Consider the following 54429-nt stretch of genomic DNA (forward strand, 5'->3'; position numbering starts at 1 on the left):
ACACGCCAAAGCGGACACTCCCATCGGGGGCCGCTGGCACTGCTGTTTCGTGATCCACCTGCCGAACCTGCATGATGCGGCCTGTGGACAGAGCCCGCTGAGCCCGGATCATCCCCGGCGCTCCCACACGGCGGGCAAGAATCTTGGATCGCGTTCCGCCCCACGGGACGGAGCCCCGGAGCACCGCGGCGGCCGGCGACGCCAGGAGGACAGGGGTCCCCCTCCCGGTAGAGGTACGCCGGACCGGGGACGGTGTGACACTCCGCCCCCATGAATCTTCGTGACTAATGCCTCGAACAGGGCAAACAGGGCGTGAGAATCCCGTCACGCGGGAAGCTTGTGGTGCTCGAACCGGTGTGAATCGGGCATGGTCGAGCTGACAGGGGACACCGTTCTCGTGCACTATGGCGAGGACACCAACTCTCATGTGCGAGCCGGACCGCCCCGTGTGAACGGGGCAGACAGCGAGCGGATGGGGGGTGCCCCGCCTCTTCGCGAAGCGGGGCAGGTGACACCAAGGGCAGTGGGGCGACCTCCTCTCCTGGTGGATTTGCAGAGCCCCTGTGGTGGGGGCCCTGTGTGACACGCACAGCGGGTGCTGCGCGGCTGTGGTGGCCGTGGTTAGCGGCCGGTGGTGCGATAGAGATCTGGCTCGATGAGCCGAAGCTCAGGACCGGGTGAAGACCGGGACTGAGCGCTGACCTGGACAGTGAGTCCGGTCAGGACGAGGCCGGCGCGGCCGAGCGGATGGTTAGTCCGCCGAAGCAGCGCGCGGCCATGGCGGTTACGTCACGCCGACCCCCTCAACAACAGAGGCGGAGTCGGCGTGCCCGCACGCCTGAATGGTGAAAGCGATCACGGCTGTAAACGGCCTGGCTGCGCGGTGGAGTTCCCGCGCGCGGGTACGCTGCATCCCGCGATCACCTCCCATCAGGTGCATCGTGCGGACAGGAATCCCGTCCAGGAGTCCTCCAAGGCCGTGCCCGGCCGGGGGAGGGCTCTTTGCTGCCAGCGGTCACATCTGTGATCACCCTAACCCCCTGTGACGACATAGGGATAAGGGGGAAACGCTGCGTGCCCGAATTACCGCGTCCCTCGAACGGGAGAAGCGATCCGAGAGAGTTGATCGGATAAGCCCGACCGACCTGAAGACTGGTCACTGTCGGTCCTCCCTCGCGGAACGCAGGCCGTAGCGGAGCTGGGCAAGCAGGGCTTCGGGGCGCTCGTCATATACAACATGCGGCTCATCCTCAGTCGGAGGATGAAAGCGCGTGGCGAAGCGCAACAGGTCTTGCTCGCTGAACTCGATGGAGTTGGCGTCGACATCAGCGAGCTGGTTCCGCTCGCGGATCCGTGACCATCGCACTTCATGCGGCACTGGCAGGTACACCAGAGTGGGGACGCCCCCGGCTCCCACGACTAGAGCCTGCCATTCGGCCCGCTCTTCTGGTGTCCAGAAGCCGTGGTCGACCACGACGTCATCACCGGCCTCCACCAGTCCTCGGAGTTCACCAGCGACATCCTCAAGGACGGGAGCTTCCCGGACTCGGAATTGCCCCCTGGGGAAGTCGACGCCGTACCGCCCGTAGCGACGGAACATCTCCTCATCAGGACACAGCCGTGTAAAGCCCGCGGCTACGAGGGCCCTTGCCAACGTCGTCTTACCGGCGCCCGGCATCCCCGCCATCAGAACGACACGTGACTTGCGCGGCACGTCTCCGCCCATGGCCGAGGTGCGAGTCGAAGTCAGCACGTCACGTCCGCCGTTTCGACGCGCGTACGGCCGGGAGCGCCCAGATCCACGCCGTACTCCAGAGGCCGGCCTTCGCAGTCGACGAACCGAGCGGAGAGGACGAGGATCGCTTCGTTCGTACCGGGCTGGAGCTCCAGGAGCTGGGCGTCCTCGGCGGTGGCGATGCGGGCCGTGGTCTCGTCCGTACGCTTCACAGCCTGCCGTCCCGTTTTCTGGGCGATTAGGTCGAGGGACGTGCCGCCGATCAGGCGTTCGTTGCGGAGGAGCGCGGGCACGGCCTGGGCGAACTCGAGCCGGATCCACGAGGTCGAGTGCGCAACAACGCCGTGCCGGTCACGGTAGACGCGGGTCCGCCGGATGACGTCGTCGCCGGCCTCCACCCCTAGCGCCGCAGCAACGTCCTGTGGGGCGGGAACGGCAGCGGCGGTGTGTCCGTCGGAGCGCTCTCCCGCGCCCCATGAGGAACCAGTACTTCGCCCGCGCTCCAACCGCTGACCTCCAGAGGACAGAGGCACGGGCTGACCGATGCGCGCGTACGCGGCGGTCGCGTCATCGGATCGCTTGAACCGCGGCCAGCGCTCGCCTGCCGGGTCAGCAAGCTCGACTTCCCGAGTGCGGGCGATCAGGGCCGCCGGCCCCTCGACGCGCAGCAGATCGAGGAGTTGTTCCCAGCTCAGAGCGCCGAAGCTGTCAACGAGTCGACTCGCGCCGTCCGTGAGCAGAGCGGCCTGGCGGACCTGGGCAAGGTCGACGCTCCCGGTAATCGCCTCGTCGGCCGCAGCCGGGTCGGTTGCCGCAACCCAGTAACCGCCAGGCCGGTTCCGGAGACGTCGTTGGACGGTGACGAGCGCGGAGACACGAGCGGCGTGCTCGGGAGTACCCGTCGGCCCTTGGAGTGCGGCATCCATCTCCTCGCCGGCCACCTCCTCGACCCGCTTGTCGGCGATGGTCCGGATGCCCTCGTCGCCTAGGTCAAGCACCAGCACGTTGTCGGAGAGCACGAGGTAGTCGAGGACGTCCCCCCGCTCACGGATCATCACGACGGTCGACGCCGGGACGGCCTCCTGGTCCAACGCGCAGGTGCCACGGTGGAGGTCATTGACCTCGGAGATGGCGCTTCGCAGCGCCTCGCGCAGCGACACCGTGTCGTCACCGATCAGGTTGATCAAGCGTGTGCCGAGCTGCCGCACGTACCATGGGGTGCCGTGGATGCACCCCATGGGCAGGTCCTTGGGTGCGGACAGGCCGTCCAGCACGACGACCCCGGTAGGGCTGACGTGGACAGTGTCCTCGTTTGCGGTGCCCACACCTTGGGTCGAAGCCACGGATACCTGCACGTCAGGCCCCTTCCGGGCGGTAGAACGGCGTGATTTGCTCGCTCGCGACGATCTCGAGGGTCTCTGGGTCAAAGCGGCTGGAGATGAGGGTCGAGAACCGTCGTGCCTTGAGCTCGCGGTGCACGGTGGCCAGTTCCTGGTTGAGCCAGTGGACGACGCCACCGGAGCCACGCGCGTGGATGCCGGCAACATACAGGAAGGTTCCCTTGCCGTCGGGGCGTGGGAGCCTGCCGAAGTATGCGATGTCGCTGTTCTCGCCCTGGTCCATCGGTGAGCGGTAGATCTGGCCGGTGTTGCGGTCGGTGAGGTACCAGCCGCCATCATCCTTGCCGAACCGCAGGTGGGGATCCCCTTCAAGGATCTGTTCGATGAGGGGCGACAGCCGAGGGCCGCAGATGACCACGAGGTTGTTGCGGTTGAGCCGGACGTTGCCGCCGAGCGGGATCCGTTCGAAGCTGACTTCCAACCCGACCTCTTCGGCCAGCTCCCGCAGACGTTCGTAGGTCTGGACGTCCTCGGTGGCGATCACGGGGCCCTGGATGGCCTTCTTCTTGCCATCCTTGTCGTTGCCGTCTTCCAGCTTCTCGGCCAGCGCCACGATGACCTTGCCCGAGCCGAGGAAGAGCCTCTCCGGCGGGGCTCCCTTGGCGAGCTGGCTTACGCGTCCCTTGCTGATGCCGAGTTCGGACGCCAGCTGAGTGCTGTTCAACCGGCCCACACGCAGCGTCTCGTTCATCGCCTCGTTGCGGACCGCCTGAAACTCGTTGCCGTAGTCCTGTACACGGCCAGCGAGACCATGTGCGACCTTCGCGCGCTCCAGAGGGTCAGGGAGTTCCTTCAGCTGGGACAAGGCGACGTCGAAGGCCGCATCGAGCTGGTCTCGCAGCGCGGCTGGAGCTACATCGTGCGCTTCCATACGTGCCTCCCTTCGTAGAGTCATGTTTACCCCATTAAACCTCATGGGTTCAAGGCGGTTGACGCGCGCCGTGACGAGACCTATGGTTTCGGTAGTCGAGCGGTTTAGGGCGCTAAATCGCTTGGTTGCGTTTGCTATATCTGCTTGTCAGGCGCCCAGCCCCACCGCAGTTTCTGCGGCTCGTCTCTTCGGAGTCGGGCAGGTGGTCGGAGGCGGTAGCACGATCAAACCCCCCGGCTGGCAGGACTGCGTGTACGACCTCAGCGCTGATGCGCTGTCTGTCCACCGGGATTCGAGCCGTTGGCTCGTGGGCCCGGTGAGCGGAGAGAGCATCCGCCCCGCGAACACCCCTCCCTCTCCCTGCCGAGGAGTCGCCATGCCCGAGCTCGCCATGCCCAAGGCCGCTAAGCGCAAGGGCCGCACCCGTACCTCCCGCGTCAGCCCCCTCGACGCGATCGCCCTCTCGACCCTGTCGCCCGGACACATCGACATGCGGACCGTGGAGACCACGCAGACCCGCCGCATCTCGCTGGTGTGCCCGGACTGCGACACCTGGGTGGCCGTGACCCCCCACCGCGGCACCTACCTGCTCAAGCTCGTCCCGCACCACACCGGCAAGGCCGGCGTCGCCGACGCCATCCGCTGCCGCTCCGGCAACCGCCTCGTCGACGTGGACATCACCGAACACGCCTGGCGCCGCCAGTACAGGGGCTGGGCGCACGAGGAGCGCCTCGCCGTCGACCTCACCCGCCACCGCCGCCCCACCGTCCAGACCCTCAAGGTCGCCCGGCCCCAGGAACGCCCCGCCGACCGGCGAGCCCAGTGGGAGCGTGCGGTGCCCGCTGTCCGCCGGGCCGACGCCGCCCGTACGGTCCCTGCCGACGCGATCCCCACGACTCGCGGTCTGGCCGTCGACGGACCCGCCGGCGCCCCGCTGGCCCTGGTCCCCCAGACCGCTGGGGACCGCCGCTCCGTCCGCGCCCTTGCCACCGGCATTCTTCGCGCCCTGGCCGCCACCGACACGGACCGGTACGCGAGCGACGTCCTCGCGGAGCACCTCACCCGCGCCGCCTACACGCACCTGGCCACCATCTGGCGCCGCCCCCTGACCCCGGCCGACCAGCCCGCGCACACCGCGCTGGTGGCTGCGGTCAGCGCCGCGCTGCCCGCCCCGACCCCGGGCGAGACCGCCGCCGCGTACACCGCCCGCTGCCACAGGCCCGCCCTCGCCGCCTGATCCGCACAACCGCCCACGGCCCCGGCCTCGGCTCCCGCTCCGCGCGGGGGGACGAGGCCGGGGCCTTCTGCTCCCGTCCCGCCTGACGCGCCGCAACCTGGAGGTCCTGATGCCCGCCACCCCGACCCTGACGTCCCACCGGCCCAGCACCGACGAGGTGTTCGACGCTGAGACGCTCGCGCTCCTGGAGGCGATCGAGGTGCCGCTCCCCGACTTCGCCGACCTGGACCTGGACATCGCCTTCGGTACCCCGCTGGAGCTGCACGAGCCCTTCGCGACGTCCCGCGAGAAGGGCCTGCCCGAGGGGGAGCTCCTGGAGCAGTTCTTCGCCCGGCGGCACGCGGCCCGCGACATCCTCGCCGACGACCCGACCATCACCGCCCGCGTCCGCGAGTGCCTGGTCGACGTCCTTCTCCCCTGCGCCGACCGCCTGCGCCGGACGATCCGCTCCGGATGCCGCCCCGAGTACGCCGCGGCCTGACCGGCTGGCTCCGGACGGACGCCCACGATCAGCGGCCACCCCAGTACGCCGAGGGGTGGCCGCTGGTCGTGGCCGGTCGTACGACCCGCCAACACGACGACAGCCCCGGGGATTGCGCCCCCGGGGCTTGTCCAGGACCTGATTCGGAGGACCTGATGCAGCAGAGCATGACACGCACCGCGCAGCAGCCGCGGGCCGGGATCATCGACGACATCGAGGACGAGGACGACGCCAAGGGCTACGAGCCCGAGGACGCCGCCCGCGTCGACGTCGCCCTGGTCCACGTTCCCATCGCCGCGCCTGTGCAGGCGGGTTGGGTGGTGGCCGCGTGACCAGCGAGCAGGGCGCCAGTCGTCCGCTGGTGTCGGCGGAGGACGACCCCCTCTTCGACGCAGATCACCAGCGCTGGGTCGGGCCGGAGCGCCGCGCGACGATCACGGTCGGCGAGGTCGAGGAGATCCAAGGCCGGGCCGCACTGGCGAAGGCCGACCGCCGATGAGTGCCCGACCGACCGACGACCTGTTCAACCGCTACATGAAGGCGTTCGAGGACTCCGAGACGCACACCGTCGGCTGCCCGGCCTGCCAGGGCGAGACACCGTGCGCGCAGGGGGTGCCGCTCCACGATCGGTTCGCCCGTCTCCAGGACGCCTACCTCGCACGCCAGAAGCAGCGCTGACCCGGCCCTGCCCGTCGTCCCCGCGCCCCCACGGGCGGGGCCGGCGGAGAGCGCCGGGAGCTCCCCCCGCTCCGGCCATCCGGCCGCCGAACACGCGAACAGCCCCAGGGTGGCCGCCCTGGGGCTGTCTCGTACGGACCTTCTGGGAGGCCCTGATGAACCGCTCCATCGTACGCACGACCTACGCGCCCGCCGCCGACCTGCCGGTCAACACCAACTGGCGAGCGTCATCGGCCTGCAAGGACGAAGACCCCGACCTGTTCTTCCCGATCGGCACCACCGGCCCCGCGCTCCTGCAGATCGAGGAGGCGAAGGCCGTGTGCCGTCGCTGCCCGGTCATGGAGCGCTGCCTGCAGTGGGCGCTGGAGTCCGGCGAGGAGCACGGCGTCTGGGGTGGCCTGTCCGAGGGCGGGCGGCGCGCGATGAAGCGTCGCGCCGCTCGCCGCAACGCTGCCTGACGGCCCGCCACGGTCCGTCTCCCGCCCACCAGAGCAGAACAGGACGGGAGACGGGTCGTGGCGGGCCGACCGGCCAGCCGAAACGAAAAGTGGACGGCCCCGAAACTCTGACCTCCCGGGACCGTCCGTGATCAAGAAAGGAACGTCTCTCTTGAACACGACGATGATCACACGCCCGGTTCCCCGGGCGCCACAGGGCGACGACGACAGGTACGCCCGGGTCTTGACCGCCATCAACTCCCACCGTCTCCCGCGTCCGGTCCGCCGGCCGCGCCAGACGGAGCCGCACACCACGCTCGGTGCCCACCTCCTGGCCGTGGTCCGCGCCCAGGACGCCGCGATCCCCGCCGAGCGGCGCGCGCCGCGCACGGTGGGCGAGATGCGGGCCCGCCTGGCCGGGCTGTACGAGGAGGAGCAGGACGCCTGCGGCCTCTGCGGGAACTGGACGTGCACCTGCCCCAAGGGCCGTGCTCAGGGCCGCGTCCAGATGACCGGGACGGCGGTGGCCTGATGCGCGCCCGCATCCCCGTCCCGGCCCTGACCGACGAGGAGCGCGACGAGATGTCGCGCAAGGTCGCCGAGGCGAACAAGCAGTCGCAGCAGCGCCCGCGCTGACGATGACTCACCTCATACACCTGGCCCGGGTCGCTCATCAGCGTGCGACCCGGGCCGTCCGCATGGTCGGTCCCGCTCACCCTCTGGCCCGTCGGCTGCTGGCGGCCGCTGCCACGGCGGCCGCCAGGGCCTGGGACGCAGGGCACCACGTCACCGACCTCCACAAAGACTGACCCGCAGCGCGGGAGGGAGACCGAAGTCCCCTCCCGCGCCGCGCTGTTTCGACCGGACCGGCCGCCCGCACGACCGGTGGCCCGGCCTTTCGCACGTTCCCAGCCCGGGAGCGCCCCGGGCTCCCCCTTCTTCTGGAGGTCCGTTGTGACCCGAACCATCTCCTTGCGCGCGCCTCTGGACGAGTCCGGGCTGCCGCCCAAGGAGCCGACCCGCCAGGGCCAGCCGGTCGGCGCACCCAGCCGTATCCCCTCTCCTCGTCAAGGAGGCATTGCCATGCCGGATTTCGGCGACACGATCCGGATCACGTCCGACGAGCACCGGGAGATCTTCGCCCGCCTTCAGCCGCATCTGCCGCCGTACCTGACGAAGGTCGAGCCCAGCCGCTACGGATACGGACTCTGCTTCGAGTTCAAGCCCTTCACCGGTCGTGAAGAGGAGCCGTCGGCGCCTGACGCCTCCTACGACGACCCGAAGCTGCGGTACTCGGCCGAGTCCGACGACCCGGCCGAGTACCGGCTGAGGGTGGCGGCCCGCGAGATCCTGTCCGACCTGTACAGCAGGGCACGGGCCGAGTGGAAGGTCGCGGCCTACGTCGCGGACCTGCGCCAGGTCGTCAAGGACGCCCCCGCCCGATGGGAGGCGTACGAACAGGCAGCGAACGCGCTGGATTCGGCCTACGGCTACCTGCGTACCCCGCAGGCCGGCGCGGAATGGCCGTCCGCGATCTCGCGCCTGGTCGACGCCCAGGAGCGGGCCCTGGCCGCCGCCCGCGCGTTCGACGACCGAGCAGCGGAGATCGCTGCGGTCCAGTACAAGCACCTCTACGCCGACCTGGGCGATGCCGCCGCCCTCGCGGCGGCTGGCTATCCCGAGGCCAAGGACTGGCACATCGGGGACGGCTTCGGCGGCTACTACAGCCAGTCCCTCCTGGAGAAGGTCCGCCACCTCACCGACGAGCAGGACGCCCATCTCGCGAAGGTCGGCCGACTGGCCGGCTCCGGCACGGCCCTGGCCTGACGGCTGCCTGATCCGCCCGCCCCGACCGCCGAACCTCCGGTGGCCGGGGCGGGCGGTGACGGGGAGCCGGACAGTCCGGACTACCGACGGAACAGGAGAGCCCCTTGACCGCGTCGATCACCGCTTCCGCTCCGCTGGAGGCGCACAACGAGACCCTGCTGGCCCGGGCCGCGGAGCTGGAAGCCTCCTGGTACACCGGCCCCCGGTTGTGGTTCGGCACCAGCGGCGAGCCTGTCACCGGCAGCCAGACCGCCACCTACCTGGAGACCGCCCTCGCCCTGCTGGACCGGGAGGGCTGGGAGCCGGGCGCCTTCGGCCTGTGGGAGGTGCTGGCCGGCCCCATCGACCTGACCGGCGTGTCCGTGAGCGTGCTGGAGCTGGTCATCTGCGCCCACACCGGCGCCAGCGCGGCCGAGCCGCGGCTGTGGGACACGATCCCGGGCCGAACCGTCGACCAGGTCCGCGCCCTGCTGCTCGCCGGTGCCGCCTACGCCCGTCGCTACGGCCCCACGGACGCCGCGCACCACTGACACCCAACTACCCCCGTGGCCGCTGCCCTCCCGGCAGCAGGCGTACAAAGGAAGGACCACGTTGTGACCACCCGACGTCAGCCTCGCAAGGCTGCCGCCAAGAAGACGACGGCCAAGACCCCCACCGCGGCGACGGCCGGCCCGATCGAGGCCGCTGACACGACGGTGGCCACCGAGCCCGCCCCCGCCCCCGCCGCGGCGCCCGCGCCGACGCCGGTGCCGGAGGCCGACACCGAGGCGATCGTGACGGCCGCCCGCGCGGAGGCCGACCAGCTGCTCGCCGCCGCGCGCAGCGAGGCCGATGCCCTGATCGAGCAGGCACGCCGGCAGTGTGCCGACGCCGACAGCGCCGTCGCGAAGGCGCAGGCGGAAGCGGACGGCATCCTCGCTGTCGCGACGGAGCAGGCGGCACGGATGCGCACGCTCACCGAGGAGCAGGTCGCGGCGGCCGAGGAGACGGTGCAGCGCGCTCGTACGATCGCCGATGGCGACCTGGCGGCGGCCGAGCAGACCCTCGCCCGCCGCCGCCAGGCCGCGGAGAAGCTCCAGGCCGAGGCGGAGACCGAGGCCGCCCGGATCGTGGAGGCGGCGCGCCTGCGCGCGGAGCAGATCCGCAGCGAGGCCGAGCAGGACAAGGACCGTGTCCAGGCCGAGGCCGAGGCCACCGCCGCGCACGCCGCGCACCTGGTGGAGGAGGCCAAGCAGCGCGCCGCCGAACTGGTGGCCGCTGCCGAGGAGGATGCCCGCGCGCGGCGTGACGCCGCGGCCGAGATGCGGCAGCAGGCGGAGGAGGACGCCGAGCAGCTGCGCGCCCGGGCCCGTGAGGAGGTCGCGACGGCGCAGGAGGACGCCGCGCAGATCCTGGATCACGCCCGCGGGCAGGCGGCCGACGTGCTCCGCGATGCGGAGCAGGAGGCCGACGACACGCGTGGTGAGGCGCAGCAGGTCCTCGAGGCCGCGCAGGCCCGAGCCGAGGAGGACGTCCTCAGGGTCCGCTCGCTCGCGGAGGCCAAGGCGGCCGGCGCCATCTCCAGCGCGGAGGCCGCCGCGTCCGAGCGGATCACGGCGGCCGAGAAAGAAGCGGGCCGCCTGGTCGGCGACGCCAAACGGGAAGCCGAACAGATCCGCGCCAAGGCGGGTGCCGAGCAGCAGGCGGCGCGGCAGGAGCTGGCGGCCACCCGCGAGGAAGTCGCCGCCGCGCAGGCGCTCATCGCCCGCCAGGAGAAGACGAAGAACGTGGTCAACACCTGGGGGCCGCGGGCCGCCCTGGGGGCGACCATCGTCCTGACCGCGTCCGGTGAGTTCGCTTTGGCCCGGCTGAGCGGCTGGCCGTGGCAGGTGGCCTGGGCGTTGCCGCTGGCGATCGACGTCTACGTCGTGCAGGCCTTCCGCCGCCACCGCGACGTCGCGGGCGCCCTGATCCTCATGGTCGCCGCGAACGCGATCTACCACCTCGCCGCGGCGGGCCTGGTCGGCGTCGACAAGACGGGCCACCCGCTGTGGTGGCTCATCGTCGGCGTCGCCGCCATCGCCCCCTGGGTGATGTGGCGCATCCACCAGATCACCAAGGAGCCCGGCGAGACGGGCCACGGTGAGACCGGCACCGACACCGGGACCGGGCCGGATGAGACGACGCGCACCACACCCGCCGATGAGACCGACCCGGCCCGGGCCGCCGGTCTCACGGGCCCCGGTGAGACGGTTCCCCATCCGCGCACCGCCCCGGCGCTCGTCGCTGAGACGGCCGGGGGTGAGACACCCCGGGCCCTTGAGACGGGTTCCACTGAGACAGACGACGTGGTGAGCGCGGCTGAGACGGCGTCTCACAGCACTGAGACGCGCAGGTCAGGCCGTGAGACGGCCTCTGCGGACAGCGGCGCGACTCCCCTCCCGCTGCGCTCCGCTGAGACCGGCCGCCCCGCGCTCCCCCGGGACGCTGAGATCGAGGGGCAGGTCACCTCGCTGCTCAGTCTCATGTACCGGCGCCAGGGCGTGGACACCGTCTCAGTCGACGAAGCGAAGAGGATCCTCGGCGTCTCACGCGCCACCGCCGGACGCCGACTTGAGATCGCACGCTCCCGCTTCACGAAGGTCTCCTGAGACGCGCGGCCATCCCGAGCACCGCCCAGGCCGCCGACAGGCGGCCGTCCTACGCCTCAACCACCCGACGAAGAGAAGGAGCGGCATGAACGCCCTGGAGTACGTGACCGGCGTGGTCCTCGCCCTGGTGGCCCTGGCCACCGTGCTGGCCACACCGGTCCTGATCGTCCACTCCCGCAGTCCGTACGACCACGGTCCTGACTGCTGGTGGTGCCACCCGCGCCTGCTGCCGCGCCGGCGGGACTCCCGCTGACACCCAGCCGCCCCACCGTCCGGCACACACCAGTGAGGGCCAGCCCGCTCGCATCGGGCTGGCCCTCGCTGCGACTGCCGGAAGCAGTCACAGCCCCACCAGTACACCAGGAGGGAATCCCCGCCGTGAACAGCAACAACGACCCGAACTACGCACCTCTGCGCGACGTCGCGCAGAGCCCGGAGGCAACCGCCCGGTACCTGGCCGATGTCCAGCGGGTCCTGCTGGACATCGGCAAGAACCTGGAGACCCTCGCCATCGAGACCCGCGTGCACCTGCGCAAGACGCACGTGGAGGGCGACCGCTGGTACCACGCCAGGCTGCGCGCGATGCCCGTGGAAAAGGCCCTCGGACAGGTTCTCAAGAACCTGAACAACCTCACCGAGGGCCTGGAAAAGAGCGCCTATAAGCGCCGCGCCCACGACGAGGCCGTGGTGAATACGGTCAAGGGAAGGAAGGAAAAGGAGCTGGAAAGGCAGCGTAAGAAGAACCCGCAGCCGCTCCAGGCCGCACCGAATCCGCCGCAGCAGGGTGCACAGAGCCAGAATCTCGGCTATGGTGGTCCCACGTCGATTTACGACATGGGTCGGGAGTCGGCGTGAACCGCCCCCTCAGCAGCGCCGAACGCTCCGCACAGCGGCGCCAGAACTGGCTGAAGGAAGAGGCGACGAAAGCCCGCGAATCTCGCGGCGAGGCAGGGCAGATGGAATTCTGGCTCCGCCTGGCACGATCCCGAATGGCCAAGGACGTTAAAGCCGGTCGCGGCGACGTCTACTCCGGATTCGCGCTGATCTGCCGCCTGTTCATCACGGCGCTGGACCAGCGTGTGGAGGGCAACGGACGGATCTGGAACGACCTGCTGCAGTACGCGGAACAGGTCGTGGCGAAGTACCCCCCGCGTGACTGACCGTCACCAGTGAAGGCCCCGCCGGGCTCCGGCGGGGCCTCGCGCGCGTAAAGCGTGCACACGTGCACGTGCACACGCGTGCACACAAGACCCCACGCTCTGTCAAGTCCCAGGAGGGAGGCGCACCGTGTCCGATGAGGACGGCACAGGGACCTTGGTCCAAGGCCCCTGGAGCGGTGATTCCACGTACGTGCCACCGCCGATCCCGGATTACGGCGACACCATTCCGCCACCGGAAGACATCCCCCCGGCACCCCCGGAATCGCCGGAAGAGACGACAATGGAACTTCCGGTGATTCCGGCTGCCCCGGACCCGTCGACGGCCCTGCGGTCCGAAGGAATTACGGCGCCGGAAACCAGTGAAGATGACGGCGAATACGAGGAAGGCGAATACGAGCAGCCTCGTTCTCTCGCTGACCGTCTCGGTGACTGGCTGGAATTCCGTCTGGAAAGGGCGCGGGCGCTCCATGAAAGCGAAGCGCCTTTCCGTGAGGCTGAAATAGCTCGGAAGGCGGCGCTGCTGGAGGGCCGTACCGCGCAGGAAGTCGCGATGATGGAGCAGAACGGAAAGCTCCATGCCGCGATGATGAAAGCGAAGGGCGACAAGGCGGCGGCGCGCGGAAAGGCGGATGCCGACCGCATGAAGTCGTCCGCCTCCGGCCTGGGTGCGGACAAGGGCCGCTCGAAGGCCGGCGGCGGGGGCGGGTCCTCGCGCGGCGGAGGCAGCTCCGGCGGCGGCCGGGGCTCGGGGGGCGGTAATGCGCCCATGGGCTCCGGGAAGGGCTCTGATCGCTCCGCTGGCGGCCGCGGGGGCGGGGCGAAGGGTAATGAGTCGTCTGGGGGTTCCAGAGGCCGTCAGAACGGCTCTGGAGGCTCTTCCGGTACGGGTAAGGGCAGTTCGGGGGGCTCCGGCAACTCGGGTTCCGGCAAGGGCGGGTCGAAGGGCGACGGCGGCAGGACGCAGCACTCGCCGGCCTCCAGCCCCAGGACAGAGCGCGCCGCCGCCCGCCAGGACGCCCGGCAGCAGCGGCGCAGCGCCGATCAGGCCGCGAACCTCGCCGACCGGAGCAAGGACCGCGACCAGGCCCGCGCCCAGAAACAGCAGGCGTGGGAGGAGCACCGGGCCAAGAAGGCGGCGCGGGCGGAGGCGCGGAAGGCGAAGCGGGAAGCCGCGGCGTCGGCCGACCCGGGCCGCACCACGCTGGGCAAGGCCCTCGGCGAGGAAGCTCAGCGCCGCTTCGACAAACGCCGCGCGGACGCGAAGGCGGCCGGCACCGAGAAGGTGAACCTGACCAAGGACAAGGACTCCAAGGCCAAGGGCACCGACGGCAAGGACGCCAAGACCGCCAAGGAGGCCCCCGGCGGGGCCTCCAGCGCCGCGAAGGACGGCAAGGCGACCGATGAGTCGGGCAAGGAGTCCACGGCCGGTGACGGGGCGTCTGACGGTTCGAAGAAGCGGCGCCGGTTCCGGCGCCGGCGCACCGGGGCGGGCCGGACTGGAGGCCGCGGACGCGCCCGCCGCACCGGACGCGCCCGCCGCACGGGACGCGCTCGTACAGGCCGGGCTGGTCGGCGTGGCCGTCCGGCGGACAGCCCGTTCGGCGAGGAGGGCTCCACCCCGACGGTGGAGTGGCCCGAGCACGACACCCGCCCGCCCAAGCGCACCGCGAAGGACGAGGACGACATCGTCGACGCGGACATCGTCCCCGACGAGCCCGCGGCCGTGACCACCGGCGTCAAGGGCCTGCCCCCCGCGCCGGAAAAGCACACGAAGCGGCCAGGCACCAGCCGGCCGGACACGGAAGGGAAGAGCATGAGCAGGCCGCCAGTCAGCCAGCAGTCCGGGCACAGCGGGCTTGGTACCCAGCACCGTACGGACATCACGTTCGACCAGTACCTGATGGAGATGGCGAACATCGCCATCAAGGCCGCCTCCGACCAGGAGCGTGCCGAAGCCCTGATGGAGGCCCTCGGCAAGGTCGCCGACGCCCTGCGGGAGATGGCCGCCGACCTGGTCGGCGACCACAACATCGACACCGCGGTGACCGACCTGATCGCGGACCTGGCCGACTCCGCGGCCCGCATGAAGACGCAGGCCGAGCGCTGCGCCGAACAGTGTGGCCTGGCCAGGGAAGCCGCCCGGCTCGCCGCCACCGCCGTCGCCCGCGTCTACGGCGAGGACATGAACGCCAAGGAAGACGCTGGCCTCACGCACGCGTCGGCCGCCGCCCACCACGACTGAGCACGGGAGGACCCGCGATGAGCAGCGACCCCGCACCCCGCAACACCAGCACGGCGCCCGCCGTGGCCGACGACGACAACCGGTACAAGGCCGTCCAGGCCAAGCTGGACAAGCTCGGCAAGGCCATGGACGACGCCACCTTCGAACTCGAGGGACTGCGGCGCAGCATGCAGGCCAACGCCAAGCACACCGACGGCGTCGCCACCGACATCGAGAACGCCGACCTGGACCCGAAGTTCGTCGTCCTCACCGCCAACGTGGCCACCGCCCTGGACGGAGCCGCCCGGGAGGTTCGGACGTTGTCCGACACCGCCCAGGAGACCGCCGACCTCACCCACGAGACCCGGCGCACCCACGCCAAGCTCTACGGCGCGCTGGACGACATCCGCTCCAACCGGCGCGAGAAGACGCCCAGGCCGGGCTTCTTCAATCGCTGACCCCACTCCCCACTCCCCCACCCCGCCACGGGCGGCCCCGCGATCTGCGGGGCCGCCCGTGCCCGTTCCCGAAGGAGAAGCCGGTGACCACGCCGCGCAGCGTCGCGCTCGAGCGCCTCGCCTACACTCTCGCCGCGCCCGTGCTGGCCGTGGCCCCGAACCTCTACCCCGACAGCCCCGTCAACTCCGTCGTGCAGCTCGCCGGAGCGGCCGGGATCGGCGGCTGGGTCCTCGCCGCCAAGAGCGATGAGCCCGGCGCCGGCCGCAAGATCCTGCGCTGGTCCCCGCTGGTCCTGGCCGCCGCCGTCGACGTCGCCGCCGGGCACACCGGCGGCTTCGGCCCGTACTGGCTGGACGGGATGCTCGCCGCCGGATGGGCGGCGGCCGGCTACCTGGTGATGCCGTTCTCCCGGCACTCCCGCCGCCGCCACCGTCCCGCCATCGCCGCCCCGGCCCCGCAGCCGGCGCCCGCCGAAACCCCCGAGCCGTCCCCGGTCGCTGCGGACGACGGAGCCGACCCGCTCACCCGCGACGCGCGGGTGCTGTGGGAGCAGGCCGGGATGCCCGGCCGCACGCACATCGTCAAGGCCACCCGGCACCCCGGCATGCGGCACGACATGACGATCCTCCTGCGCGCCTCGGAGACCGGACGGCCCATCACCGGCCTCTCCGAGGCCGCGGTCGCCGCGCCGTTCGGCGTGCACTCCAGCGACGTCGTCCTGGCGGAGGTCGCCATCCAGCCCGGCCGCCAGGGCGGCCCCGGCTGGATGGAGGCCCGCATCACCCCCGACGCCAACCAGCGCCGCCGCACCAAGCCGACCGACCAGGAGCGCTGGACGGACCGGATCGGCAGCCCGAAGGGCGGCGCCCCCGGCTCCGAGCTGGTCCACAAGACCCGCGACGACGCACGCGGAGTGACCTTCTACCGGGCGAAGATGGCCGACTCCACCGAGACCCCGCGCATCGACCTGGCCAAGGTCTGCCGCGCCCTCGGCCTGCCCGAGGACGACTCCTGCGTCTTCGTCCTCATCGACGGCGCCGAGTTCCTGATCAGCGCGTTCGACGAGCCGCCGCTGTCGCAGATCTTCCCCGCCACCCGCGAGCTGCTCACCCCGGACGCCAAGGGCATGTACGTGTGCGGATTCACCATCACCGGCCAGCCGGTGAAGACGATGGTGTACCAGCACGACAAGAACGCCCCGGCCCACGGCCTCACCCTCGGAGTGTCCCGTTCCGGCAAGACCCAGTTCTTCGCGATCCACATGGCCGCCCAGTCCCTGGACGGACAGGTGGTATGGCTGTCCACCGTCCGCAAGGACGAGAAGACCACCGTGCTCGGCCGGTACATCGACCGGCAGGGCTCGAACGCCCTGTGGATGGCCCGCTCCCTGCGGGCGGCGAAGGCGCTGTGCGAGATCCGTGCGGAGATGCCCTGGCCGCACGACGGCCAGCCGCACGACTACAAGCCGGGCGACCCGCGCTGCCCCTACCGGCAGCTCAACGTGTACGCCGACGAGTTCATGACCGCCGCGCAGGACGGCGACTTCGGCGAGTTCATCCAGAAAGACGGCGAGGACCTCACGGTCACCGGCCTGAAGTACGGCATCGGCTTCAACCCGGCCGGCCAGTCGCCGTTCGCGCACAACGGGTTCTCCACCGAGATGAAGGACAACCTGCGGCAGAACAGCCGCCCCGTCATCTTCAACATGGGCTCGCCCGGCGCCACCCGCAAGGCGGCCGAGGGCACCATGGAGAACGCCTACGACGTGCCCACCATCCCGGCCCGCTACTCCCGCAACGAGGGCTCCGCGATCGAGCGGGCCATGCGCGGCGAGGCCGACCCGGAGAACGGCGTCAGCACAGGCGGCGTCGCGGTCATCGTCCTCGACAACGGCCGCGCCGTCCTGATGCGCTCGCTGTACGCCGACTTCGACACCGACCTCTCCGAGCTGTTCCCCGGCGAGGTCAACGGGCTCACCGCCTACGAGATCAGCGAGCTGGACAAGCGCGGCCTGTGGTTCGACTGGAACGAGCCCGTGAGGCCCGGCGAGTTCTGGCCCGAGCCCGACGAGGACGACGACGAGGGCGAGGGCCGCTCCCGCAGGCGCGGCGGCGGAGGCGGCGGCAAGGGCGGCGGCGGGCGCGGCTCCAAGAGCGACAACCGCCGCTCCGAGCAGGTCACCTCTCCCCGCCAGGCGCTGGAGGCGATCAAGAGCCTCACCGACGCCTGAACACACCCACCCACCCCCGGGGCCGGCCCGCCCGAGCGCGGCCGGCCCCACCCGAGACCCCCTGTGAAGGAGCACCACCGCCGTGGCCCTCTCGATCTCCGCCGCCGCGCTGCTGGGCATCATCGTCTTCGTCCTGCTCAAGGGCGGCTACGTCCGCGTCGGCTCCGCCACCGCGTGCGTACTGTTCGGCTTCACCCTCGCCGCGACCGGCCTGGCCCCGACCATCACCAGCGCCCTCGCCTCGCTCGCCGGACTGATCTCCAGCTTCTGACTACGCCTCTGTCCACGGCGGGTCGTGAGTGAAGTTGAGCCCGTCGCAGAAGCGGCACTCCCACTCCGCGGGCACTTCCCACTTGTCGACCCAGAAGCCGACCTGCTTGCCCACGAAGTAGTTGTCCCCACCGCACCACCCGCACTCGAAGACGAACTCCACGCCATCCCCTTCCCCGCGCCTGATGGTCCGAGGATGCCCGGGACACGGGTGCGCCGACACCCAAACGCCCACTTACGACGCCGAAGGCCGCCGGAGACCACCCCGGCGGCCTTCGGCGTCCCCTGCCTGGAGCCCCGATGCCCCCTGCCTCGCCGGCCCCCGCCGTAGACCACCCCGCCCCGACCACCCAAGCGCCCGCGCCGCCAGCGGACCTGACCCTCGAGGAACGCCTCACCCTCATCAACACGGAGATGACCGCGCGCCTGGACGAAGCGGCCGTCGCCTACGAGGTCAACACGGCGCACATCGAGACCGAGCCCGTGGACCTGGCCGACGTCGTCACCGGCCCCGTCGACACCGGGCCCGCCCCGCTGCCGGACCTGTACCCGACCCCGGTCGCGGCCCTTCTGCAGCGCGCCCAGCACCGGCTGCTCACTGGCGGCTGGTGCAAGGACGCCCTGGTCGACGAGGACGGCGCCCGCTGCATGCTCGGAGCCATCCGGATCGAGGCCCGCGGCGACAGCGGCCTGGAAGCCAGCGCGGCCTCCGTGCTGCTGGACGCGATCCGCCGCAAGTTCGGTGACGTCGACTCCGTGCCGTCCTTCAACGACGCGCACGGCAGGGGCCGCGTCCCGATCCGCATGGTCGACCAGGCCGCCCGCCTCGCCGACGCCCGCGGCCTCTGACCCCCTGCTCCGGACCACCTGCCTCGCACCCGAACCCATGCGGTCGGGCGCGGGCCAGGCCGTCCGGCCCGCCCACCACCACCCACCACACCGGCCCGAGCGAGGGAGTCACCCCGCCATGCACGCCAACGACAAGCCCAACAGCCAGCACAAGCCGACCTTCTTCGACCTGCTCAACCAGCGGCCCGAGCCGCCGGTCACCGACCTGGACAAGGAATCCGGCAAGAAGCGCTTCGCCCGGCTCCGCGCCGGGTGGGACGCCTCCTGGGAGCAGGGAGGCTTCCTGTACGAGCGGTGGGAAGACGTCCGGCACGCGCAGTGCGCCGGCTGGCACGGCATGGCCAACTGGATCAAGGCCGTGCTCAGCCTCGCCACCATCTGCGCGTTCCTCATCCTGCTGGACGCCGCCGGCGACATCGTCTCCGCTGTAGCCCACCGGTTCGCCACCGCGACCCCCAACGCCCAGTTGGCGCCGGAAACATCCGACAGCCTCTGGGCGGTGATCGACACCCCGGTCCGCTCCTACCTCGCCCAGCACACCAGCGGACTCGCCGTCAGCGGCCCCGCCGTCTACGCCCTCTGGCAGGCGGCGGGCCTGTTCGGCCTGATTGGCGGCTTCTTCCACAGCACGGTCGCCCGCATCACCTGGACTCTGTGGGGCGCGGTCACCATCACCGCCGTCTGGTCCGCCTCCCCTATCGACGGCCGCACCATCGCCACCGGGATCGCCATCCTCGCCTGGACCATCGCTTCCGGAATCGCCCTGAGCGGCCTGAGCCTGCGCCCGGTCACCCACACGGTCGTCCAGCCCCACATCCACATCCCGCCGCAGCCCAGCCCCGTCCACGACGACCTGGACGACGACCGCGACGACATCCGCCCGTTCCGCGACTGACCCGTCGCTCTGCCTGGTCCTCGGTCGCCCCACGCGACCGAGGACCGGACTGGCCGACCGGCCTCGTACCCAACCCCACACAACCCGCCAGGAGGATCCCGAATGCAATGGCTGATCCCGCCCGCCGCCACCTGCCGCGCCATCCCGCTGCGGTGACCGCCCGCCACCTGCGCGCCGCCCTGCTGCTCGCCGCCACCGTCCCGCTCGCCGCGGCGACGGCCGCCGCCGCGCTCAAGGCCAGCCACTGGCGGCTGTACGCCGACCGGCACCGCATCGAGCTGACGCCCCGGCCCCGCCGCTCCTGTCCCGACTGCCAGGGCGCGGGCGGCTGGTGGGTCGGCGGCGCGAACCCGGAGATGGAGGCGTGCGGCTGCTGGTCGGACCGGCCTGAGCTGCGCGTCCGGCTCCAGTCCGTCCCGGCCTGGCCGGACGAACCGCCGTTCTGAACGACCCGCCCCCGGCCACACCGGCCACACCGGCCGGGTCGGACCGCCTGAGCCGCACGCCGATCTGGCGGCTGCTTGATCCGCCCGTCCCGGCAGCGGCCGGGACGGGCGGTGAAGGGGAGCCGGAAAGCCCGGCCGGAAGGGAACCGACATGCCTCTCGGCACCAGCCCGGACACCGCGCCCCTGGCGTCGTGCGACCCGGGCAAGAACCTGGACGACGCTTGTCACGACGTCGAAGCGAAGATCAGCCGTACCGACAGCAAGGCGTCGCTGCTCCTGGCCTTCGACGGCGCGGTCCTCGCCGGACTCGCCAGCGTCGCCGACAAGAACCTGCCGCTGCCCGCCCAAGTCGCCGGCGGCGCCGCCGTCCTCGCCCTTGTGGCCTCTGCCGTGCTGCTACTCCTGGTCGTGCGCCCCAACCTCGGAGGCCGCGGCCGTGTCATCCGCGAGGGCTTCCCCTCCTGGGCACAGCTGAGCGAGGACGACCTGCTCGACACGATGCGGCAGGACACCCGCCTCACCCGGGTCAGGTCACTGTCCATCCTCGCCGTCGCCAAGTTCGAGCGCCTGACCCGAGCGGTCGACCTCATCCTCGCCGCTCTCGCCCTCCTCCTGGTCACCGCCGTCCTCACAGTCACCGGATGAGCAGCTGGCCGTACTCGCTCGCCCTGATCCTCGCCGCGGCGACCGCCGTCGCCGCACGGCGCACCTTTCGCCCCGACACCGACAAGGAGCAGTAGCCCATGTCCCTCACCCTGTTCGCCCGTCGCCCCGCCCCCGAACTGCCCGCGCCGGAGCCCTGGCCGGAGATCGGCGAAACGTGGAAGCCCGAGGGCGTCACCGTCGTCGAGCGTTACGCCAACCAGGCCGGCGCGGTCGTCCTCGTCTTCTCCCCGGACGACCAGAGCTACCAGCACGTCGTCGCCTGCCTGGGCTGCCACTACTCGCAGACCACCGACCCGGACAAGACGTACAGCAGCGGATTCACGCTGACGGAAGCGGGCCGCTTCGCCAACACCCACGCCGCCAGCTGCCGCGCGCTGCCCCGCGACATCCCGGCCCGCCCGGACGACGCCGCCGCCCGCGAGCAGCTCCGCAAGTGGGTGGCCAGCTGGCGGCGCCGCGATCGGGACGAGGAGATCTACCTGCGGTTCTTCAACCACGGCCGCCTGGTCCTCCAGCGCAGCAACGAGTGGATCACCAGCGAACTGCAGCGCCTGGCCGACGCCCAGCCCGACCTGGTCCGTGCGGAACCCAGCAGCTACAGCGACCGCATCGACTACTACGTCCGGCAGCTACCCAAGGAATGACCCCGGCCGGTCTCCGTCGGCCCCGACCCCCGCCCCCGGGCGGCAGGCGCCGGGGCCGTGCGGTGACCGCCCGACCACCCGAGGCCAGGAGCTCCGTGCCGCCCCGGCCCGCGAAGGCCGGGGCGGTCGCGGTGGTCCCTCAAGCACCGAAAACCCCCGGACCAGCCGCAGCGACTTCGCGCTGTAGATCCGCCCGGGACAGGCGACCGGCGGACAACCAAACCGCCTGTCCCAGGCCCATCCATCCCGTACAAGACGAGACGGAGAACCCAAGTATGTCGTCGCTCCTGCGCGTTCATGGCCGGATCGGCCAGCGCACCCTCTTACTGACGACCACCGCCGTGCCGAGCGTCGGGCGCCCGGGAACGTCCGTATGGAGGCGGGCAGCATGAGTACCGCGACTCTTCCCCAGGGCGACTGGATCCGCGGCATCAGCGTCCAGCAGCCGCACGCCACCTGCATCCTGACCGGCCAGAAAGGGATTGAGAACCGCCCCCGCCCCTGGAGCTGGCGCGGCTGGCTGCTTCTGCACGCGAGCCAGCAGACCGACCGTCCCGCCCTTCGGCTGCCGCTGATCGCCCGCACGATCCGCGGCCGTGAGCTGACGACCGGCGCCGTGATCGGCGTCGCCCGGTTGACCGGCTGCCACCAGGACCCGGACGGCTCGCCGCCCTGCACCCCGTGGGCGCAGCCCGGCCTGTGGCATCTGGAAGTCAGCGACGTCCAGGCCCTCGCCCTGCCGATCCCGGCACGCGGACAGCTCGGGCCCTGGCGGCCCACCGAGGACCTGGTCGCCCAAGTCCTCCAGCAGCTGCCCGACCTGCGCCCGTGACCACCCGCCGTCGACCCGCACCCGCACCGCCCGAGCCGCCCGCCGCGCCCGTCCCTCTCCTGGACTGGTGCGACGGGGCGCACTTCGCCTGGCCCGAGCCGTGCGTGCTGTGCCGGAAGACCACTCCGCTGAGGTCCCACGCCGCAGAACCCGTGCACAAGACGTGCGCGGAGTTCTGGAACGCGCTGAATCCCGGCGAGACCCGGTTCGTCTCCGACCCGCCCAAGGGCGGCAAGGGCAAGGACCACGCCTGAAACGCCCCTCCATCTGGAGGCCCCTATGAGCAGCCGCATCGACCACGCCCTCGCCTACCCGGAGCCGCCGGCCTCGCCGCTGTGGCACCGCCACGGCCCGAAGACCCGGCCGATCACCCCCGAACAGCAGCGCCGCAACCGCGAGCTCCTGATGCTCGCGCAGCGCACTCCCCGACCCCGCGCCCCTCGCCTCACCACGACCCTGGCGGAGGCCAACTGATGGACACCTGCGTCTTCTGCGCCATCGTCGCCAGGCAGGCCCCGGCCGTCATCGTCCGCGAGTGGCCCGACGCCCTCGCGATCCGCCCGCGCAGCGGCGGCGTAAACGGCGGGCACGTCATCGTCCTGCCCCGCGTCCACGTCGAGGACGCCGGCACCGACCCGGAGGTGACCGGCGTGGTGATGCGCCGGGCCGCCGAGCTGATTGCAGAGCTTCCCGCCGCCAACATCATCACTTCGAAGGGCGCTGAGGCGACCCAGAGCGTCTACCACCTGCACGTCCACGTCGTGCCCCGCCAGGAGGGCGACAGCCTGCCTCTGCCCTGGACCCCACAGCACGCCGCCCGCGCCGCCGCACAGAACGGGGCCACCTCGTGAGCATCATCAACCTGGTCATGGCCCGCGAACCCTTCCCCGCGGACGGCCCGTCCGTCTTCCTCGCCGGGCCCACCCCCGACAAGAGCACGCCCGTCCCCTCCTGGCGGCCCGAGGCCGCCCGACTCCTGGCCGAGCAATGGACCGGTGAGCAGCCGCTGACCGTCCTGAGCCCGGAGTCCCGGCACGGCAAGCGCGCCGACCGCTACGAGACCCAGGTCGACTGGGAGACCGCCGCCCGCGCGGCAGCGAGCGCGATCCTGTTCTGGATCCCCCGCGACCTGCGCACCCTGCCGGGCATGACCACGAACGTCGAATTCGGCCTGGACGTGAGCAGCGGCCGCGCTGTCCTCGGCGCGCCGGCCGACTGCCCCAATCCGGAGCGGAACCGCTACCTGATCTACGTGGCCCACCGTCACGGCGTCCCGGTGTGCACGACCCTGGCCGACGCCGTAGCCGCAGCCCTCGCCCACCTGCCACGCGTCATCAAGGCGCCCGTCAACCCCCTCAGCGAGCAGGAGCCCACCCGATGAAGTGCCCCCTCTTCCACCGCTGCGCCCACGCCCCCGGCGTCCTCTCCCCCGAGGACCAGGCCATCGCCGACCAGTTCCGCGCCACGCTCACCGCCCTGCTCCACCCGATGTCCTGGACCCCCGGCGGCGCCCAGGACATCGCCGTACGGATCCCGGTCACCGCCATGCGGCACCCGGCCGCCGCGGTGACCGCCGCCGGCATCCCCAACCCCGACGAGGACGGCACGCCCGCGACCTGGGCGACCTGATCCACACGAGCAACAAGCAACGGCCGGTGCTCCCCCGCTGTGGTTAGCGAGGGAGCACCGGCCGTTTTTGCGTTTGGGGGCCCTTACGGCGAGTCGGTCTCACGAGTGGGCCTAAGCGAGGACGAGGAAGTGCCACTCGGTCGCGGTCCGGCTACTCGGCCAGCTCGTGGACCATCGCCTCGAAGGCTTCGGGTTGTTGCTCCTTCAGGGCCTTCATCATCATGCGGGTGCATGTGGCGAAGACCGCTGGATCCATCTTCAGTTTCAGGAGCATGGCGACGTGACCGGGGTCGTCGTAGGGCAGCGGGCGGCCCTGCATGCTGGCCGGCTCTGAGGCTGAGTCGGCTGGGGAGTCTGCGGTGTCAGGGGACGTTGCTGGCCGCATGGCCTGGGCCGGAGGCTCATCCCCGCGATCTCTCTCTGGTCCACCTTCCGCGCGTTCGTTGTCCGCGGACAACGAATCGTTCTGGTCGGCCGGATCCCTGCTCGTTCCCTCATCCGGAGCTTCTTCCGGCTCTGCGCTACTGGGGCGGCCCTGCGGGGGCACCTTGGGTTTGTTGTCCGCGGACAACGAAGTGCTCGAAGGGTCCGTGGCCGTCGTGGTCTTCAGTTTGTTGTCCGCGGACAACAAACCTTGGCGGACCGCTGCGACTGCCTCTTTCTCTTCGGCCTTGGCCTGGGTAGCGGCCTCCTTGGTCTTCTGGAGGTGGTCCAGGAGGGCGGCCGCATCGAGCTCTGGATTGTCCTTCAGGTGGCGGGCGAGCGCCCGGCCGTCGCGTTCAGACATCGTGCCGCAGCTGAGCATCGTCTGGATTTCGATCGGGAGGGTCAGCAGGACCAGCTGATTGGTCACCCACGACCGGTCCTTGCCCAGCTGCTCAGCGGCCCGGGCTCGGGCGCCCCGTGCAGACTGCTCCTCGCAGACGCTTACCAGTTGCTCGACGCCGCGGGCGCGCTCGATGACGTCGAAGTCTTCCCGGTTGAGGTTCTCTTCCAGGAGGTGCTTTATGAACTGCTCGCGGGACGAGGCGAGGTCGTCCCGGACCACGAAGTCCAGGGCCTCAAGCCCGACGTGCACACCGCTGCGGTAGCGGCGTTCACCGTTGACGAGGATGTGCAGGGCAGCGCCGATGCGTTCCTCGTGGTCCGGCCACAGTTTCAGGTAGGCGCCGCGGGTGACTGCGACGCAGGCGGCCAGCTGTGCCTGGCGGAGTTCTTCGCCGAACCGGGTCTTTTCCTCGTCGGTGCCGAAGTTCCGGCGCGGGTTGAGAGGGGTGGGGGAGACCTCATCGAGACGGAGCCGTACCAGCTCGTAACTGGGGATCTCGCCTTCCGTGATGGCTTTCGCCCTGCCGCGGGCGCTGCGTTCCCGGCGAGTGTGGCCGAACGATGATCCGGTCCCGAGCTTGTCTGCGACGCTGCTCATGCGCTGATCCTCCGGGCCACGGTCCGCATCGTTTCCGACTGCTCACCGTAGGGGGCGTGTACCAGGAGGGGCTGCTTCACGCGGACGGCTTCGCGCTGGTCCTTCAGCTCTGGGACGACGGCGATGACAGGTGGTTCACCGACCTTGCGCCATTCGGCGAGGGAGGACGTAGCGACGTACCCCTTGCGTGCGTCGTACAGATTGACCACGAAGCCGAGTTGAGCGATGTCGATGTCCAGGTCGTCGACGAGGTCCTGGATCTGCTCGTCGAGCATGTCGTACGCGTCGGCGGAGGAGTCCTCGGCCTGGACGACGATCACGATCCCGGAGGTGTTCTCGTCCTCGCCCTCGCGGGTGCGGCAGTAGTACACGGCGGTGTCCATCGAGTAGCCCAGGCTGGGCGGGCAGTCGACGACGATGAAGTCGAATTCCTGCTCCAGGTCTTCGAGTGCCTTCTCGAGGGCGGTTTCCTTGACTCGCACGAATCGGCTGGTGGCCAGCTTGGCGTCGAGCAGGAACGCGTCCTTGCAGGAGGGCAGCAGCCAGAGGTGGTCCTCGAAGTCGCCACCCTGTATCGGGACAAGCAGATCACGGAGTTCGCCCTTGGCTTCACCGAGCATGTGCTTGGCCAGGCTCGGACTGTCGATGTCCAGCATCTTGTGGCCGAGCTGCACGGTGAGGTGCCCCTGCGGGTCGAAGTCGATGAGCAGTGTGCGGTGGCCCGATTCGGCGAGGGCCTGAGCGGTGCCGGCCGCGACCGACGTCTTGCCCACGCCACCCTTCTGGTTGCCGAAGATGATCCGACGGGCCCCGGTGACCCGAGCCTGCTTCGGGCGGGGGGAGGGATTGCTGTCGAGCCAGAGCCGGATCGCCTGGGCCACGCCCTGGTTGTAGGAGATGCCTCGGCGCTTGGACAACTGCTTGAGCTTGTCGTACAGCCCGCCCGGGAGGTACGTCGAGAAGGAAGAGCCTCCACGAGTGTCAACTTCCGGGCGAGGCTTGGCCTTGAGCCAAGCCTCAACGCCCTCCGTCACGGCAACCTGGATGTCTCTGTCCAGCTCCGCCGCCCGAACCTTGAGTTCCTTACGCAGGCTCGCGGGCAGCTTGGCTACTACCTTTTCCCGATCACTGGGGTCGTATGGCGCGGTCATGGCGCTACCTTACTAGCCTCACGTCACCTCGGACCGCGCAAAACGCCCGCAAGCGCTGGTTGTTGTCCGCGGACAACAACCACATACCGAAGTCGTCGTGCCCCTGGTCGCCGTGGGCGTCGGCCCGCTCGACGGGCAGCAGCCGCGGCGCGAGGGTTCGTCCTCGTGGTACTGCTCGTGCTCGGGCTGGTGCCCAGCGGGCGGCGCGCGGTGGTCATGACGGGAGTCTTTCGCAGCGGGTTGGGTGAGAAGGGAGCCTCCCGCGCGCGAGCGGGCAAGCAGTCGGTCCCCGGCCGACGGGCGCTGGAGATGTGCCCGGCGATGGCGGCGGCCGGGCTCGCCGCGGCGGAAGTGTCGGCGGACCCGTGCTCCTGGCAAGGACTGAGACCCAGTCACAATTTCAGGACGGCAGCGACGGCGACGCACGCGCGGATCCTGCGGGGGCAAGGCGCCGCGCTGGCTGCCGGGCTTGCCGCCCGATCGGGTGGAGCCACCGTCGTTCCCGGGCGAGCCGCTGACCGAAGCCACTACGAAGATCACAGCCCTGCCGTGATCTTCGAGAGGACCTATTCGTGCGCTTCGCCCGAACCGCCGCGGCCGCCGCGGCTTTCACCGTGCTCCTCGTCCCGGCCGCCGCTCACACGGCCGCGGCCGCACCGCATTCCCGCGTACCTGGGCAGACGGTGACCGAGCCGGTCCGTGACGCTCTCGCCGAGCTGCCGGTCCGCCCGGAGGACCGCACCGGGTATGAGCGCAGCAAGTTCAAGCACTGGATCGACGCCGACCGCGACGGCTGCAACACCCGCGCCGAGGTCCTCAAGGCAGAGGCCATCATCGCCCCGGTGCAGGGGGCGAGGTGCACGCTGACGGAGGGGGAGTGGTACTCGCCCTACGACGACCGCTACATCAACGGTCCCCGGGGGCTGGACATCGACCACCTGGTCCCGCTCGCCGAGGCCTGGGACTCGGGCGCCTACGCCTGGACCGCGGCCGAGCGGGAGGCCTACGCCAACGACCTCGGGGACCAGCGCGCACTGATCGCGGTGTCGGCTGCCTCCAACCGGTCGAAGGCGGACCAGGACCCCACCACCTGGCTGCCCCCTGCTGCGGGCTACCGGTGCACGTACGTGACGGACTGGGTGGCGGACAAGACCCGCTGGGGCCTGACCGTCGACGAGGGCGAGCGCGAGGCCCTGGCCGACCAGCTCAGCCAGTGCCCCAACACCCCGATCACCGTGACCCTGGCCCGGTAGCCGACCGAGCCGGCCAGCCGCGACTCCGGTGCAGCCGGAGCTGGGCACGACCGGCCCGGCGGGGGATGCACACGCCGAGGACTCCGGACCGGTCAGCTGCCCTCACCTGCGAGGCCGGCACCCCCACGCCGCGCCAACGAGACCCGGCAGCTCCGGGCTCCGCCCGGCGGCGGCTCTGCCCGGCCCGCACCGCCAGGTGCACGAGCAGCAGCGCCAGCAACCGAGTACCGGCCCCGTACCGGCAGTACGTCAGTGTCGGCCGGACACCGCACTGTGGTTGCACACCGGTAGGCAGGCCGGTGCGCTGCTCGCCGACCGCCCCGTGCCGCCTTGTCCCTCGTATGCCTGAAAATATCCAAAACGGGATGCAATCGGGGCATCGGGCGTGCTTGTATGCCGTCAACGCGATGGGGGCGCGCCGGAGTTGACTACCGGACTGACCTCTGTCGGTCGTGGTCAACACAGGGGGTACAACTTGAAATTGAGCGCCTTACTCACCACGGGGGCTGTGGCGCTGGGGCTGCTGGGAACAGCTGCTGCTCCGTCAGCCGTGGCCGCCCAGCCCGGTGCCGGACAGCTGCGCGTCACCATCGGCTCGGCAACCCGGGCCCAGGCCCAGGCGAACGGCTTCGCCGCCAGCCCGGCATCGAACGCCACCTGCACCATCAACAAGATCACGGTGAACCGGTTCAGCGAGTGCGAGTGGGTGTCGATCCACGTCGACGTCATCAAAGTCATCAACGGCAAGCCGGAACTCGAGGGCACCGTCGACTTCGACGTCAAGCACCAGATGACCCTGAAGACCAACTCCGCGAACTGGTCCGAGAAGCTCCACGTCTCCAAGGCCCGCACCACCCGCGCGGGCAGCGGCGTCGCCGTCAACATCACCGCTGCTTCCGGCGGCGGCACCAAGGCCACCGTCCACTTCCCGCAGGGCCACATCCTCAGCAGCAGCGCGGCGGACGGCACCGTCGGCTACGCGACCAGCATCGCGCCGAAGAAGATCAACCCGAAGGCGAAGACCACGTACGCCTACACCTTCACCAAGCCCGGCTACAGCCCGGGCAGCGTCACCTACAACTCGGCCGTCTACCGCTGCGACAACTACTACGGCAGCAGCAAGGCCAGCCGCGCCGGCTGCGCCGTCCCGGACGTCCCCACCGGCGTGAGCATGGTGGGCCTGGCCCGCATCGACGAGGGCATCCGCAAACTCCGTGCCAACGGCGGCCACTACGGCGACCCCAACGGCGGCAAGCCGCTGCACTGGATGATCAACAAGAAGCAGGAGGACGCGAACCGGAAGGCCGTGTGCCCGAGCAGCGCACCGCCGGACATGAAGCGCGCCGGCCGCACCTCCTGCGACGAGTACCCCTTCGCCTCCTCCAAGGAGGGCGGCACTCACCTTCCCGCCAAACAGCGGGAGATCACCTGGGTGAAGGTCCAGGAGAACAAGTCCCAGGGCGGACGCATCACCGCCTGGCGCGGCCAGATGCACGTCATGGACGGCGATCCCTTCTACGTGATCGCCTAAGCGCGCCTAAACTCACGCCGGCCCAGGTGCCCCGCTCCCGACATACTCGGAAGCGGGGCACTCTCTCCGTTGAAGGAGGATCCCCATGCTGATCCACGAAGCGACCTTCACCGTCGACCTCGGCGAACACGGCTACTTCATCGGCTTCGACGACGACTACGACTTCCCGACCGAGATGCCGTTCGGATGGCGCTGCGGCCCGGCCACACCGGCCACCGCCGTCGTCCTGCCCACCACCGACACCGGCCCCCTGCAGATGACCATCCAGATCCACGACAGTCCCCCCGATACCGAACCCGGTGACGCCTGGGAGCCGGCGGAGGAGATGAGCCTGCTCGCCGACACCCCCACGCTCTATCTCGCCACCATCGGGCAGGGCGACTTCTGGGACGCATGGCCCGAAGAACACCCGCCCCTCGATGCACCGGCGACTGCCGACAGCGGCGGCTGGGTCCGCATGCGCCTCCACTGCCACGCCGACGACCCCGAACCGGGCACCGGCGACCACGGGGAAAGGCACCTGATCCAGCTCTGGCCCGCCCCCCAGACACCTCCCCTGCACCCCGACATCAGCCAAGCGGACCGGCAGGCACGAGCCGACTACGCCGCGGACATGGCCAAACTTGTGGAGGACTACACCGCCGCATACCCCACCGCCCACGGCCACGAGGCCAGCTGACATTTGCAACGCGATCACCGGGCCATGCACGCGAGGCCGACGGCATCTACCGGGACCAGCACACTGGCAGCACCCCGGCGGTGACCAGAGCTGCGCAGCAGAAACCGACCAATGCAGCAGGCGAGTACCGAAGCCCGCCCCAGGCTCAGATGCCCGACGAGCCCCTGGGGTGGCAGCCGATCTGGAATCGGCCCCGGAAGCCAAGGTCGAAGGCGGACAAGAAGAAGGAGCTGCGCAAGCAGCGGCGGCGGCTCCAGGACGCCGGGAAGCGCCGCCTCGCCGCCGCGCAGTCGCGCCGCCCTCGCTCCCGGCAGAACCGGATCGGCAACGCGGCCGCGCGGCGCGACGCCCGCGCCCTGTCCCGGGTACGGCACCCACTGCCTGGCTGTGGTGACGATGCCGGGCATCGTCCACCGAGTGGAACCCGCGATGTTCTGCATTCGGTGGCGATGCACGACATCGAGTGGACTCCACTCCAGTGCGCTGGATGACGATGGACGCCATCGTGGTGCGCATCGTGATGGACGAGACCGCACCACCCGACGATGCCCGGCACTCTCACGCGCGCCCGGTGCGCTGCACCCGATGTCTCGCACCGCGCCGGTGCGCCCACCCCCTTGTCCAGGCGCGGCCAGGGGCGCGCGACCCCTTGTCCAGCTCTGCTACCGAGGCTGTTTTCCCTTGACACAGCCCGTTTCGGCTGGCGATCAGGTCGCGGACAAGGGGGTGTGTGATAGGGGAGCCCGCCGAGGCTGTGGCGCGCGCCTGGTGCGGTGTGGCGATGCCGATGGAGCGCACCACGATGGGTGGTGCGGTGCGGCGGTGGCGCGGGCCCGACGCGCGCCGCACCGCACCACCGCCGTCCCGGTGCGCCCTACCCGACGGTCAGGCGCACCGGGTTCGAGCCGACCGGTGCGGGATGCGCTTCGAGTGCCTGGCCCACGCCGACGGCCTCCAGCTGGCGGAGGATGTCGGGGACGTCCTCGTGGTCCTCGGTGAGGAACTGCGCGGCGAAGCCGATGACCGCGCGGGCGATGCCCTCCGCCGCGTCTGGCCCGGCGTGCGCCCAGATCTGCAGCGAGGTCACGAAGACGCGCCCGAGGGCCTCCCGGGCGATTCCGTTCTGCGAGTTGGCACGTCGGCGGCGGGCGGGACGGGGGAGCCGTCCGGGCCGGGGTACGTGGGGTCCACTGTCGTCCGCCCCGCTCACCGGGTGCCACGCCTAGGGATTGGCGCCGTACACGCCCGGTATGTCGGTCGTACGCTGGTGGTGCTCGGGGTGACTGTGGAGGTCTGCCCATGCCCCGGACGATCTGGAGCGGCGCGATCAGCTTCGGCCTGGTGACGGTGCTTATCTAGACGTCGTCCGCAATTGTGCAGGTCAGGCGCCCTCTCTTCAATGAGGGACGTAAGGCAACGGGCGTCAACTACGAGGGTCAATGCGAACCACGGGCCTATGTGGGTCAGCCCAATACAGGGCTGAGATAGAGCTCGGCCAGCCGCGGCAGACGTCGGCGCATCTGCTGGGCATCGTCGAAGCCAAATGACTCCCCCATGCCCTCGCTGCTGGCTTCGTTGGTCATGACGTGAGCGTCGCTGTAGGTCTCCCAGGCTTCCCAGAAGTCGTCTTCGTCATCGGTCAGCTGCTCATAGGCACGGGAGGATACGAAATTGAAGTCCTCGGCGAAGATGGCGTCTTGGTCTCCGGCGGCTGCTGCGGCACGCACGGTGGGATGTTCTGCGAGCGCGTCCGGGCAGGTAGCCGCCCGTTCGTACCACTCGCGCCCGAGCGCCACCAGACCCGCCGTGAAGTCGCTGAACCGGTCGTCGGAGCAGCCGCCGCCGATGAGGTAGGCAGCCGCCCAGACGTCCCAGCGGTAGACCGCGCTGCGCAGTCGGGCGAAGCGATATTCGAACGCGAGGATCTCTTCCGCAGTCCCCGCAGACAAATGGGCGGCGACGGCGACGTCGAGCGGCTCGTCACTGTCCTGTGCGGCGTCGATCACGCGCCAGAACGCTTCGGTGTCCATGGCGGGCAGTCTGCCAGTGCCCTATGGCAGCTTTCTCAGCGGCAGCCGGGAGGTCGGGTCTCCCGTCAGCGGCGGCTCTCGTCCCGGATCATGTGCCGGAGACTGGTTCGGGCCGCCGCCAGATCCTTCTCCAACTCCTCGACTCGTTGTTGCGAGCCTCTGAGGTTGGAGAGTTCCTGTTCGAGCCTACGATTGGCTTCGGTCAGCTCGGTGATCCGTTCGGTCAGCTTCCTGTTGCTGATCTGGTCGAGCTGATGTCCGAGCTGCTGCCGCATAGCGCCCCGAAGCTGATCGCGTTCCGCGCGAAGTTCTTTGATCTCCTCGCGGGCCATGCTCAGGTCGGCGTGCAGGCTGGCGGGCCCTGCTCTGCGGCCTTGGACGACTGCGGTGACGGGAGTCTGTTCCTGCCGCTGAATGGCTGCCTGGACGTGCTCGCGGACGCCCTCTGCGTAGACGAGCCACGTCGACACGTTCGCAGCGCGAGCGACGGCGGCGAAGGAGATCGGTTCACCGTCGTCCACCATGAGGCGGATGGTGTCCAGCACCCGTTGGCGTTTGAGAAGGCTGGCATTCCGCCGGGACTCGGCGAGGACTTCGGTGGGGGTTCGGGCAGCCATCTCATCTTCCTGTCTTGGAGACCACGGTCAGGGGGAGGAGCGTGTGGTCGCCGCCGGCCCGGACGCGGCGAAGCACCGCGGCAGCGTCCTCCAACTCGGCCCGTTCGTCCTCGGGCAAGGCCGCCATCCGTTCGCGCATCTTCGTCACGACGTCTTCGTAGGAGGTGATCTGGGCGGTGAGGTTGTCGATGACAAAGCTGGCTGCGTCCATCGCCCGAGCCTTCTCGCGGTCGGCCCGCAGGCTGTTGGCGTGGTCCTCGATCGCGGGCAGGTAGGAAGGGTCTGGACGGTAGAACCCGCAGCCTGAGCACTGGAAGCGGATCGGGCATGCGTGTCCGCCGGCTTTGACGTTGGTCGGTTCGGTGCAGCCGCCGAACGGCACCGCAACCGACCGTTGTTCGTAGGCATCGAGGAGCAAGGTGTCGCTGTCCCACTTCGGTCAGTGATCATCAGGCTGAGTGTTTTGACCGCCTTGCGCTTGCGTTTTAGTGAGACCCGGTAGTAGCCCATGGTCGTTTTCGGATCGTCGTGGTCCATCAGGTCTCTGAGCACGTCGATCGGGGTGCCGGCGTCGGCATGCCGCTGGGCGAAGGAGTGCCGGAACGCGTACGGATAGACCAGGGACCGGTCGAAGGGAATCACGTTGCCCTCGGCGTCCATGGCGTCGCTGTTCAGCGTTTCCAGGTTGTCCACCCACGTCCTCATGCCAGCACTGAAGTTGTTGCTCATCAGGTGGTCCGACCCGCCGACGGAGGTGATCGCCGGGAACAGGTAAGGCTCGCTGACACTTGGGGTGTCGGGCAGGGTGTCGCGAAGGGCCTGCCATTTCTCGATAGCCGCGACCGTGGACGAGGTGATGGGCAGGCGCCGCCGCATGCGGCGGCCTTTGTGGTTGTTCCAGATCAAGGAAACTTCGTCACGTTCGCGTTCGAGGCAGTTGCGGGGCAGGGAGACAACTTCCAAGGGGCGGCGGCCGGAGTCTCGCAGGACGACGTAGGCGGTCTGGAACATGACTCGGACGTGTGCGGGCTCCATGGCCCCGTAGGTGACGCCGGTGCCCAGCGAGGCGAGTTGGGCGTCCAGTTGGCGGATGACGTGTTCCGGGACCGCTTTGCCGAGCTCATCCTCGTTGGCTTCTTCATCCGGGATGCGCTGGGAGGGGCGGCGGATGAATGAGCCGGGGGCGTCGAGCAGGTCTGCCAGGAGGAATGGTCAAGACTTGTGGATGAGGAGTGGTTGGCTAATGGCAGGCGAAGGGGCTTGAGTCTCCAGTAGGGGGAGACGCAAAGGTGGGGGCATGGACGGCGACACGCTCTACTCGATCGGCGAGCTTGCTCGGCGGACCGGTCTCACGGTCAAGACCATTCGGTTCTACTCCGATCGCGGAATCGTGGCGCCGACGGACCGCAGCCCGGCCGGCTACCGCCTCTACAACATCGACGCCGTCGCGCGCTTGGACCTCGTGCGGACCCTGCGCGAGCTGGGACTGGACCTTCCCACGATCCGCAAGGTCGTGGACCGCGAGCTCTCGCTTCCCGAGGTCGCTGCGGCGCACGCCGAAGCACTGGCAGTGCAGATCCGCGTCCTGTGCCTGCGGCGCGCGGTGCTGACGGCGGTGGCCGAGCGCGGGTCCACACCTGAGGAGACGGAATTCATGCACCGGCTGGCCCAGCTCTCCGCGGAGGAACGCCGACGTCTGATCGGCGATTTCCTCGACGCTGTCTTCGGCGGTCTTGACGCCGCCCCCGCATTTGCGGGGGTCATGCGCTCGATGACCCCCGAGCTGCCCGACGACCCGGAGGCGGAGCAGGTCCAGGCGTGGGTGGAGTTGGCCGAAATGTCCCTGGAACCGGATTTCCGCGCCATGGTGCGGCGGATGGCCGAGGACCAGGCAGCCGAGCAGGCCCGAAGCGACACGATGGGCCCGCGCCGCGACAGCGCCGCAGCCGTCCGTGACCATGCCGGCCCGGCCCTGACCGCCGGCATCGACCCGACCTCGCCCCAGGCCGATCCGATCGTCGCGGCGTTCACGGCGCACTACGCGCACCTCCTCGGCCGCCCCGACGACGTCGAGCTTCGCCGTCGGCTGGCGACTCGGCTGGAGAGCGTGAACGACCCCCGCAGGGAGCGGTACCTCCAGCTGCTCGCAGTGGTCAACGGCTGGCCGGCCCCGGAGAGTCTGGCTCCAGTGTTCGACTGGTCCGTCCAGGCTCTGCGTGTCCGGACACAGCAATGACGGTGCGGTCGCAAGGCGGCATGGGTCGGACGCGGCTGGCGTCGCGTGAAGACGCCGCCGCACATGATGGGTTTATGAATGCCCCCGTCGTACTTCAGGTGTCCGCGATGTCGGTCTCTCCCGCTCTCGTTCTTCGCCCCTGGCGCATGGAGGACGTTGCCGCATTGGTCGAGGTGAGCCGGGATCCCGCATTGCGCCAGTGGGCGAGCTCTGGTGTGGACAACGATGCTGACGGTGCACGGTGGGTGCAGGCCCAGCAGCGGGGCTGGGCGGCGGGGGACCGGTTCGGCTTCGCCGTCCTTGAGGCACAGCCCGGTTCAGTTCGCGAACAGTTGGTCGGCAACGTGGTTCTCAAGGAAGTCGCCTCCGGCAAACCGGCGGCCGAGGTGGGCTACTGGACCGCGGCGCACGCTCGCGGGCTGGGAGTGGCCCCCCGCGCTCTGGAGGCACTCACCAGCTGGGCCTTCGACACGTTCGAAGCCGACGGGCTGGAGCGTCTCGAACTCCTGCACCAGGTGGACAACCTGGCATCGTGCCGGGTTGCGCAGAAGAGCGGGTACGACTTTGACAGCGTCCTGCCCGCAGCGCCGCCTTCCTTCCCTCGCGATGGCCACCTGCACATACGGCGCACGAGTGCCTGAGATCCTCCCGGCTTCTGCGGATCGGCTGAGGCTGCTCACGCCGCGAGGGTCTCGGGGCGTTCGACGAGGTGGCCGCGTTCGAAGCGGGCCCCGGCACGGACCAGAGCGACGAGGTGGGGTGCGTTCACGGCCCGCCAGCGGGCCTGGGCGGCCTCAACCAGCTTGAAGACCATGGCCAGCCCGGCGGCTCGGCTGCCGGCACCCTTGGTCACCTTGGTCGCAACCCTCGGTGCGACAGGTCACCGATCGCCAGCCACAGGCGCCCTCACCTTGAGTGGCAGTTACGCCGACCAGATGTCACCTAACTCGAAAAGTCGCATCGTGCCACGTGCGCAGGGCGTGCCTCTCACTCGCGTGTTCGATTTTCTGTTCGATAACGTGAGAGTGGGAGGTGATCCAGGTGAACGAAACCAGGACGGAGGCCGGGACGGCCACGGTGATGCATGTCCGCTGCCCGGAAAGACTGGCTGGGGAGACCTACCGCCAGGTCCTTGAACTGCTCGCCGACCTGTCCGCTGTCGTCCAGGCTCTCCCGCCGTCCGCGGCTCTGGTGGAACTCAAGGGTGCACTGCGCTATCACGGCACCACCGCCCATCATCTCGGGGAGATCCTGCGTCTGCGGACCGTTGCCCAGCTTGGTGTCGACGTCCGGGTCGGGATCGGGCCGACCATCACGGTCGCCTCGACCGCCTCCGGCCGGATCAACGGCCCCGGAGGCGTCCTCGCCATCGCCCCCGGCCAGGCCACAAACTGGCTCGCACCCCTGCCTGTCGACGCCCTCCACGGCATCGGGCCCCGCCAGGCCGCCCTCCTGCGCCGCTACGGCATCCACGCCATCGGCCAGCTCGCCGCTCTGCCGACCGGCACCCTGCAGCGCCTGCTGGGCGCAGCGAATGGCCGCCGCGCCGCTGATCGCGCCCGCGGCGTCGATCCCCGGCCCGTCACCCCGCGCCTCCTGCCGGCCTCCACCGCAGTACGCCACACCTTTCCTCGTGACGCCCACGACGGTGGCGCCGTCCGTGCCGCCCTCCTCGACCTCGTCGTCCAGCTCGCACTCCAGCTGCGCTGCCGCGGCCAGGCGGCCCGCGCGCTCACCCTGACGCTGAAGTTCGCGGACGGAGCCGGCTGGGAGAAGAACCGACGCCTGCCCGAGCCTTCCGCCCATGAGGAAGACCTGCGCACGGTGGCCTACCAGCTGATGGATGCCGCCGGCCTGCAACGCGCCCGCCTGACCGGTCTCGTCCTCAGGGGGGACGACCTGGTCGGCGCCGGCCAGGTCGCCCAGCAGATCAGCCTGGACCGGGCGCGCGAGTCCCGGCTCGTGGCCGAGGACGCGATGGACCGCATCCGCCAGAAGTTCGGCCCCGACGCGGTCGGCCCCGCCGCGGTCATGCCGGCCCGACGTGCCTCCTGACCTCGCTCCCGCGCCCATGGCAGACCCCAACCGCTACCACCTGCTGCTCGCCACCGGCGTCCGGCCGGTGCAGCACGGCTGGTGGGGCAGTGAGGCGATCGCGCGGGACAAATACCGCCGCTGGATCGGTGAGTACGGCGACATGCCCGGCGCCCGCCTCATCCTCACCGACGAAGAGACTTCCGACGTGCTGGCTGCCTGGCCCGACCACAGGTAGGCGGCCGCGGTAACGAAGGCCGTCTCCAAGTAGCACATCCGGATCGGGGCCGGTTTCCCAAATTTAGGAAACCGGCCCTGCCGCGTGTCGGGACGCAGCCGGCAGACGGACATCGAGATCCGCTCATGGACCGGTGAGAATGTCGTGGGTGCCGATGCGGCGCCAGATGACGTGCGGTGTGCCAGGGCGGCACTCAGGCCCGTACTCCCACGTTGCGCGTCCTGCGGGGCCGGTGCCCATGGACCAGGTCAGCTCGTAGACGCCCGGTGCTCGCTGAACGCGCTTGACACGGAGGCCGGCGCGGAAGCTGCCGGTACGCAGGTCCTCGACGAAGGCCGCCACGGCCCGGCGAAACCGGCGGCGCTGTTCTGGGGTGAGGCGGTCCAGGTCGGCGGCGAAGCGCGGCAGGGTCTCGTAGGTGGGCACGGTGAACCTCCAGGACGCACGAAGCCCCCGGCCGGAGTCGGCCGGGGGCAGTGGTGGCTGTTCGTGTTGAAGGGCGTCGGTGACGCGGTGCGCTCAGCGGTGGTGGGTGGTCGGGGAAGTGGTGCGTTGGTGCACGTTGGATGGCGTTGGAGTCGGCTCGGGGACGATGTCCGGCACTCTCGCGCGCCGGTGCGCCGCATCCGATGCTCCGCACCGGTGCGCCCGCCGCCGACCCCTTGTCCGGGTGCGGCCGGACGCGCACGACCCCCTTGTCCGGCTCCGCTACACCCCCTTGTCCAGCTCTGCTACCGCGACGATTTCCCTTGACATCGCCGGTTTCGGCTCGCGATCAGGTCGCGGTCAAGGGGGTCTGTGATAGAGGAGCCCGCCCGGCCGGGCGCGCCCCGGCGCGGTGCGGTGCGGCGACGCCGCGGGACCGCACCGCCGGCGCGGTGCGATGGTGCGGTGGAGCGCGCCACGGTGGTGCGGTGGTGCGCCTGGGACGCGCGCCGCACCGCACCACCACCGTCTTCGGAGGGGTGGCTACGCGGTGGTCGGGCGCGCCGGGTGCGTCTCCATCGCCTGCTTCATCCCCGCGGCCTCCAGCTGGCGCAGGACGTCAGCGACGTCGCTGTGGTCGTCGGTGAGGATGTTCTCGGTGAAGCAGATGATGGTCTGGGCGACGCCCGGCGCATCGGCCAGGCACACGCCGTGGCACAGGAGCTCCAGCAGCAGGCGTCCGAGGGCTGCGGCCAGGAAGGAGTGCGCGCACGGCTCCCCGTCGTGGTCGTCCGCGGCGGTGACCGGGATGAAGACGCGCGCGGCGACGTCCAGGAGCAGCCGGTGCAGCTCCGAGCCCGTGTGGTCGGCGACCGCGCTGGCGGTGTCGATGTCCCCGGTCTGCAGCGACCGGATGTAGGCGAAGGCGTCGGCGACGTCGTCCAGCTCCATCGGAGCGAGCGGCGTGGTGACAGTGTTCTCGGGCATGGGTGACTCCTCATCTGCGGGCCGCCCCGCTGATCGCGGCGGCCTCGAAGACACCCTCGATCTGCGGCCCTGTGGACAGAGTCCGGCCGCTGAGGCGGGAGAACTCTCTCCTCCGGGTTGATCACGATGCGGTCACGACGGAGGGGTTTTCCCAGGGCTGCGTCACACGGAGGCCGAATTCCGCACCTTCTACGAGGTGAATGGCGGGACAGGCCCGCCCCACCTTCCAGGAGCCCCTGTGGCGAGCACCGCAGACGAACCCGAACAGCCCCTTGTCCGGGCCCGGAAAGCCCCCTCCGTGGACCCCTCCGTCACCCCCTCCGCGCCCCGTCCTCAAGGGCCGGGGTTTTCCGCAGGTCAGGCCCGGCGGACAGGGGGTCGCCGCAGGTCCGACAACCCTCATGTCCAAAGGCGTCCCCAGCACAGGAGGACTTCGACCGAGCCTCGACGCCGGGAGCTGCTGCAAGCGCTGGGGATCTTCCAGAGGGCTACGCCCGACCAGCTGTGGATGCTGACCCGTCCGGATAACAAGCACGACCGGCTCACGCGGGACAACCTCCTGGATCTGGAGGACCACGGCCTGGTGCGGATCGAGTCGGTGCGGGAGGACCAGCGGCAGGTGTGGGTGCTGACCAAGCGAGGCCACGGCGAGGCGAGGAAGCTGCTGGCGCCGAAGGGCATACGGGTCTCGGTGCTGCGCAGGCAGGAGTGCGACCCGGTCACCGGGGAGCTGCTCGGCACCGGTTACGACGACCACGCCGCGGCGGTCACCTCGACGGCCGCCGAGCTCCACCGCGCCGGGATCGGTCACCGGCTCGGCTTCCAGACCGAGATCGGGCACCGGCTCGCAGGCGGCTTCGTTCAGCGGGCGGACTTGGTGGTGCGGGCGCCGGAGGCGGGGGTGCCGGTGCTGCTGCTGGAGATCGACCGCCGCACCGAGGACGCGCACGACCTGGTCGCCAAGCTGCGCCGGTACTGGGAGTGGGGTCGGCTCCTTGCGAAGGATGCGGACAAGCGCATGGTGGATCTGGTCCGCTCGCGGCCGGACGCGATCGACCGGCTCGTCGGCCACGAGAAGCGGCTGTGGCGCCGGGTCTACCCGCCGACCGGCCGCGAGGGCCTGCCCCCGGTGGCGTTCGTGTTCGCGGACACCACGGAGGCGAAGGTCTCCAGGACGGTCGCGGTGCTGGAGGAGGCCGGCCGCCGCTACTGGGCGCCGCGCCGGTACAACACCCTCTACGAGAAGGCGGTCACCGCGCAGGACTACAGCCAGGCGGTGCCCGTCGTCGTCACCACCCTGGAGCAGCTCCAGGAGCACGGCGCCGGCGCGGCGGTGTGGCGGCGGCTGGGACGCAAGGGCGAGCAGACGCTGACGGCCGCGCTCGACAACCCCGACGGCGATGCCCTCTACCGCGAGCAGGAGGCCCGCGCCGGCGCGGAGGAGAAGCGGCGGCGCGCCGCTGAGCGGGAGGCCCGGCGGCCGGTGTGCAAGCGGTGCGGAAGGAAGTTCACCGACCAGCGCTGGGAGGAGACCACTGCGAGGACGGCCTGGAAGGCCGGGGACCGGTCCGTGTGCGGCACCTGCCGCGCCGACGACGTCGCCCGCGAGGAAGCCGCTGCCGAAGCCGCCCGCCTCCAGACCGCGGCACCGCCGGAGCCGGAGGACGACCAGGAGCGTGGCCGTGGCCGCGGCTGGTTCCGCCGACGGCCCTGACGACACCCTCCGCTCAGTGGCCCGGCGAGCGGGACCGGTTCTGCGGGCCATGCGCGGGGGAGGCCGCCGACCGTGCGGAGAGCGCGCCGCCAGGCGGAGGAGGCCGAACGCGCGGCCGCGGAAGCGCCGGCGGTGAAGCCCCCGTAGCCGGTTCGGCATCGGGCGCCGCCGGTAGCAGTCGGCCTCGGGGGCCGGGGTGGTGGTCGGTGGTGTCTGGGAGGCTGGGCGGATGGATGCCGATGACGAGCAGCTGCTGCGCGGCCGGGCGCTGTACGACCCGCGCCCCGGTGACCCGCGCCCGGGTGGCCCGGGTGTGGTGTGTCGCTTCTACTACTCCGGCGACACCGCCTGACCGACGTGAGACGTCAGGCCGCCGCGTAGCCGGAGCCGGAGGGCGATCCGGAGCGACAGGAGCTGCGGTTGGTCCCGCTGGGCCCCGCCGGGGGGTTATCGGGCCTGCGGATGGTTGGGGTGCCGTTAACGAGCAGCGAACCAGGTGACAAGTGACCCTTCAGTAGCTTTCAGACCGGAGGTGGCCTCTCCTTGGCCCGCTCAGCTTGCGCCGCCCCATCCTGCGCGGCTGCAGCGGCTGCCCATCCAACAACTCCAGCGGTCACGCACACGGTCAGGACCCCTACGGTCACCCAGCAATCCTGACAACGCCGTGATCGTCACGTCCCACGTTCCGCGCTCCTCGACCATCCACGGATCTCGCCCTCGTCGATGAGGCGTCGCCCGGCCTTCCACAGCGAGGCGGACGCGTCCCCGATCACTGCCTTACGGGATCGGACATCATCGGCGGTGACACCGGGAGTGCGCCAGGTGCCGCCGCGCGCCATCCAGTTGAGCAGCAGCGGCTGCAGCCGGTCCATGGCCTTGGCGAATCTGGCCTCAGGGGTACGGCGTTCCTCGAACTCGTCCCACAGGGCCCGCATGCGCCGAGCCTGGTCCGCCGGAAGCAGACCGAAGAGTTCCTCGGCCGCGGCGACTTCCCGCTCCCGCTGGTCGACACCGGCAGCGCTGTCGTAGAGCGGGGTGTCGCCGGCATAGATCTCCACAAGATCGTGCAGCAGGACCAGCTCAACCGTGTGCCCCACGTCGATGGGCTCGTCGGAATATTCGGCAAGGACCACGACCATCAACGCCAGGTGCCACGAATGCTCCGCGTCGTTCTCGCGACGATCCGCCGCTGCAAGAGGCGACTGCCGCAGAACGGTCTTGAGCTGATCCACCTCCACGAGGAAGGTGAGTTGGGCACGCAGTCTCTCGTCGAGGTCGTCAGGAAAGGGCGTCTTCTCCGCGAGCAGGCTCCGGCGTTCCACACTCATGCGTTCATCGTGGCACGCACGGCACCCCCGCAGAGGCAAGAGTACGAAGCTGGCAACCACCCCATCCGACGTCCTCTCCCGCGCCCACGCCTCAGAGACCGAAAGCTACTCGCGGGTTACTTGTCACCTGGTTCGCTGCTCGTTAGCGGCACCCCTGGTTGGTCGGGACCACCCTGGGAAAGATCCGCATCCGGCGGGTGTGCGCGGATTACTACCGAGGGGTGGGTCTCATGGACGACTTCTTCGCCAGGGTCGAAGGTCGCACCCACGCGTGGCCGCCGGGCCGCAAAGACCTGCACTGGCTGATCGTTCCCGGCGAGGACTTCGCCCGTAAGCACCTGTACGAGCCCTACCGCCTGCTGTCCGAGCATCCCGGCCTGACTCCGGTGAGGCCGCAGTGGATGCACATCACCGTGCTGCACGCCGGGCCGCAGGACAGCGCGACCGCCGGGGAAGTCGACCAGATCACCCGCGAGGTGACCCGCCGAGCCGCCGACATCGACCCGTTCGAGGTGACGCTGTCCCGCCCGGACATCGGCACCATGGCGATCGAGTGCAAGGGCTATCCGGGGCGGCCCCACCGGCAGCTGTGGGAGATGACCTGGCAGGCGCACCGTACGGTGGTCGGCGACCGGTGGCCGCGCATCCCGTCGGCCTCCTATCCCCATCTCTCCCACGCCTACGCCGGGGCGGAAGGGCACCTGGCGGACCGCCGCGCGCTCAAGGTGCTGCTGTCCGACCTGCCCGGCAGCCCGGTCACCGTGCCGGTCACCGCTCTCACGCTGGTGGCCGAGTGGCATGACCGCCGCGAGATCGTGTGGGATGTTCTCGCCGAAGTACCGCTCGGCAGGTCCTGACGCGGACCGCCTCAATCGCCGTCCGTGCTGCGCACTCCCGTCGGCTGTACCGTGGCGACCTTGACCCACATCTCCGCCAGGGCGATCGCCTGCTCCACACTCAGATGCTGGTCCTTGAAGTGGTCTAGAAGCCACCGCTGCCACTCGCTCAGCTCACTCGAGGAAGAATTGCTCAGCGCCCTTGCCTGATCCTGCTCCTTCCAGGCACGCTCCAGACTCCCGGCGACCCGCGCCCAGTTGTAGGCCTGAAGTGCGGCGTCGGCACGCCGGTCCCCGGACTGGTCCATCAGCAATTCCCCTGCTCCAGTTGGCGGTTCGGTGCCTTGACCCTACCCACCATCGCTGGGTCCGGTTCGGCGAGGCGGCGCGCGGCGTTGTGCGCGGCAGGTGCCGAGGACCGAGAGTCAGCGATCAGGGCCCGGCCTCCGTCGCAGGACCGGCCGGGGCCGGGACGGCGGCCGTGGGTGCGCCGAGGCGTCCCAGCGACTCCATTCAGCAGGTGCGCGCTGTCCATCCGGGTGAGGCAACTGGAACAATAATTCGAACAAGGGATTGAATTGGGTCATGCGGCCGATTCCTGATGACCTCATCCGAGCGCACGAGGAGTGGCACTCCACCTACCGGCAGCTCGCGGTGCGCCCGCGCGCCGAGCTGGGGTGTCGCCTCCTGCGGCTGTCGGCGCAGGTGCTGTTCCACCCGTGCTGGCGTGGTCGGCCTTCGCGGGCGTGGGCTGTGCTGCACGGTGCCTGTCATGTCCGATCTGCCGCCTGATCCGCCCCGCCTGCGGGCGATCCTGACGCACCTGGAGCGGCAGATCGCGGAGACCGAGACCGTCGGCCTCTATCTGCGGCTCCAGTGTGAGGAGGTACGCAAGGCCCTTGCGCGGGCGTCCTCGGCCCCCGGCCGGGAGCGCCCGGCGCAGCGGCCCGGGCCCCGGCGGCGGGCGCCGGCGGCCGAGTACCTGATGGAGTCGAAGTCCGGGCCGGCGGATCCCCTGCCGGTCGTCGTCCATGCCGGTGGCTGCACGCTCCGGCAGGGGCGCCGGACTCCGTCCGCGATCACCGCGCAGCAGGCACGCATCGTGCTCACCGACACGGTGATCGGGGCCGAGCCGTGCCCGGTCTGCAGGCCGGAGAACAAGCTGGGCATCGACCTTGCGTGAGGGGCGCACCGTGACTGACCTGCCGCAGGGGGACAGCGGACCTGCAGTCGAAGACATGGACGGCGCACCGCGGCGTATCGACCCGGCCACGGACCGGGTCGCCGCGCATCTTCTGGGCTGCTCACCGGCGGAGGTCGGCTACTGTCCGCGCTGCCAAGGGCTCAGCCGCCGCTACGGTCCCCGGGTCGAGGTCGTCTGCCGGGCCTGCCGGGCGGCCGAGGCGTCTTCCGCCGACGGCCGTGCGCGCTGATCCCGCCGTCACCTCCTGGCCGTCGCAGTCCCTCCCGCCGCCGGGCCCGGCCGTGCGGCGTCCCGTGGCGCCCCCGCCGCAGGATGGCGAAACGACTTCTGGATGTGATGTCGATCACAAGAGCGATGGTCGGTTCGGCGGTTCGTGGCGCTTTCTGTAACCTCCTGCGCTTCTGTCTGAACACTATTCACGCTGGTCACGGAACGTGCCTGAACGGTAACTTACTGACAAGTTAATTTCCGTGCGCACACGCGTGATCACCTTGGGTCGAAAAAGGTCGGGTGAGCGCTGTGCGTTTGGGCCCTCTGATCCGAAATGCTGCCGCCGAGGACCCCACCCCCGGTGTCCTCCAGCACGATCCGCCCTGCCCATGGGGCGGGTTGACGCCGTTGGCAGGAAGGACCAGAGGGCCCGTGCCCCACAACGAACTGAAGGAACTCGCGTTCCTCCCCGACATGCGTACGGGGACGCGCTCCCTGCTGTGCGCCGGCGCCCAGATCGGCGTCACCACCAGCGAGCCCACCACCACGGTCGCCGCCCGGGACACGGAGGCCTGAACCATGAGCGAGGACAGCGACGCACACACCCTGCCCGTCTCGTTCGAGGACCTCAACGCCTTGCACGGCATCCACTACGAGATGTCCCCGGCCCTGGACGCCTTCTACCGCCAGTACGCCCGGCCGCAGCTGCGCTACGCCACCACCATGCTGGGCAGCAAGGAAGCTGCCAAGGCGGTCGTGCGCAGCCTCTACACCCACCTGGCCCTGAACTGGCAAGACGCCCTCCGGCAGGAGGGCGGCCCCGAGGCCTACGCGTGGCGGGCGCTCAAACTCCGCGTGGAGACGCACGCCCGTATGACGATCGCGCCGACCGCCGACGGCCGCTCAAGGACTGCGTCAACAAATGACCGAACCGCCGCCGTCTACGAGGCGGTGCGTGCCACGCTGTCAGCCATGCGCGACAAGATGGCGGACCTGGAGTCCCCGATCGGCCTCTACACAGCCATCGCAGCGCTGCCCGAGCGACAGTTCGACGTGATCATCATGCAGTTCGTCCTCGGCTACCCGCCGAAGACGGTCGCCGAGATCATGGGCATCCACGTGGGCACCGTCCGCACGCACCGGCGCGTGGCCCGCCAGCGAATCGCCACCGAGCTCGGTATCGACCTAGGCGACGACGAGGAGAAGGAGTAGACGTGCCGCGCCACATCGACAGGATCCTCGACCAGGCCGCCATCCCCGACACGGTCACCGACGACGAACTCGACGACCTGAGACAGGAGATCGTCCGGGACGTCACCGCCGCCCTCATGTTCGGCGCCCAGCCCGCACCGCAAGGCCACCATCCCACCCGCCTCGATGCCGCCGAGGCGACCTTGAAGGCCCTGTCCGTCCGTCTCCTGCGCAGCAGCCAGGCCGCCGAGCATCTGGCCGGGATCGCGGACGACCTGGTCGACATCGACGGTGCCCTGCACTTCGGCTGCCTGCTCAACCTCGCGCAGAAGCCGGAAGGGGCGCTCTGGTGGTGGCAGTACGCGGCAGGAGCCGGCGACGCCACCGCCGCCTACTGTCTGCACCTGTTCCACCTGCGCCGCGGTGAGCTCCGGGACGCCGACCACTGGATGTGCCAGGCCCTCGACCTGGGCTACGACATCCTCGACATCTCCTGCGTCCACCGCCCCACCTGGCCCGTCCAGCCAGGGGCCCGCCATCCGCGGGCCCTGCGCGAAGCCGTGGAGCGCCTCAAAGTCGAGGATGCCAACGGCGAATTCCATCATCCGGATCAGGCACTGGCCGACCAGCTCGAAGAGTTCTCCGTCAGCTGCTGACCTCCCTGCGAACCTGCGGTTCCCACGCTGCTGGGCCCAGCCCGGTAGGACGCTGCCCCTCCCGCACCTCATGCGCGGAGGGGCAGCACTGTGTTCGCAAACGGGAGCTCCCGACCTGGGACTACGCGTTGTCGGCCGCCGACGTGCTGACGCTCTGGCGGGCCCGGGAGGTGCCGGCGGGGGGCCATGACCCGATGAGGACCGACGTCGTGGTGTTGATCGGCAGCGGGCTGTACGCGCGGGCGCGGTCCACCATGGTGGTCGAGGAGGATCGGACCGTCATGGTCGAGGAGGCGGCGGCGGTGAAGGGTGCCACTACCTCGGCTGCCCCCCCCCGTACCCTCGGGCGGGTTTACCGTCCCCCACGGCGATCAGGGAGACACCGCGTGAGGTGAATGTCAGCGCGGCGTGTGCGTCGACGGGGCCATCTGCTGATCGGTGTCGGGAGGGGTGCGGTTCCTGTCCTGGGACCGCCATCCTGCGCTGCTGAGCCGCTTTGAGGCCTGCGCCAGGCGGTCCTGCGGGGCATCGGCTGTCCCAGACGCCCTGCTGCTCGGCGACCAAGATCTCAAATATGTGGGCCAAGGGGCATTTATGCAGGCCAGGCGCCTTATCCGGATGGGCTGGACAAGGCATGGAGGCTTCCTTCAACTGCTGTGCCACTGAAGTTGACGCCGACGTGGGGGTACGACACCTGCTCCTGCGCGGGTTGAGGCACGCGGGCCTTGGCGGGCAGGACGAAGCCGGTGCCTCGCGAGGGGGCACCGGCTTTTGGGTGAAGCGGAGGAGCTCGCCGTTCAGCGATGCTGGCGATGGGCCCTACTGTCGGAAGGAAGGGGCCCGGGCTCTCAGGCGGGATCTGTGTCGAGGTCGGCGATCGCGAACATGGTCTCGGCGGGCAGTTCGAAGTGGAAGCGTCCGCGCATGTTGATGTGCCGGTACATGAAGGGTGAGAGCTGACGGATTTCGCTCTCGCTGATGGACTGGCCTTGGCTGCGCAGCCTGTCGATGATCTTCTGGATGCAGATCGTGTTGAAGAGGGCCACGGCGTTGAGGACGAGACCGAGGGCACCAAGCCGGTCTTCCAGACCGGGGTAGTACTCGGGGACGGGCCCGTCGAGTCCATGGCAGATGCGCCTGGCGAGTTCGGCACGCTCCTTGTGAAGCCTGCTCTGTGCTTCGATCACGCGTCGGAACTCAGGGTTGTCGTAGAGGTTGAGCAGGTGACGCGTCTTCGGGATGCGTCCGAAGGATGCGATCGCTGCTCCGAGCTTGGTGGGCACGCCGTTGCGGGTGAGGATCCGCAGGGCGTCGTGAGGGCTGACGGCACCGTGGTGAATTGAACCGGCGACATGCAGGATGTCGTCCCAGTGCGCGGCGATTTGCGCGACGTCGATGTAGCGCCGTGTTGCCTCCTGGAGCGGGCCGTAGTGAGCCGACTTCTCGACGCGCCACAGTCTGGTGTCCACGATCTGGCTCGGGGTGGGCTGATACGAGTAGCCGCAGAGGGTCAGAAGACCGAAGACGAGGTCCTCGTGGGTTCCTGCCTCGGCGACGATGGCATCGGGGTGTCCCGTGTCGGGAGCGGTGGGCCGGGTTCGGTGTGTGGTGAGGGTGCGGAGCGCCTCGAGTGCCGCGCTCGGCCTGCCGCTGACCATACGGCCGGAGAGCTGGATGGCCTGCTCGGTGAGTACGGTCAACCAGGAAAGCTCGGAACTGCCCTCAGGCGCGATGGGCAGGCGGGGCTGTGGGGAGGGGATGATGAAGCGGAAGCCGTCCACGGAGGCGAGGCGCCCGCCGTTCCACGGCGTGGTGACGGGAACCGTGGTCTGTTCCTCGATCATGAGTTTGTTGTACGCCTCGATCGTCTCGGGCCGGACGTAGCCGCGGCTGACGCGGTTGAGATGGTCGAGTGCCAGGGCGTCCTTGTCGCTTGCTACGGCTGAGAGGTCAAGATTGCAGGCGTGCCCGACCATCACGGCGGCCACGGACAGCTCGAATTCCGGGTAGGGGGCGGGGCTGCCCTTGCGGGTGGTGAAGGCGGTGATCCCGTCTGTTCGCCGCAAGACCTCCAGTACCACTTGGGGCAGTTCCACCCTGGGGAGCAACTTCTCCACCTGCCTGACCAAGTTGGACGAACGCGGCGACTGCACCTTCGTCAGGTTCAAGTTCCCGTGTTCGAGGGAGACCTGGATGCCTTCCGGCAGTCGAGAGGAAACCCTGGTGAGGTCTGCGTGCAGTTTCGCGCTGGCCTGGCCGAGGTAGGCGGCTGGATCTTCGGACAGGTTCAGGTCGGTCAGCACGCCGGGCCGCGCCTGCTCCCACACTTCGACTGGCAGGAGCTGCGCGCGCAGGTCTGCCCAGCGGGAACAGCCGTAGACGAAGATCTCCCGCTGGCCCAGCTGCCGGTGAAGAGTCTCCAGTACGCACAGGGCATACGCTGACAGGTTTACGGTGCCCTCTGGCTGCCCCGACCTGTCCCACACCAGGCGCCCCCAGGACCCCTTCAATAGCGTGGTGTCGATGTCTTCAAGCCCAACATCCGTGCGGCCCAGGAGATCCGGCAGGGTCCGTAGTGCGGTCAGCGTCGGCCGCCCCGCGGGGGTCGCTCCGAAGGGCACCCTGTCGACAAGGACAGATACGAGCCTTCGCACGTCCCGGAACTGTTCCAGGGCCTTGGCTCGGCGGGCTTCGTCGGTATCGGAGTCCGGAGCGGGCATGTACTCCAGGAGGTTCTTGGCCGCTGTGGCGAGGGTGTCCCTGTCAGCGACCGTCTCGAGTACTGCCCGTGTGGAGTCGGTATCGGTGTAGGGATCGATGATCTCCCCGGTGTCCTGGTCGACCTGCTCTGCCACCGATTTCAGCACGGCGAGGAGCGCCTGTGCGGCCAAGGTGCCGGCGGGGGCGAACTTCGGGTAGGCGTCGACGAGGACCTTGTCGGACCACCTCTTGGGTCTGACGATGAAGCGGCTGCCGATCAGCTTGTCGAGCATGTCGATGGCATCATCCAGGGCGCGCTTCTCCAGTTGCTTGATGGCCGCAAGTACCGCGGCCCGCTTGCCGCTCTGCTCTTTGAGGCGGCCTACTCGCTCGGTCATGGCACGGTCTGCCAGCTGCGCCAGTTTGCGCTGGGGGATGTCGGAGACATCCACGTCGGCGAACCCGAGACCGTGAATTTCGTCCACGCGCGCCAGCGCTCTGTCGAAGTTCGCCCAGTTGGGCTCGCCGACACCTCGGCGTAGCCGATCCAGTCGGCTGGTCCGTTCACCGGCGGGGACCTCCAGCAGCCCGTCGATGACGGTGATCTGGTAGGATGTCAGTTTTCCGCATAGCTTTTTCGACAAGGCGTCCTCAGCCCTGCCAATGCAGGCCACCACCGAGTTGCGCAACGTCGAGTGGCTGGGCAGCAGCACTTGATTTTTGCGGAGCCAGGTCAAGGCTGTGAGGGTCATCGCCTTCGGGCCGGCCGTGGTGATCTCTAGGTGGGCTTCCAACTGCGCGACGAGCTTGGGCTCGCCCTCCGTGAAGGAGGTCCAGCCGCATTCCTTCGCGATCTCCCTGGCGTGGTTCCGAACGGTGTCGGGGCTACTCCCGTAATCCCTGATTTGGTCAAGGGGGTCGGTGATGCCGAGTTGCTCGCCCACTCGCAGCACCAGGTCCTCGGGGATCCTGTCCATATCGGTCTGGAACCGGCCCAGGAACCGGACAGCCGTCAGCTGCACGGCGAAGCCGAGCCGATTGTGAGCTCCTCGCTTGCTTCCGATCAGCTGCCGATCTTCCTTGTTGAGATGGAGAAGCGCCCAGTCGCTCTCCGGGATCCCATCGATGAACGATGGGTAACCAGCGCTCCGCGCCCGCCGTTCCTCTGCGCTGTCCATGGCCTCTCCCCTGACGATCGGATTGTCACGCGAGGGCAGATTCGGGCCGCCGATCGGGCCGGGTCAAACCGCTCCCCGGGGGCGCAGCGCCTTAAGGCAGGTATTCGCGATCTTGGTCGTGGGGTCGTCCCCGCGGGTGACGGATCGGATGTATTGCGGAGGTTCAAGGTGCTTTTGGACCCTATTGTCCCCCTCTATGCAGAACGTGTGGATCGAACCGGGCGGGAACCCCGATCCCGGCTACACCAACGAGCAGCTCAAACGTGCACGAGCGTTCGCGGAACAGGACGTCCAGGCGTCGCGAGTGCAGCTTGCTGCGCGCTTCGGCCTCGGTGACGTGTGTGCCGAGATTGCCGAACAGTCCGGCTTGGGCGCGAGCAGCGCCCTGGAACCGCTGGCACGCCAACTCGGCTACGCAGCCGACACCCTTGAGCGATACCTGCGCGTCACTGGGCTGGCCGGCGCGGAACTTCGCGCACGACTCACCGCCTCCTCCATCCACGTGCCATGGAAGTGCGTAGTGACGGCCTGCGTCACCGACCCGGTGGAACGCACGCGTCGAGTCGGGCTGCTGCTCGGGAGACTGGCTAGTGCAGAGCGGGCGGGATGGCCGGCCGTGCTGGACGCCGCGGAGTACACCAGGGCCCTGGGGCTGGCGGACGGAACGGCCTGCGGCACGGCGGCGACACCGGACGAGATCACTGCACAGCTCGGCCGCGAGGAGGTGCGAGAGGCCGTAGTTGCTGAGCTGACCAAGACTCCAGAAACCGTGCTGTCCATCCTGAGGGCGCCAGCCGTGCGTACGGTCCTCCAGGACCAGGAGGTTGCCCGCTACGTGCGCGAACAGATGCGTCCGGTCCCCGACCCGGACGAAGAGCTGATCAACGAGCTCATCGGCAGCGACGAGCGCGATCCGCGTGCCGACTGGACCATCCGCTACTTCGGCCTGGCCCACAAGTGCCGAGAAATTCTCCTCCTAGGCCCCGACGATTTCGTGCACGTCGACGACCCCGACGTGTGGCAGTCCGTCGAATCCATCCGCGACTCGGTCGTCTCCTGGGCCGACCGCGTCCTGGAAAGGCGCCCCCGCGCGATCCGACTCCTCTCCGGAAAGTAGGCACCCATGCCGATTCCCTCAGCCGCAGGCCGCTACCCCAACGTTGTGCGGGACGTCCTTGACCGGGAGGCCCTCCGCTGCATCCACCAGGGTGGGAGCGAAGCTGAGCAGCTCACCCGGATGCAAGGTGTGGTCCGATCGAAGATCAACGTTCTTTCGGCCGAGTACCGCCCGGTGTTCGACCGTGCGGTGAAATCGATGTGTGCCACCTCGTTCAACAAGGTCTGCAAGGAGGTGCGTATCGCGGCTCTTGCTGGCCCGCCGGACGGACCAACGCAGGCAGGAGCCACCGTTCAAGGCACCGGTTGCGGCACCGGCACCCCGGACCCTGTCGGTGCGATGCCGGGCCCCCGAGGCGGCGGGGCCGACGACGAGAACGTCGTGGCGAAGGTCCTTGTTGGTGAGGGTGGCGAGCTGACGGAGAAGACCGCCCAGCAGCTCGTGCTCGAAGACGTCGACCGCATCATGGAAATCCTCCCCGCCCTTGCCGAGCGCGAATTCATGGAGGCCGACCGGCTTGAACATGCGGCCAAGGAGGCCGCCCAAGGGGCCAAAGAACACAAGGCCCGCGGAAATCGCATCCTTGCCCTGCACAAGCGTTACGACCGTCTCGTCATTGGTATCGACAACCTCCCCGGCATCTTCAGCCTCGCCGACTACATCGCTGCTGTCGGGGCGTCGGCCCTCGGGCTGGACGACGAAGACGCTGAGCTTCTCCGATACGCGGGTAGCCTGTGACAGAGTCCCCGTGGCACAAGGAACTCAAGGGATGGGGTGTGGCCACCGAGATCCCACTCGGAGACCGCAGGGCCGACTGCACACTGCGCTGCCGCAAGCGGGCGGAAATCCAGGCCCGGCGCCTTGCCCCTGCTGAGGTTGCCGGCCGTGAAGCCCATGCGGACCTATGGATTCTCGACTGCCGAGCCGCTCACGCAAGCAACCGCCTACAGGTATGGGACGACGCGGAGTTCGGCAGGCTGTTCCGCTGGGACCGTCCCTGGCAAGGTTTCGCGGTGGCCAAACGCCCCGTCTTTCTCAACATGAATCTGGACATCAGCACAGGCCACGGCAGCTTTCTGGAGGTCATGGGATGGGCCTTTGACGGATCACGGGCCCTGGGCACTGGCCGGGTCCATACCGCCGCTGCCATGCGCTCCTGGATGCGCTACGACATCCCCCTGACCGCAGAGTAGGCGGTGCCCTCATGATCTACGAGCTATCCCAGGCAGGACAGCGGCACCGTACTGTGGCGATCGAGCTGGACGGTCTTCTGCGCCAGGTGCCAGCCGTGTACCACCCGACCGGCGCCCTCGTAGGGCGCATGGTGACAGAAGTGGTCTTCTACGCCGAATCCTGGCTCGGCGAGTGCCCGGTGCCGGTGGCAATACCGCTGCACCGGCCCACTGCCCGAACCGACCCGCGACTGGTCGTCGTTGACGACCTAGCCGAGCGGTGGGTGATGGGGTTCAACGTCCTGTACAACCAGACGCCTTATCGCATCACCGGGTTCTACCCCACCTGACGAGCAGAGGACCCCGTTGGCCCTTCCCTCTGAGAGGGCGAGCCCGGGGTCCCTCACTCACCGAGAGAACGGTCGTGACGGGCTGGGTGGGGGCGGGAAGCCAGCGGCCGCGGGTCGCCGCGTACAGATCGACCTTGGACTTCGATGGCATCGGCGGCCTGCTACGCGCTGGACGCCGGCTATCACGTCGTGGTCAAAGGCATCCTCTACGCCGACTGCTACGGCGACATGGTCGCGGCGCTGTGCGCCGACCACCGCGGCCCGACCCACGGCTACTACCTGGACGTGCCGTTCGACGAAACCCTTGCCCGGCACGCCAGCAAGCCGACGCCGACGATCGTCCTGGCGGAGGCCCGGGTCACCATCCCGCGTCGGCGGTAGCCTACTCAAGCAAGGCCAGAGCGCCGCCGTCGGGCATCGTGTGACGAGCACGCTCACTGCCGTGTCCCGGGGGCGTTCGGCTCGCCGAGGCCGCTGTTGCTCCGGGGGCTCGGGATGAACTTGAGGCCTGTCCCACCTGCGTAGCCCCGGGCGTTCTTGGCGAGCAGTTTGTGGATGAGGTCCTTGTAGCGATCGGCCGGGCGCGCCGGCGAATTCTTCAAGGAGGCGAGCGCCGTGTGCTGGAAACGCACCACCGACGCCCGGCCCAGTGGGCCCGGAGGCTACCTCGCCTACTACTTGCACCGATTCCTCGGCCCGCTCACACGTACTGCCCCAGCACACTGATCACCCAGGACACGCCGCGATCGTCAGTCGGTGGCGGCGCAGGGTCTCGCATGCGCCGCCACCGCGCCGAGACCGACCTCGATGTACTGCGGGCCCGCGCGATCCGGCAGGCACGGAAGAACGCCGGCCCCGGATCGCTGGTGGTCCTGTCTCCGTTACAGACCGGCCCGTGGGGCGAACCTCGTCGAGCGGCGCGGCCCTGGTGTCCGGGATGCGGTGGCTGGCTGGTACAACGGTGTTTGTACGCGCACACGCGCACACTGCAGGTCAGCGGGCTGAAGGCGGCACACAGGTGAGCACACGACGCGGTACGGCCCTGGTGACGGGCGCCTCCTCCGGTATCGGGGCGGCCTACGCGGAGCGCCTCGCCGCCCAGGGATGGGACACGGTCCTCGTGGCCCGCAGGGCCCAGCGGCTGGATGACCTCGCCCGGCGGTTGCGCGAGGAGACGGGCACCACGGCGGAGACCCTGGTGGCCGACCTGTCGGTGCCCGACGACCTGGCCCGGGTGGTGAGCCGGGCGGCGGGCGACGACATCGGGTTCCTCCTCAACAACGCCGGTATCAACGGGTACGGTCCGTTCGCCGAGCTCGAACCGGACTTGCTGGCGAAGGTCCTGCACATCAACGTCCTGGCCGTCACCGCTCTCACCCGGGCCGTGGTCCCGGGCATGCTGGCGCGCGGTGACGGAACCGTGGTCAACGTCGCCTCGCAGCTGGCCTTCGCGGGCTCGCTGCCGCCGCACCCGCTGCCCGAGCGCGCGGTGTACGGCGGCACCAAGGGCTACGTCGTCACCTTCACCCGCACCCTCGCGGCCGAGCTGGCCGCCACACCGCTGAGGATCCAGGTGCTGTGCCCGGGGCTGACCGCCACCGAGTTCCATCGTTCCCGCGGGCAGGAGCCGGTGCCGGGAGATGACCAGGCCGTGCACGCCGAAGGCGGCATGCCGGTGGGCCAAGTCGTGGACGCCTCACTCGCGGCGCTGGACGGCGACCGGGTGGTGTGCGTACCGGGACTCGACGAACCAGCCCTGATCGATGGTCTGGCAGAGGCCGAGGCGGCGATCCGCGCGGCGGCCCGACGCGGCGAGAGCTGACCGGGGACCCCATCCGGAGGGCCCTGCCGTGCCCGACACGGCCGCGCGGCAGTCCTCCGAGCGCTACTGGTCAGCCCGCAGTGCGGCAGCGCGTCCTTCGACGGTGACCGCAGGGTCGCCAGATGCACGCAGGTGGGCTGACAGCACGTCCAGTTTGGCTGGAGTCGGCTTCCCCTGGTCTGTCCCGTCTGCGGTGAGCGCACCGGTCTGACGATCTCCGGCACTGTCAGCGGGCAGTTCACGTGCCGCGCCGGCCATGTCTCGACCGACCGGCGCCTGACCTCCGGCGCGCGGGTCCAGCGTGACAGCCATCTTCGGAGTACTCGAATCCCTGCTCGGCCTGATGCCCGGCTACGGCACCTTCATGGCCTTGCTGCTGCCCACCGGCTACCTGGCGGTCACCGTCACCACCACCGCCAACGCCCTGACCCAGCTCCACGTCGCTCCGCACCTGCGCTCCCGTCGAATACGAAACCAACTACTACACCGAACTCACAAAACCCCAGGTCACAACCACAATCTGAGATCTCTACCGAACCCAGGGCGGTTGATGCCATGCTGTGTACATGCCTGACGAGTCGTTCGATCAGAGAGTTGGTTCGCCAACCAGCTTGAAGTTGGGACAGTCCGGGCCTGCGCATAGGGCCTGGTCCCGGAGCGCCTTGGCGGCATTGGTGGTTGCTGGGTTCGTGGCTGGTTCGGGCTCCATCGCGCTGGCGTGGAGTTTGTCCGGGCCCGGGGGCAA

The 54429-nt window shown here is 69.7% G+C and carries 65 protein-coding genes and 4 pseudogenes (1 of these 69 cut by a window edge); 51 read left to right on the forward strand and 18 right to left on the reverse strand.

All coding sequences use genetic code 11. The features are described from left to right. Window positions 1-1156: 1156 nt before the first annotated feature. From AB0927_RS26090 to AB0927_RS26100, 3 genes are read right to left on the reverse strand one after another with little or no spacing between them, the layout of a single operon-like run. On the reverse strand, window positions 1157-1726 hold the full coding sequence (locus AB0927_RS26090; protein WP_366670141.1) for an ATP-binding protein: 570 nt from the start codon (window positions 1724-1726) through the stop codon (window positions 1157-1159). Window positions 1727-1746: 20 nt separating this feature from the next. Then, window positions 1747-3090 (reverse strand): UTRA domain-containing protein, encoded by a 1344-nt coding sequence (locus AB0927_RS26095; protein ID WP_366670142.1) that lies wholly within the window; start codon window positions 3088-3090, stop codon window positions 1747-1749. A 1-nt stretch (window position 3091) separates the two neighbouring features. Further along, entirely contained in the window at window positions 3092-4006 is a 915-nt protein-coding gene (locus AB0927_RS26100; RefSeq protein ID WP_366670143.1) for a sigma-70 family RNA polymerase sigma factor, read from the reverse strand. 376 nt (window positions 4007-4382) lie between these two features. Between AB0927_RS26100 and AB0927_RS26105 the strand changes: the two genes are divergently transcribed. The 17 genes from AB0927_RS26105 (at window position 4383) to AB0927_RS26185 (ending at window position 17637) form a co-directional block, all read left to right on the forward strand. After that, complete coding sequence (locus AB0927_RS26105) at window positions 4383-5243, forward strand: hypothetical protein (RefSeq protein WP_366670144.1); 861 nt, start codon at window positions 4383-4385, stop codon at window positions 5241-5243. A 109-nt stretch (window positions 5244-5352) separates the two neighbouring features. After that, entirely contained in the window at window positions 5353-5724 is a 372-nt protein-coding gene (locus AB0927_RS26110) for a hypothetical protein (RefSeq protein ID WP_366670145.1), read from the forward strand. A 167-nt stretch (window positions 5725-5891) separates the two neighbouring features. After that, entirely contained in the window at window positions 5892-6056 is a 165-nt protein-coding gene (locus AB0927_RS26115; RefSeq protein ID WP_366670146.1) for a hypothetical protein, read from the forward strand. Next, on the forward strand, window positions 6053-6223 hold the full coding sequence (locus tag AB0927_RS26120; protein WP_366670147.1) for a hypothetical protein: 171 nt from the start codon (window positions 6053-6055) through the stop codon (window positions 6221-6223). The genes AB0927_RS26115 and AB0927_RS26120 overlap by 4 nt, the downstream gene beginning before the upstream one ends. Further along, entirely contained in the window at window positions 6220-6402 is a 183-nt protein-coding gene (locus tag AB0927_RS26125) for a hypothetical protein (protein ID WP_366670148.1), read from the forward strand. The genes AB0927_RS26120 and AB0927_RS26125 overlap by 4 nt, the downstream gene beginning before the upstream one ends. 155 nt (window positions 6403-6557) lie before the next feature. Continuing rightward, a complete protein-coding gene (locus AB0927_RS26130; RefSeq protein WP_366670149.1) occupies window positions 6558-6860 on the forward strand; it encodes a WhiB family transcriptional regulator in 303 nt (100 codons plus the stop codon). Window positions 6861-7083: 223 nt separating this feature from the next. Continuing rightward, window positions 7084-7371: a hypothetical protein gene (locus AB0927_RS26135; RefSeq protein WP_366670150.1), complete on the forward strand. Its 288-nt coding sequence runs from the start codon at window positions 7084-7086 to the stop codon at window positions 7369-7371. A gap of 551 nt (window positions 7372-7922) precedes the next feature. Next, entirely contained in the window at window positions 7923-8666 is a 744-nt protein-coding gene (locus AB0927_RS26140; RefSeq protein WP_366670151.1) for a hypothetical protein, read from the forward strand. Between the two features lie 104 nt (window positions 8667-8770). Continuing rightward, complete coding sequence (locus AB0927_RS26145; RefSeq protein WP_366670152.1) at window positions 8771-9196, forward strand: hypothetical protein; 426 nt, start codon at window positions 8771-8773, stop codon at window positions 9194-9196. Window positions 9197-9259: 63 nt separating this feature from the next. After that, window positions 9260-11296 carry a hypothetical protein gene (locus AB0927_RS26150; RefSeq protein WP_366670153.1) on the forward strand — a complete coding sequence of 679 codons (2037 nt, stop codon included), beginning with the start codon at window positions 9260-9262 and terminating at the stop codon, window positions 11294-11296. Between the two features lie 85 nt (window positions 11297-11381). After that, window positions 11382-11549 carry a hypothetical protein gene (locus AB0927_RS26155; RefSeq protein WP_366670154.1) on the forward strand — a complete coding sequence of 56 codons (168 nt, stop codon included), beginning with the start codon at window positions 11382-11384 and terminating at the stop codon, window positions 11547-11549. A 125-nt stretch (window positions 11550-11674) separates the two neighbouring features. Beyond that, window positions 11675-12151 (forward strand): hypothetical protein, encoded by a 477-nt coding sequence (locus AB0927_RS26160; RefSeq protein ID WP_366670155.1) that lies wholly within the window; start codon window positions 11675-11677, stop codon window positions 12149-12151. Further along, a complete protein-coding gene (locus AB0927_RS26165; protein WP_366670156.1) occupies window positions 12148-12456 on the forward strand; it encodes a hypothetical protein in 309 nt (102 codons plus the stop codon). Before AB0927_RS26160 ends, AB0927_RS26165 begins: the two co-directional genes overlap by 4 nt. 127 nt (window positions 12457-12583) lie before the next feature. After that, complete coding sequence (locus tag AB0927_RS26170; protein ID WP_366670157.1) at window positions 12584-14698, forward strand: ATP/GTP-binding protein; 2115 nt, start codon at window positions 12584-12586, stop codon at window positions 14696-14698. A 17-nt stretch (window positions 14699-14715) separates the two neighbouring features. Beyond that, window positions 14716-15135, forward strand: coding sequence for a conjugal transfer protein TraB (locus tag AB0927_RS26175; RefSeq protein WP_366670158.1), 420 nt, complete (start codon window positions 14716-14718; stop codon window positions 15133-15135). Window positions 15136-15218: 83 nt separating this feature from the next. Continuing rightward, window positions 15219-17366 carry a chromosome segregation protein ParM gene (locus AB0927_RS26180; RefSeq protein WP_366670159.1) on the forward strand — a complete coding sequence of 716 codons (2148 nt, stop codon included), beginning with the start codon at window positions 15219-15221 and terminating at the stop codon, window positions 17364-17366. 82 nt (window positions 17367-17448) lie between these two features. Next, window positions 17449-17637: a hypothetical protein gene (locus tag AB0927_RS26185; protein ID WP_366670160.1), complete on the forward strand. Its 189-nt coding sequence runs from the start codon at window positions 17449-17451 to the stop codon at window positions 17635-17637. On the opposite strand, the gene AB0927_RS26190 is transcribed toward AB0927_RS26185, so the two are convergent. After that, a complete protein-coding gene (locus tag AB0927_RS26190) occupies window positions 17638-17799 on the reverse strand; it encodes a hypothetical protein (protein WP_366670161.1) in 162 nt (53 codons plus the stop codon). A 137-nt stretch (window positions 17800-17936) separates the two neighbouring features. Between AB0927_RS26190 and AB0927_RS26195 the strand changes: the two genes are divergently transcribed. From AB0927_RS26195 to AB0927_RS26245, 11 genes are all read left to right on the forward strand, one after another. Beyond that, on the forward strand, window positions 17937-18485 hold the full coding sequence (locus AB0927_RS26195; protein WP_366670162.1) for a hypothetical protein: 549 nt from the start codon (window positions 17937-17939) through the stop codon (window positions 18483-18485). Window positions 18486-18603: 118 nt separating this feature from the next. Further along, window positions 18604-19380 (forward strand): hypothetical protein, encoded by a 777-nt coding sequence (locus AB0927_RS26200; RefSeq protein WP_366670163.1) that lies wholly within the window; start codon window positions 18604-18606, stop codon window positions 19378-19380. Window positions 19381-19532: 152 nt separating this feature from the next. Further along, on the forward strand, window positions 19533-19826 hold the full coding sequence (locus tag AB0927_RS26205; protein WP_366670209.1) for a hypothetical protein: 294 nt from the start codon (window positions 19533-19535) through the stop codon (window positions 19824-19826). 151 nt (window positions 19827-19977) lie between these two features. Then, on the forward strand, window positions 19978-20472 hold the full coding sequence (locus AB0927_RS26210; RefSeq protein ID WP_366670164.1) for a Pycsar system effector family protein: 495 nt from the start codon (window positions 19978-19980) through the stop codon (window positions 20470-20472). Between the two features lie 98 nt (window positions 20473-20570). Next, window positions 20571-21137 carry a hypothetical protein gene (locus AB0927_RS26215; RefSeq protein ID WP_366670165.1) on the forward strand — a complete coding sequence of 189 codons (567 nt, stop codon included), beginning with the start codon at window positions 20571-20573 and terminating at the stop codon, window positions 21135-21137. A gap of 388 nt (window positions 21138-21525) precedes the next feature. Further along, window positions 21526-21969 (forward strand): hypothetical protein, encoded by a 444-nt coding sequence (locus AB0927_RS26220; protein ID WP_366670166.1) that lies wholly within the window; start codon window positions 21526-21528, stop codon window positions 21967-21969. Continuing rightward, a complete protein-coding gene (locus tag AB0927_RS26225; protein ID WP_366670167.1) occupies window positions 21966-22223 on the forward strand; it encodes a hypothetical protein in 258 nt (85 codons plus the stop codon). The genes AB0927_RS26220 and AB0927_RS26225 overlap by 4 nt, the downstream gene beginning before the upstream one ends. Before the next feature lie 25 nt (window positions 22224-22248). Next, a complete protein-coding gene (locus AB0927_RS26230; RefSeq protein WP_366670168.1) occupies window positions 22249-22443 on the forward strand; it encodes a hypothetical protein in 195 nt (64 codons plus the stop codon). Beyond that, window positions 22443-22820 (forward strand): HIT domain-containing protein, encoded by a 378-nt coding sequence (locus tag AB0927_RS26235; protein WP_366670169.1) that lies wholly within the window; start codon window positions 22443-22445, stop codon window positions 22818-22820. Before AB0927_RS26230 ends, AB0927_RS26235 begins: the two co-directional genes overlap by 1 nt. After that, entirely contained in the window at window positions 22817-23350 is a 534-nt protein-coding gene (locus tag AB0927_RS26240) for a nucleoside 2-deoxyribosyltransferase domain-containing protein (RefSeq protein ID WP_366670170.1), read from the forward strand. Before AB0927_RS26235 ends, AB0927_RS26240 begins: the two co-directional genes overlap by 4 nt. After that, window positions 23347-23598: a hypothetical protein gene (locus AB0927_RS26245; protein ID WP_366670171.1), complete on the forward strand. Its 252-nt coding sequence runs from the start codon at window positions 23347-23349 to the stop codon at window positions 23596-23598. The genes AB0927_RS26240 and AB0927_RS26245 overlap by 4 nt, the downstream gene beginning before the upstream one ends. Window positions 23599-23749: 151 nt before the next feature. Here AB0927_RS26245 and AB0927_RS26250 read toward each other — a convergent pair whose 3' ends face one another. Continuing rightward, the gene (locus AB0927_RS26250) at window positions 23750-25024 is read right to left on the reverse strand and encodes a plasmid partitioning protein (protein ID WP_366670172.1); all 1275 of its coding nucleotides are present in this window, start codon (window positions 25022-25024) and stop codon (window positions 23750-23752) included. After that, window positions 25021-26175: a ParA family protein gene (locus tag AB0927_RS26255; protein WP_366670173.1), complete on the reverse strand. Its 1155-nt coding sequence runs from the start codon at window positions 26173-26175 to the stop codon at window positions 25021-25023. The genes AB0927_RS26250 and AB0927_RS26255 overlap by 4 nt, the downstream gene beginning before the upstream one ends. Before the next feature lie 572 nt (window positions 26176-26747). On the opposite strand from AB0927_RS26255, the gene AB0927_RS26260 reads away from it, so the two are divergent. From AB0927_RS26260 to AB0927_RS26275, 4 genes and pseudogenes are all read left to right on the forward strand, one after another. Then, window positions 26748-27428 carry an HNH endonuclease family protein gene (locus AB0927_RS26260; RefSeq protein WP_366670174.1) on the forward strand — a complete coding sequence of 227 codons (681 nt, stop codon included), beginning with the start codon at window positions 26748-26750 and terminating at the stop codon, window positions 27426-27428. Between the two features lie 481 nt (window positions 27429-27909). Then, window positions 27910-28959, forward strand: coding sequence for a NucA/NucB deoxyribonuclease domain-containing protein (locus AB0927_RS26265; protein WP_366670175.1), 1050 nt, complete (start codon window positions 27910-27912; stop codon window positions 28957-28959). Window positions 28960-29044: 85 nt separating this feature from the next. After that, window positions 29045-29638: a hypothetical protein gene (locus AB0927_RS26270; protein ID WP_366670176.1), complete on the forward strand. Its 594-nt coding sequence runs from the start codon at window positions 29045-29047 to the stop codon at window positions 29636-29638. Window positions 29639-29793: 155 nt separating this feature from the next. Then, window positions 29794-30032: pseudogene (locus tag AB0927_RS26275) on the forward strand (hypothetical protein); the annotation flags it as partial. 480 nt (window positions 30033-30512) lie between these two features. On the opposite strand, the gene AB0927_RS26280 reads toward AB0927_RS26275, so the two are convergent. The 5 genes and pseudogenes from AB0927_RS26280 to AB0927_RS26300 form a co-directional block, all read right to left on the reverse strand. Then, entirely contained in the window at window positions 30513-30725 is a 213-nt protein-coding gene (locus AB0927_RS26280; protein ID WP_366670177.1) for a hypothetical protein, read from the reverse strand. A 376-nt stretch (window positions 30726-31101) separates the two neighbouring features. Then, entirely contained in the window at window positions 31102-31668 is a 567-nt protein-coding gene (locus AB0927_RS26285) for a DUF4240 domain-containing protein (protein ID WP_366670178.1), read from the reverse strand. Window positions 31669-31733: 65 nt separating this feature from the next. Beyond that, window positions 31734-32285, reverse strand: coding sequence for a DUF6262 family protein (locus tag AB0927_RS26290; RefSeq protein ID WP_366670179.1), 552 nt, complete (start codon window positions 32283-32285; stop codon window positions 31734-31736). Window position 32286: 1 nt separating this feature from the next. Beyond that, on the reverse strand, window positions 32287-32703 hold the full coding sequence (locus tag AB0927_RS26295) for a hypothetical protein (RefSeq protein WP_366670211.1): 417 nt from the start codon (window positions 32701-32703) through the stop codon (window positions 32287-32289). A 131-nt stretch (window positions 32704-32834) separates the two neighbouring features. Continuing rightward, a pseudogene (locus AB0927_RS26300) lies at window positions 32835-33320 on the reverse strand (site-specific integrase); the annotation flags it as partial. 262 nt (window positions 33321-33582) lie between these two features. Here AB0927_RS26300 and AB0927_RS26305 point away from each other — a divergent pair. Together AB0927_RS26305 and AB0927_RS26310 are read left to right on the forward strand one after the other, a co-directional pair. Then, window positions 33583-34521: a MerR family transcriptional regulator gene (locus AB0927_RS26305; RefSeq protein ID WP_366670180.1), complete on the forward strand. Its 939-nt coding sequence runs from the start codon at window positions 33583-33585 to the stop codon at window positions 34519-34521. Between the two features lie 74 nt (window positions 34522-34595). Further along, window positions 34596-35162 (forward strand): GNAT family N-acetyltransferase, encoded by a 567-nt coding sequence (locus AB0927_RS26310; RefSeq protein WP_366670181.1) that lies wholly within the window; start codon window positions 34596-34598, stop codon window positions 35160-35162. Between the two features lie 35 nt (window positions 35163-35197). Here AB0927_RS26310 and AB0927_RS26315 read toward each other — a convergent pair. Continuing rightward, a pseudogene (locus AB0927_RS26315) lies at window positions 35198-35389 on the reverse strand (IS256 family transposase); the annotation flags it as partial. 212 nt (window positions 35390-35601) lie between these two features. Between AB0927_RS26315 and AB0927_RS26320 the strand changes: the two are divergent. Then, window positions 35602-36576: a hypothetical protein gene (locus AB0927_RS26320; protein WP_366670210.1), complete on the forward strand. Its 975-nt coding sequence runs from the start codon at window positions 35602-35604 to the stop codon at window positions 36574-36576. 16 nt (window positions 36577-36592) lie between these two features. Beyond that, complete coding sequence (locus AB0927_RS26325; protein ID WP_366670182.1) at window positions 36593-36793, forward strand: hypothetical protein; 201 nt, start codon at window positions 36593-36595, stop codon at window positions 36791-36793. Between the two features lie 123 nt (window positions 36794-36916). On the opposite strand, the gene AB0927_RS26330 is transcribed toward AB0927_RS26325, so the two are convergent. Together AB0927_RS26330 and AB0927_RS26335 are read right to left on the reverse strand one after the other, a co-directional pair. Further along, a complete protein-coding gene (locus tag AB0927_RS26330) occupies window positions 36917-37219 on the reverse strand; it encodes a hypothetical protein (RefSeq protein ID WP_366670183.1) in 303 nt (100 codons plus the stop codon). 543 nt (window positions 37220-37762) lie between these two features. Then, window positions 37763-38206, reverse strand: coding sequence for a hypothetical protein (locus AB0927_RS26335; protein ID WP_366670184.1), 444 nt, complete (start codon window positions 38204-38206; stop codon window positions 37763-37765). Window positions 38207-38714: 508 nt separating this feature from the next. Here AB0927_RS26335 and AB0927_RS26340 point away from each other — a divergent pair. Together AB0927_RS26340 and AB0927_RS26345 are read left to right on the forward strand one after the other, a co-directional pair. Further along, on the forward strand, window positions 38715-39920 hold the full coding sequence (locus tag AB0927_RS26340) for a replication-relaxation family protein (protein ID WP_366670185.1): 1206 nt from the start codon (window positions 38715-38717) through the stop codon (window positions 39918-39920). A gap of 229 nt (window positions 39921-40149) precedes the next feature. Further along, window positions 40150-40272: a hypothetical protein gene (locus AB0927_RS26345; protein ID WP_366670186.1), complete on the forward strand. Its 123-nt coding sequence runs from the start codon at window positions 40150-40152 to the stop codon at window positions 40270-40272. Between the two features lie 319 nt (window positions 40273-40591). Here AB0927_RS26345 and AB0927_RS26350 read toward each other — a convergent pair whose 3' ends face one another. Then, a complete protein-coding gene (locus AB0927_RS26350; RefSeq protein WP_366670187.1) occupies window positions 40592-41248 on the reverse strand; it encodes an HD domain-containing protein in 657 nt (218 codons plus the stop codon). Between the two features lie 230 nt (window positions 41249-41478). On the opposite strand from AB0927_RS26350, the gene AB0927_RS26355 reads away from it, so the two are divergent. After that, entirely contained in the window at window positions 41479-42105 is a 627-nt protein-coding gene (locus AB0927_RS26355; protein WP_366670188.1) for a 2'-5' RNA ligase family protein, read from the forward strand. Window positions 42106-42116: 11 nt separating this feature from the next. Here AB0927_RS26355 and AB0927_RS26360 read toward each other — a convergent pair whose 3' ends face one another. After that, window positions 42117-42392 carry a hypothetical protein gene (locus tag AB0927_RS26360; RefSeq protein WP_366670189.1) on the reverse strand — a complete coding sequence of 92 codons (276 nt, stop codon included), beginning with the start codon at window positions 42390-42392 and terminating at the stop codon, window positions 42117-42119. A 464-nt stretch (window positions 42393-42856) separates the two neighbouring features. Here AB0927_RS26360 and AB0927_RS26365 point away from each other — a divergent pair, with 464 nt between their 5' ends. The 5 genes from AB0927_RS26365 to AB0927_RS26385 all read left to right on the forward strand — a co-directional run bounded on the left by AB0927_RS26365 (window position 42857) and on the right by AB0927_RS26385 (window position 45345). Next, window positions 42857-43267, forward strand: coding sequence for a DUF6233 domain-containing protein (locus AB0927_RS26365; protein WP_366670190.1), 411 nt, complete (start codon window positions 42857-42859; stop codon window positions 43265-43267). Between the two features lie 55 nt (window positions 43268-43322). Next, a complete protein-coding gene (locus AB0927_RS26370; RefSeq protein ID WP_366670191.1) occupies window positions 43323-43517 on the forward strand; it encodes a hypothetical protein in 195 nt (64 codons plus the stop codon). Window positions 43518-43930: 413 nt separating this feature from the next. Next, window positions 43931-44074, forward strand: coding sequence for a hypothetical protein (locus AB0927_RS26375; protein WP_366670192.1), 144 nt, complete (start codon window positions 43931-43933; stop codon window positions 44072-44074). A gap of 3 nt (window positions 44075-44077) precedes the next feature. Further along, window positions 44078-44710 (forward strand): sigma-70 family RNA polymerase sigma factor, encoded by a 633-nt coding sequence (locus AB0927_RS26380; protein ID WP_366670193.1) that lies wholly within the window; start codon window positions 44078-44080, stop codon window positions 44708-44710. A gap of 2 nt (window positions 44711-44712) precedes the next feature. Continuing rightward, window positions 44713-45345, forward strand: a complete 633-nt coding sequence (locus AB0927_RS26385) for a hypothetical protein (RefSeq protein WP_366670194.1) — start codon at window positions 44713-44715, stop codon at window positions 45343-45345. 121 nt (window positions 45346-45466) lie between these two features. Here AB0927_RS26385 and AB0927_RS26390 read toward each other — a convergent pair whose 3' ends face one another. Then, on the reverse strand, window positions 45467-45661 hold the full coding sequence (locus tag AB0927_RS26390; protein WP_366670195.1) for a hypothetical protein: 195 nt from the start codon (window positions 45659-45661) through the stop codon (window positions 45467-45469). 532 nt (window positions 45662-46193) lie between these two features. Continuing rightward, entirely contained in the window at window positions 46194-49223 is a 3030-nt protein-coding gene (locus AB0927_RS26395) for a Tn3 family transposase (RefSeq protein ID WP_366670196.1), read from the reverse strand. A 196-nt stretch (window positions 49224-49419) separates the two neighbouring features. Between AB0927_RS26395 and AB0927_RS26400 the strand changes: the two genes are divergently transcribed. The 7 genes and pseudogenes from AB0927_RS26400 to AB0927_RS26430 all read left to right on the forward strand — a co-directional run. Continuing rightward, window positions 49420-50340 carry a hypothetical protein gene (locus AB0927_RS26400; RefSeq protein ID WP_366670197.1) on the forward strand — a complete coding sequence of 307 codons (921 nt, stop codon included), beginning with the start codon at window positions 49420-49422 and terminating at the stop codon, window positions 50338-50340. A 6-nt stretch (window positions 50341-50346) separates the two neighbouring features. Continuing rightward, window positions 50347-51078 (forward strand): hypothetical protein, encoded by a 732-nt coding sequence (locus AB0927_RS26405; protein ID WP_366670198.1) that lies wholly within the window; start codon window positions 50347-50349, stop codon window positions 51076-51078. A gap of 38 nt (window positions 51079-51116) precedes the next feature. Continuing rightward, the gene (locus AB0927_RS26410; RefSeq protein ID WP_366670199.1) at window positions 51117-51533 is read left to right on the forward strand and encodes a hypothetical protein; all 417 of its coding nucleotides are present in this window, start codon (window positions 51117-51119) and stop codon (window positions 51531-51533) included. 11 nt (window positions 51534-51544) lie between these two features. Next, complete coding sequence (locus AB0927_RS26415) at window positions 51545-51862, forward strand: hypothetical protein (protein WP_366670200.1); 318 nt, start codon at window positions 51545-51547, stop codon at window positions 51860-51862. A 162-nt stretch (window positions 51863-52024) separates the two neighbouring features. Next, window positions 52025-52189 (forward strand): annotated as a pseudogene (locus AB0927_RS26420) (kinase); the annotation flags it as partial. Window positions 52190-52880: 691 nt separating this feature from the next. Further along, window positions 52881-53684 carry an SDR family NAD(P)-dependent oxidoreductase gene (locus AB0927_RS26425; RefSeq protein WP_366670201.1) on the forward strand — a complete coding sequence of 268 codons (804 nt, stop codon included), beginning with the start codon at window positions 52881-52883 and terminating at the stop codon, window positions 53682-53684. A 662-nt stretch (window positions 53685-54346) separates the two neighbouring features. Continuing rightward, window positions 54347-54429, forward strand: the 5' end (the start) of a protein-coding gene (locus tag AB0927_RS26430; protein WP_366670202.1) for a hypothetical protein. Its footprint extends 319 nt past the window's final position; the window shows 83 of its 402 coding nt (coding positions 1-83); its start codon is at window positions 54347-54349; its stop codon lies beyond the right edge, outside the window.

The sequence above is a fragment of the Streptomyces sp. NPDC048106 genome (assembly GCF_040706415.1).
GTDB lineage: Bacteria > Actinomycetota > Actinomycetes > Streptomycetales > Streptomycetaceae > Streptomyces.

Excerpts from the sequence above, each read along its gene's own strand:
- AB0927_RS26305 (WP_366670180.1), top strand. The coding sequence starts at position 33,583 with ATGGACGGCGACACGCTCTACTCGATCGGCGAGCTTGCTCGGCGGACC.
- AB0927_RS26370 (WP_366670191.1), top strand. The coding sequence starts at position 43,323 with ATGGACGGCGCACCGCGGCGTATCGACCCGGCCACGGACCGGGTCGCC.
- AB0927_RS26270 (WP_366670176.1), top strand. The coding sequence starts at position 29,045 with ATGCTGATCCACGAAGCGACCTTCACCGTCGACCTCGGCGAACACGGC.
- AB0927_RS26090 (WP_366670141.1), bottom strand. The coding sequence starts at position 1,726 with ATGGGCGGAGACGTGCCGCGCAAGTCACGTGTCGTTCTGATGGCGGGG.
- AB0927_RS26110 (WP_366670145.1), top strand. The coding sequence starts at position 5,353 with ATGCCCGCCACCCCGACCCTGACGTCCCACCGGCCCAGCACCGACGAG.
- AB0927_RS26415 (WP_366670200.1), top strand. The coding sequence starts at position 51,545 with ATGATCTACGAGCTATCCCAGGCAGGACAGCGGCACCGTACTGTGGCG.
- AB0927_RS26310 (WP_366670181.1), top strand. The coding sequence starts at position 34,596 with ATGAATGCCCCCGTCGTACTTCAGGTGTCCGCGATGTCGGTCTCTCCC.
- AB0927_RS26395 (WP_366670196.1), bottom strand. The coding sequence starts at position 49,223 with ATGGACAGCGCAGAGGAACGGCGGGCGCGGAGCGCTGGTTACCCATCG.
- AB0927_RS26220 (WP_366670166.1), top strand. The coding sequence starts at position 21,526 with ATGAGTACCGCGACTCTTCCCCAGGGCGACTGGATCCGCGGCATCAGC.
- AB0927_RS26360 (WP_366670189.1), bottom strand. The coding sequence starts at position 42,392 with ATGGACCAGTCCGGGGACCGGCGTGCCGACGCCGCACTTCAGGCCTAC.
- AB0927_RS26285 (WP_366670178.1), bottom strand. The coding sequence starts at position 31,668 with ATGGACACCGAAGCGTTCTGGCGCGTGATCGACGCCGCACAGGACAGT.
- AB0927_RS26345 (WP_366670186.1), top strand. The coding sequence starts at position 40,150 with ATGGATGCCGATGACGAGCAGCTGCTGCGCGGCCGGGCGCTGTACGAC.
- AB0927_RS26200 (WP_366670163.1), top strand. The coding sequence starts at position 18,604 with ATGCACGCCAACGACAAGCCCAACAGCCAGCACAAGCCGACCTTCTTC.
- AB0927_RS26325 (WP_366670182.1), top strand. The coding sequence starts at position 36,593 with ATGGCAGACCCCAACCGCTACCACCTGCTGCTCGCCACCGGCGTCCGG.
- AB0927_RS26230 (WP_366670168.1), top strand. The coding sequence starts at position 22,249 with ATGAGCAGCCGCATCGACCACGCCCTCGCCTACCCGGAGCCGCCGGCC.
- AB0927_RS26195 (WP_366670162.1), top strand. The coding sequence starts at position 17,937 with ATGCCCCCTGCCTCGCCGGCCCCCGCCGTAGACCACCCCGCCCCGACC.
- AB0927_RS26155 (WP_366670154.1), top strand. The coding sequence starts at position 11,382 with ATGAACGCCCTGGAGTACGTGACCGGCGTGGTCCTCGCCCTGGTGGCC.
- AB0927_RS26335 (WP_366670184.1), bottom strand. The coding sequence starts at position 38,206 with ATGCCCGAGAACACTGTCACCACGCCGCTCGCTCCGATGGAGCTGGAC.
- AB0927_RS26355 (WP_366670188.1), top strand. The coding sequence starts at position 41,479 with ATGGACGACTTCTTCGCCAGGGTCGAAGGTCGCACCCACGCGTGGCCG.
- AB0927_RS26380 (WP_366670193.1), top strand. The coding sequence starts at position 44,078 with ATGAGCGAGGACAGCGACGCACACACCCTGCCCGTCTCGTTCGAGGAC.
- AB0927_RS26210 (WP_366670164.1), top strand. The coding sequence starts at position 19,978 with ATGCCTCTCGGCACCAGCCCGGACACCGCGCCCCTGGCGTCGTGCGAC.
- AB0927_RS26340 (WP_366670185.1), top strand. The coding sequence starts at position 38,715 with ATGCTGACCCGTCCGGATAACAAGCACGACCGGCTCACGCGGGACAAC.
- AB0927_RS26320 (WP_366670210.1), top strand. The coding sequence starts at position 35,602 with ATGCATGTCCGCTGCCCGGAAAGACTGGCTGGGGAGACCTACCGCCAG.
- AB0927_RS26350 (WP_366670187.1), bottom strand. The coding sequence starts at position 41,248 with ATGAGTGTGGAACGCCGGAGCCTGCTCGCGGAGAAGACGCCCTTTCCT.
- AB0927_RS26130 (WP_366670149.1), top strand. The coding sequence starts at position 6,558 with ATGAACCGCTCCATCGTACGCACGACCTACGCGCCCGCCGCCGACCTG.
- AB0927_RS26115 (WP_366670146.1), top strand. The coding sequence starts at position 5,892 with ATGACACGCACCGCGCAGCAGCCGCGGGCCGGGATCATCGACGACATC.
- AB0927_RS26105 (WP_366670144.1), top strand. The coding sequence starts at position 4,383 with ATGCCCGAGCTCGCCATGCCCAAGGCCGCTAAGCGCAAGGGCCGCACC.
- AB0927_RS26100 (WP_366670143.1), bottom strand. The coding sequence starts at position 4,006 with ATGGAAGCGCACGATGTAGCTCCAGCCGCGCTGCGAGACCAGCTCGAT.
- AB0927_RS26215 (WP_366670165.1), top strand. The coding sequence starts at position 20,571 with ATGTCCCTCACCCTGTTCGCCCGTCGCCCCGCCCCCGAACTGCCCGCG.
- AB0927_RS26405 (WP_366670198.1), top strand. The coding sequence starts at position 50,347 with ATGCCGATTCCCTCAGCCGCAGGCCGCTACCCCAACGTTGTGCGGGAC.
- AB0927_RS26290 (WP_366670179.1), bottom strand. The coding sequence starts at position 32,285 with ATGGCTGCCCGAACCCCCACCGAAGTCCTCGCCGAGTCCCGGCGGAAT.
- AB0927_RS26365 (WP_366670190.1), top strand. The coding sequence starts at position 42,857 with ATGTCCGATCTGCCGCCTGATCCGCCCCGCCTGCGGGCGATCCTGACG.
- AB0927_RS26400 (WP_366670197.1), top strand. The coding sequence starts at position 49,420 with ATGCAGAACGTGTGGATCGAACCGGGCGGGAACCCCGATCCCGGCTAC.
- AB0927_RS26245 (WP_366670171.1), top strand. The coding sequence starts at position 23,347 with ATGAAGTGCCCCCTCTTCCACCGCTGCGCCCACGCCCCCGGCGTCCTC.
- AB0927_RS26140 (WP_366670151.1), top strand. The coding sequence starts at position 7,923 with ATGCCGGATTTCGGCGACACGATCCGGATCACGTCCGACGAGCACCGG.
- AB0927_RS26125 (WP_366670148.1), top strand. The coding sequence starts at position 6,220 with ATGAGTGCCCGACCGACCGACGACCTGTTCAACCGCTACATGAAGGCG.
- AB0927_RS26250 (WP_366670172.1), bottom strand. The coding sequence starts at position 25,024 with ATGAGCAGCGTCGCAGACAAGCTCGGGACCGGATCATCGTTCGGCCAC.
- AB0927_RS26235 (WP_366670169.1), top strand. The coding sequence starts at position 22,443 with ATGGACACCTGCGTCTTCTGCGCCATCGTCGCCAGGCAGGCCCCGGCC.
- AB0927_RS26175 (WP_366670158.1), top strand. The coding sequence starts at position 14,716 with ATGAGCAGCGACCCCGCACCCCGCAACACCAGCACGGCGCCCGCCGTG.
- AB0927_RS26255 (WP_366670173.1), bottom strand. The coding sequence starts at position 26,175 with ATGACCGCGCCATACGACCCCAGTGATCGGGAAAAGGTAGTAGCCAAG.